This window comes from Kitasatospora sp. NPDC040550 (genome assembly GCF_055594965.1).
In genome coordinates this window covers 505170-562840 of sequence record NZ_JBVIWC010000002.1, presented here as the reverse complement: position 1 = coordinate 562840, position 57671 = coordinate 505170, and the positions used below count along the sequence as shown (strand labels likewise).

Sequence of the window (57671 nt, the reverse complement as noted above, 5' to 3'; positions counted from 1 at the left end):
CACTAGGGAGATCGCCCCCGGGCCGCCGAACTTCCCTTCGGCGGCCCGGAGTCACGGCCGGCGCTGCCGGTCCGGTCAGACCAGGTCGACGCCCGGGTAGAGCGGGAACGGCGCCAGCAGGTCGGCGGCGCGCTTGGCGACGCCGTCGCGGAGGGTCTCGTCGAGGGCGTAGTTCGCCTTGGACGGGGCGCCGTTGGCCGTGGTGGTGGGGGTGGTGCCGCGCAGGACGGTGTCGATCAGGGCCGCGATCTCGTCCATCTCGGCGGCGCCCAGGCCGCGGGTGGTGAGCGCCGGGGTGCCGAGCCGCACGCCCGAGGTGTACCAGGCGCCGTTCGGGTCCTGCGGGACGGAGTTGCGGTTGGTGACGATGCCCGAATCCAGCAGCGCCGCCTCGGCCTGACGGCCCGTCAGGCCGTAGCCGGAGACGTCGGCGAGCACCAGGTGGTTGTCGGTGCCGCCGGTGACCAGCCTGCCGCCACGGCGCAGCAGGCCCTCGGCGAGCGCCTGGGCGTTGTCGACCACCGCGCGGGCGTAGGCCCGGAACTCGGGGCGGCGGGCCTCGGCGAGGGCGACGGCCTTGGCGGCCATCACGTGCGAGAGCGGGCCGCCGAGCACCAGCGGGCAGCCGCGGTCGACGTGTTCGGCCAGCTCGGCGGTGCTGAGCACCATGCCGCCGCGCGGGCCGCGCAGGGACTTGTGGGTGGTCGTGGTGACGATGTGGGCGTGCGGCACCGGGTCGTGGTCGCCGGTCAGCACCTTGCCCGCGACCAGGCCGGCGAAGTGCGCCATGTCGACCATGAGGGTCGCGCCGACCTCGTCCGCGATCTCCCGCATCTTGCGGAAGTCCACCAGCCGCGGGTAGGCGGAGTAGCCGGCCACCAGGATCAGCGGGCGGAACTCGCGGGCGGTCTCGCGCAGCGCGTCGTAGTCGATCAGGCCGGTGACCGGGTCGGTGCCGTAGCTGCGCTGCTCGAACATCTTGCCGGAGATGTTGGGCCGGAAGCCGTGGGTGAGGTGGCCGCCGGTGTCCAGCGACATGCCGAGCATCCGCTGGTTGCCGAGCTCCTGGCGCAGCTCGGCCCAGTCCTGCTCGGTGAGGTCGTTGACGTTGCGCACCTTGGCCCGCTCCAGGGCCGGGCTCTCGACCCGCTGGGAGAGCACCGCCCAGAAGGCGGTGAGGTTGGCGTCGATGCCCGAGTGCGGCTGGACGTAGGCGTGTTCGGCGCCGAACAGCTCGCGGGCGTGCTCGGCGGCGATCGCCTCGACGGTGTCGACGTTGCGGCAGCCGGCGTAGAAGCGGCGGCCGACGGTGCCCTCGGCGTACTTGTCACTGAGCCAGTTGCCCATGGCGAGCAGGACGGCCGGGGAGGCGTAGTTCTCGCTGGCGATCAGCTTGAGCGAGGCGCGCTGGTCCTCCAGCTCCCGGCCGATGGCGGCGGCGATCCGGGGCTCCACGCCGGCCACCACGTCCAGGGCGCTGCGGAAGGAGGTGTCGGCGGCGGGGCTCGCGGTGGTGTGCGGCTGCTGCGGCCGCGTCGGCGGCTGGGGCTGCGACTGGGCGGGGGTCCGGTCGGACTCGGGGTGCTGGGCCATGGCGGTCTCCTGGTGGGGATGCGGGGCGGCCCAGGCGCTCGGCAACGACGTGAGGATCCACGGGACCGCTTCCCGATGGTCGATTCCATCCCTACGCGCCAGTCGCGGTCCACCGGGATCGTACCAATACCCCGGAGACTGTGGCGGAGGTCTCAGAATGCGGAACGGGCAGTCCGCTTCGGCGTGGTATGTCCGTTCTCCCGCAACGGCCGTGTTGCGGGGAAATGAAGCCGCCACAATTCCCGAAACAGTCCGGAAGGAATTCCCGCGAAGTGCCTTCCGGTGATTTGCGGAAGGCCGGACGCATCCGATCTGATGTCGCTCGAACGGCCGCCGGGAAACCCCCGGGAGCCGGTTCGGAAATGCCCACCAGCGCACCCTCACCCATGGGGCGGCGGAGAATTCGGGGAGTACGCCTCTCATGGCAGCGGTCGACACAGTCGCAGTTACCGGCCCGGCCCCCGGGCCCGCCGCACCGAGCCTGCTGCGCCGGGTGCTGCGCGACCGGGTCGGCGCCGCCGCCTCCGTCGTCGTCCTGCTGTTCCTGCTGCTCGCCCTGGCCGCGCCGCTGGTCGCCGCCCTGTACGGGAAGAACCCGGTCGAGCACTACGGCCAGAACACTCCGGGCCTGCTCAGCGACGGCGGCCTGCCGATGCTGCCGAACGGCGGGATCTCCGGCGACTTCTGGTTCGGCCTGGAGCCCGGCCTCGGCCGGGACGTGCTGACCCAGCTGCTGTACGGCATCCGCACCTCGCTGCTGATCGCCTTCGCCGCGGCCGCCGTGACCACCACGCTCGGCGTGCTGGCCGGGGTCGCGGTCGGCTACCTCGGCGGGATCGCGGACCGGCTGTTCGGGTTCCTCGCCAATGTGCTGCTGGCCTTTCCGACCCTGCTCCTGCTGCTCGCACTCAGCCCGGTGATCCAGTCCCGGCTGGTCGATCCGGGCGCCGCGGAACCGGAGTGGATGCAGTTCCTGGTGCTGATCCTGGTCTTCTCCGCGTTCGGCTGGATTCCGCTCGCACTTTCCCTCCGGGCCACCGTCCGCTCGCTCCGGGAAAGGGATTTCGTGCAGTCCGCCCGGGCGCAGGGGACGAGCCGACTGCACATCGTCGTCCACGAACTGCTGCCGAACGTCCGCTCCCAGCTGATCGTGCACGCCACCATGGCCGTACCGACCTTCGTCGCCTCCGAGGCCGCGCTGTCCTTCCTCGGCGTCGGCGTCACGGAGCCCGTCCCCGACTGGGGGCGGATGATCTCGCGCGGTTCGGAGGTCTTCCAGGCCGACCCGACCTACCTGGTCTTCCCGGGCGTGGCCCTGCTGGTGTTCGTGCTCGCCTTCAACCTGCTCGGCGACGCCGTCCGGGACGCGTTGGACCCGCGCCGCGCCCGCTGAGCCCCTTCCGCTTCCCCACCCCTTCCGCTTCCGCTTCCGCTTTCCCCTTCCCCTGATCAACCATCCGAGCCCGCCCCGATCCGAACGTGTCGGGGCAAGGAGGGATTCGCCATGCGCTGGACCAAACCGTCGCTCGCCGTCATCGCCACCGCCCTGCTGGCGACCTCCTGCTCGGCCGGCGCGGGCAGCACCGGCTCCGCCGCCGGCGGGGCCCCGGCCAAGGAGACCTCGCCGCTGACCGCCGCGCTCGGCACCGAGCAGGACAGCGCGGGCCCCGCCCCGGCCGTCCCCGGTGCCCGCCCGGGCGGCACGGTCAACGTGTACAACAGCGTCGAGTTCCGCCACCTGGACCCGCAGAAGGTCTACGCAGGCGCCTCGTACAACGCCTCGCTGCTCTGGGGCCGCCAGCTGACGCAGTACCAGGTGGTCGACGGCAAGGCCAAGCTGGTCGGCGACCTGGCCACCGACACCGGCACCCCGACCGACGGCGGGCGCACCTGGACGTACCGGCTCAAGGAGGGCGTGGCCTGGGAGGACGGCAAGCCGATCACCGCCCAGGACGTCAAGTACGGCATCGAGCGCACCTTCGGCAAGGGCTACGAAGTCGGCCCGCCGTACTGGCCGCAGTGGCTCACCGGCGAGGCCAGTTACGAGGCGGCGCGCGCCAAGTACGCCGGACCGCAGGCCGGCGACCTGGACGCGATCCAGACCCCGGACGAGCGCACCCTGGTCTTCCACTTCCCGCAGCCGCAGGCCGACGTGCCGTACATGGCCGCGCAGTCCTCCTCCTCGCCGGTGCGCCGGGACAAGGACACCGGGACCGACTACGACCGGCTGCCGTTCGCCACCGGCCCGTACCGGATCGTCGAGCACGTCCAGAACACCCGCATGGTGCTGGAGCGCAACCCGGCCTGGAAGGCGGAGACCGACCCGATCCGCAACCAGTACCCGGACAAGTTCGTGTTCACGTACGGCAAGGAGGCGCTCAACGGCAACCAGGAGATCCTCTCCGGGCGGGACGGCGGCGCCAACGCCACCACCGCCTCCGACGAGCTCTCCCCCGAGCTGTACCAGAGCGCCGACGCCGACCCCAAGGCCAAGGACCTGGTCGTCTCCGGCCGCCGGGGCGCCTTCGTCACCCAGCTGGTGATCAACAACGAGCGGGTGCCGGACATCGAGGTGCGCAGGGCGCTCAACCTCGCCTACCCGCGCCAGCAGGCCCGGCAGGTCCAGGGCGGCTCACGGACCGGCGAGCTCGCCACCACGCTCAGCTCGCCCGCGCTGATCGACTGGCAGAAGTACGACCTCGCCCCGGCCAGGCCCGAGGGCGACCCGGAGGCCGCCAAGGCCGCGCTCGCCAAGGCCGCGCAGGCGCCGGCGAGCCTGACGTACGCGTACAAGAACACCCCGGACGGGCAGCGCGTCGCCCAGGTACTGGTGGACGGCTTCGGCAAGGCGGGCATCACCGTGGTGCCCAAGCCGATCGACCCCAAGGCCTTCCTGGACGAGGTGCACCGGGCGGACTCGCCGTACGACCTGTTCGAGGAGACCAGCTCCGTCGACTGGCCGACCCCGTCCACGCTGATCCCGTTCTCCTTCGACGGCCGGGCCGGCAGCGACATCAACTCCGCGCGCTACCGCAACCCGGCGGTCGACAAGGAGATCGACCGGATCAACCAGATCGGCGAGCCGCGCGCCAAGGCCAAGGAGCTGTACGCGCTGGAGCAGACCGTGATGAAGGACCTGCCGGTGCTGCCGCTCACCTACCCGACGGTCAACCAGCTGCGCGGCAGCAACGTCGGCGGGGCGTTCATCCACCCGATCTACGGGGCGGTCGGGCTGACCTGGCTGTACCTGAAGTCCTGACGGGCCGGGGTCCGTTCCCGCGCCGCCCCGCGGGAACGGACCTGCCCGCCCCGCCCCCGTCCCGTCGACCCCGGACCGGCCATGCTCTCCTTCGCCCTACGGCGGACCCTCCAGGCGCTCGGCGTCCTGCTCGCGGTCTCCGCCGCCGCCTTCGCCCTCTTCTACGCCGCGCCCGCCGACCCCGCCCGGGCCGCCTGCGGCCCGCGCTGCGACAGCGGACAGATCGCGGCGGTGCGCCAGAGCATGGGCCTGGACCAGCCGCTGCTCGCCCAGTACACCGACTACCTGGTCGGCGTGGTCGCCGGCCGGGACATCGACGACGTGGACGGCTCGGTCATCCACTGCGCGGCCCCCTGCCTCGGCTACTCCTACCGGCTGCACCAGCCCGTCACCGAGGCGCTGGCCGAGCACCTGCCGGTCACCCTCTCGCTGACCGCCGGGGCGCTCGCCGTCCTGCTGGTCCTCGGCCTCGGCACCGGGTTCGTCTCCGCGCTGCGGCACGGCCGCCGCACCGACCGGCTGCTGTCCGGCTTCACCCTGGTCGGCGCGAGCGTGCAGATCTACTTCCTCGGCTACCTCGCGCAGTGGGCGCTGGTGTACTCGACGGGCCTGCTGCCGCTGCCCTCCTACACCCCGCCGGGCGAGGACCCGGCGGCCTGGGCGGGCGGGATGCTGCTCCCCTGGCTCGTCCTCGGTTTCGTCAACTCGGCCGTGTTCGCCCGGCTCTCGCGCTCCCAGCTGCTGGAGACCATGAACGAGGAGTACGTCCGCACCGCCCGCGGCAAGGGGCTGGGGCGGCTGCGCGCCCACCTCAAGTACACCTCGCGCGGGGCCGCCGGGCCGCTGGTGCAGCTGCTCGGGCTGGAGGCCGGGGTGCTGCTCGGCGGGGCGGTGATCACCGAGACGGTGTTCGGGCTGAACGGGGTCGGGCGGTTCGCCGCCCAGGCGGTGTCCGGGCAGGACCTGCCGGCCGTGGTCGGCGCGGTGCTGCTGGCCGCCTGCTTCGTGGTGCTGTTCGTCGCGCTGGCGGACCTGGCGGTGGCCTGGCTCGACCCGCGCATCCGGCTGGGCTGAGAGGAGCCGCAACGATGAAGTCTCCCGAATCCCAAGGTGGTCATGCGGTGAACTCCGAACCGGTGCTCAGTGTGCGGGACTTGACGGTCGAATTCGCCGATCCGCGCGGCGGTGCCCCGGTGACCGCCGTCCGGGGCCTGTCCTTCGACCTCGCGGCGGGTGAAGTCCTCGGCCTGGTCGGCGAGTCGGGCTCCGGCAAGTCCACCGTCGGACTGGCCCTGCTCGGCCTGCACGACCCGCGGACCACCACCGTCACCGGCTCGATCCGGCTGGACGGAACGGAGTTGGTGGGCGCCGGGGAGTCCGTGCTGCGCGGCGTCCGGGGCGCCCGGGCCGCGCTGGTCTTCCAGGACGCGCTCACCTCGCTCAGCCCCTTCCACGGCGTCGGCGCCCAACTCGCCGAGATGTACCGGCTGCACCACCGCGAGGCCGGGCGGGCCGAGGCCCGCCGACGGGCCGCCGCGATGCTCGACCGGGTCGGCATCCCCGCCGCCCGGCTGCGCGACCACCCGCACCAGTTCTCCGGCGGGATGCGGCAGCGGGTGATGATCGCGATGGCCCTGATGAACGACCCGGAGCTGCTGGTCGCGGACGAGCCGACCACCGCGCTCGACGCCCGGGTCCAGCGCCAGGTCCTCGACCTGCTGGGCGAGTTGCAGCGCGAGCACGGCACGGCGGTGCTACTGGTCAGCCACGACCTCGGCGTGGTCGCCGGGACGACGGACCGCACCCTGGTGCTGCGCGACGGCGCCGAGGTCGAGTCCGCGCCGACCGGCGAGCTGCTGGCCGCCCCGCGCCGCCCGTACACCCGCGCCCTGGTCGGTGCGGCGCTGCGGCTGGACTCGGTACCGGGCAGCGCGCTCCCGACGGTCGACGATCCGTCACCCACCCGGGTGTTCGCGCCCAGGCCGACGGCGGCCGGGCGGCCTGGGTACCCCGACCGCCCCGGGCGGTGGCTGGTGGAGGTGGAGGAGCTCTCCGTGCACTTCCCCGGGCGGCGCCGGCTGCCCTCGCTCCGGGCCGAACCGGTCCGGGCGGTCGAGGGGGTGAGCCTGCGGATCGCGCCGGGCGAGACGCTCGGACTGGTCGGCGAGTCCGGCTCCGGCAAGTCCACCACCTCCCGGGTGCTGGCCGGGCTGCAACGCCCCACCGGCGGACGGATCCGCTACGACGGCCAGGACGTCACCCGACCGGACCGGGAGCTGCGCCGCCGGCTCAGCCGGGAGATCCAGCTGGTCTTCCAGGACCCGTACGCCTCGCTCAACCCGCGCCGCACCGTCGCCCAGACCCTCGACACCCCGCTGCGGCTGCACACCCCGCTGGACGCGGCGCAGCGGCGCGAGCGCGCGGCCGAACTGCTGGAACAGGTCGGGCTGCCCGCCGGGCACCTGGACCGCTACCCGCACGAGTTCTCCGGCGGGCAGCGGCAGCGGATCGGCATCGCCCGGGCCCTGGCGCCCGAACCGCGGCTGATCATCGCGGACGAGCCGGTCTCGGCGCTCGACGTGTCGGTGCAGGCGCAGGTGCTCAATCTGCTGATGGAGCTGCGCGAACGGCTCGGCGTCGCCTTCCTGTTCGTCTCGCACGACCTCGCGGTGGTGCGGCACTTCTGCGACCGGGTCGCGGTGATGCACCGGGGGCGGCTGGTGGAGTCGACCGACCGGGAGCGGCTGTTCGAGGCGCCGCACACCGAGTACACCCGGGAGCTGCTGGCGGCGGCGCACTGAGCGGGGCGGGGCGGCTGGCTCGGCGGCTCGGCGGAGGGGTGGCCGGGCGGAGGGGTGGCTGGGCGGCTGGGCGGAGGGGTGGCACGACCGGGGCGCAGCGGAGATGATCGACGGGGTCGACCAGGGGGAGGACCGCTGATCATGTCCGGCATCGATCACGAGGCCGCGGACGGGCAGACCGCTGAACCGGGGGCCGTCGACCGGGAGCTCGTCGAGGCGGCCCTGGAGGTGGCCCGGCGGTACGCCCGGGGCGACCACCACACCGTCGCGGCGGCCGGGCGCAACGCCGACGGCCGGATCATCACCGCGCTGAACGTCTACCACTTCACCGGCGGCCCGTGCGCGGAGCTGGTGCTGATCGGGGCGGCAGCCGGCCAGGGGGCGTACGACCTCACCACTGTGGTGGCGGTCGGCGACCGCGAACGGGGGGTGATCCCGCCCTGCGGGCGCTGCCGCCAGGTGCTGCTGGACTACTTCCCGCGGCTGCGGATCGTCGTCGGACGGGGCTCCGGGCTGCGCACCGTGCCGGTACCGGACCTGCTGCCGGAGTCGTACGTCTGGGCGGACCACCAGGAGGGCTGAGCAGCCGCTCGGGCACCGTCGTTCGGCTTTCGTTCTGCTGCGCGAGCGCGGCTCCAGGCGTTAGCGTGCTGGCGACGTGACGTCGCTCAACGCGCCGCGGACGTGGAGCCGCAGCGCCGGCCACCGAAGGGGGCACATTGTCGGACGACCTGCTCATCGCGAAGATCAATCACGGTTTCGACCACCTCGACGCCGACGGGGACGGTCTGCTCACCGAGCGGGACCACGTGCTGATGGGCCACTCGGTGGCCCGCTCGCTCGGCCACCAGGAGGGCTCGGAGGCGGAGGCCGTGATCGTCCGCGCCTACCTGACGGTCTGGCACGACCTGCACCTCGCCGGAAAGCCCGCCGGTACGGAGGCCATCACCCGCGAGCAGTTCGTCGCCTCGACCGGCGCGCTCGCCGACGACCCGGAGGCCGCCCGGGAGATCCTCGGCGCCCTGGCCGAGGCCTTCCTCGCCGTCGCCGACGCCGACCGCAGCGGCACCGTGGACGCCGGTGAGTTCTTCGTGTTCCAGCGCGGCCACTTCGCCGGGCTCTGCCGCGACGACGCGGACGAGGCCTTCCGCCACCTCGACCTCGACGGGGACGGAAGGCTGTCGGCCGCCGAGTTCACCAGCGCGATCGTCGAGTACTGGACCAGCCGCGACCCGGAGGCCCCGGGCAACTGGTGGACGGGGAAGCCGCCCGCCGGGCTCTGACCGCGCGGGCGCGGATGCGGACGTAAGCGCGGGCGCGGGTGAATCGTCCCGGTCGGCTGACCGGGACGATCCACCCGCCCACGGCGCCGACCAGCGCCGACCGGCGCCGATCAGCGCCGACCGGCCTTCGACGGACGCCGACTGACGCTCACCACCAGACAGACCCCGGCCACCACGATCGCCCCGCCCACCAGGGTCGGCCCGGTCAGCGGCTCGGCCAGGATCAACCAACCCAGCAGCACCGCGACCACCGGGTTCACGTACGCGTAGGTGGCCACCAGGGTCAGCGGGGCCGAACGCAGCAACCACGAGTACGCGGTGAAGGCGAGCAGCGAGCCGAACAGCACCAGGTAGGCGAGGGCCAGCCAGGACCGGCCGGAGACGGCCCCCGGGTCGAACCCGTGCTGCTCACCGCGGGCCAGCCCGACCAGCAGGTCGCAGAGGCCGCCGACCAGCATCTGGTACGCGCTCGCCGCGAGCACGTTGCCCGGCATCGGGATCTTCTTGCTCGCGAAGGAGCCGGCCGCCCAGCACAGCGTGGCGCCGATGATCAGGACCACGCCCAGCGGCTCGATCGACCCACCGATCGCGGGCGCGGACAGCACGCCGAGGCCCACCAGGCCGAGCAGCACCCCGGCCAACTCGGCACGCTTCGGGCGCTCCCCGCCGCCGAAGGCCGTCAGCACGACCATCCAGAGCGGCACCGCGGCCACCAACAGGGCGGCCAGCCCGGAGGGGACGGAGGTCTCGCCGAGCACCACCAGGCCGTTGCCGCCGGTCAGCAGCAGCAGGCCGACCAGGGCCGAGGAGGCCAGCTGGCGACCGCTCACCCGCAGGCCGGCCGGGCCCTGGCGGATCAGCAGGAAGCCGACCAGCAGCAGACCGGCGGTGAGGAAGCGGGCGGCGGCGGAGAAGAAGGAGGGCATCGTCTCGACCACGATCCGGATCCCGAGGTAGGTCGAGCCCCAGACCACGTAGACCACGGCGAGGGCCGCCCAGACCGCGCCGGAGAGCCGGGCGGGGGCTGGGGCGGGCTCGGGGGCGAGGGCGGGGGCGGCGGCTGCTGGCCCGGGCGGGGTGCTGCCGGGGGTCGCTGCCGGTGACGGGGAAGCGGGCGGTGTCATGTGTGTCCCCCTAGGACGGTGCTGGCTGAACATCCGATATGACAGCGCATCGGCGGCCCGGAGCGCCAGTGGGTTCCACGGACCGGTCGACGGCACGTACCGTGGACGCTCCCCACAGCCAGGAGGTCGGAGCCGTGTCCGCGCCCGAGGAGGCCCCATCCGTGGAAGCGGCGCTGCCGTTCTTCGTGTACGGCACCCTGCGCAGCGGCGGCCGCAACCACGCCGTCCACCTGGCCGGACGCTGCGCCGCGATCCGCCCGGCAGTGTTGGAGGGCGCCGCCCTGCACGAGGGGCCGGGGTTCCCGTACGCGGTGCCGGACCCGACGCCCGGGCGCCGGGTCGTCGGCGAACTGGTCACCGTACGCCCCGGCGCGTACCCCGGAGCGCTCGCGGCACTGGACCTGCTGGAGGAGTGCCGGGCGGACGGCACGGGGCTGTACGTGCGGCGCCGGCTGGTGGTCCGGACGGCGACGGGCGCACCGTGCGAGGCGTGGGTGTACCTCGCCGGGCCGGCGGCCGAGGCACGGCTGCGGGCCCGGCCCGCGCTGATCGCCTCGGGGGACTGGGCCGACCGGTGCGGGCCCACGACTGACAGGTGACAGATAACAGACGACAGCGTTCAACTTTCAGATTTCAACATCTGAAAGTTGAACGCTGAAAGTTGAAACCTGTCAGCCCACCGGCCGCCCACCGCCCGGAAGCCGTCACCTCCCCGGATCCCGCCCGCAGACCGCCCGCAGACCGCCCGCAGACCGCCAGGTAGGCTGCCCCGGCCAGCAGGAACGAACCACGAGGAGCCACCCGGTGCCCGAGCTGCCCCCTCCGATCACCGTCGTCGGGATCGGGGCCGACGGCTGGCCCGGCCTCGCCGCCGGATCCCGGGCCGCGCTGCGGTCCGCCGAGGTGGTCATCGGCGGCCCCCGGCAACTGGAGCTGCTCCCCCGCGACACCGTCCCCGCCGAGCGCCTCGCCTGGCCGTCCCCGCTGCGCCCGGCCGTCCCGGGGCTGCTCGCCGAGCACGCCGGGCGCCGCATCGTCGTTCTGGCCAGCGGCGATCCGATGTTCTTCGGCATCGGCCGCACCCTCGCCGAGACCGTCGGCGCCGAGCGGCTGCGCGTCCTGCCGCACCCCTCCTCGGTCTCGTACGCCTGCGCCCGGCTCGGCTGGCCGCTGGACGCGACCGAGGTGGTCAGCCTGGTCGGCCGGCCGCCGGCCACGCTGGCCCTCGCCCTCCACCCCGGCCGACGGCTGCTGGTGCTCAGCGCCGACGCCGGCACCCCCGCCACCGTCGCCGCCCTGCTCACCGAGCACGGCTTCGGCACCGCCCGGCTTCGCGTGCTGGAGCAACTCGGCGACGACACCCGCGAGCGGGAGCTCGACGGCCGCGCCGACAACTGGCCGCACCCGCCCGGCGACCCGCTGAACCTGATCGCCGTCGAACTCGGCGACGGCCCGCGCAGCTCACTCGTCCCCGGCCTGCCCGACGAGGCGTACGAGAGCGACGGCCAGCTCACCAAGCGGCACGTCCGGGCCGCCACCCTGGCCACCCTCGCCCCCTCCCCCGGCGAACTGCTCTGGGACGTCGGCGGCGGCTCCGGCTCGATCGCCGTCGAGTGGCTGCGCGCCCACCGGGACTGCCGGGCCGTCAGCATCGAGCGCGACCCCGTCCGGGCCGAACGGATCGCCCGCAACGCCGCCGCGCTGGGCGTGCCCCGACTCCGGGTGGTGACCGGCCGCGCCCCCGAGGCGCTCGCCGAACTCCCCTCCCCCGACGCCGTGTTCATCGGTGGCGGCCTCACCGCCCCCGGCCTGCTGGACAGTTGCTGGGCCGCGCTGCGCCCCGGCGGGCGACTGGTCGCCAACACCGTGACGCTGGAGTCCGAGGCGCTGCTCACCGAGTGGTACCGGCGCCACGGCGGGGAGCTGGTCAAACTGGCCGTCGCCCACGCCGTCCCGGTCGGCGGTTTCACCGGGTGGCGGCAGGCCATGCCGGTCACCCAGTGGTCCGCCCTCAAGCCCAACACCCCCCAGGAGGACGCCTCGTGACCGTCTACTTCATCGGAGCCGGCCCGGGCGCCGCGGACCTGATCACCCTGCGCGGCCAGCGCCTCCTGGCCCGCGCCGAGGTCTGCCTCTACGCCGGCAGCCTCGTCCCGCGCGAGCTGCTGGACGAGTGCCCGCCCGGCGCCCGGCTGGTCGACACCGCCCAGCTCAACCTGGACCAGATCGTCGCCGAGCTGGTCGCCGCGCACGAGGCCGGCCGGGACGTGGCCCGGCTGCACTCCGGCGACCCCTCCGTCTTCTCCGCCGTCGCCGAGCAGATGCGCCGGCTGGACGCGGCCGGGGTGCCGTACGAGGTGGTCCCCGGCGTTCCCGCCTTCGCCGCCGCCGCGGCGGCGTTGAAGCGGGAGTTGACGGTGCCGACCGTCGGCCAGACCGTCATCCTCACCCGGATCGCCAAGCGCGCCACCCCGATGCCGGAGGGCGAGGACCTCGCCACCCTCGGCCGCAGCGGCGCCCTGCTGGTGCTGCACCTGGCCGCCGGCTACGTGGACGACGTGGTCGAGCAGTTGCTCCCGCACTACGGCGCCGACTGCCCGGCCGCCGTGGTCGCGATGGCCAGCCGCCCCGACGAGCTGGTGCTGCGCGGCACACTGGCCGACATCGCCGGGCAGGTCAAGGCGGCGGGCGTGGTGCGCACCGCCGTCATCCTGGTCGGCCGCACCCTCGCCGCCGAGCAGTTCCGCGACAGCCACCTCTACTCGGCGGACCGCGAGCGGCCGCACGAGCCCTGCGGCGCGTGAGCCGGCCGGACCAGGCGTCCACTCCCCTCCACCGACCGACCCACGTACTGGTCCTCGGCGGGACCACGGAGGGGCGGGCGCTGGCCGCCGCACTCGACGGCCGACCGGGCCTGCGGGTCACCAGTTCGCTGGCCGGGCGGGTCGCCCAACCCCGGCTGCCCGTCGGCGAGGTGCGGATCGGCGGCTTCGGCGGCCCGGACGGGCTGGCCGACTGGCTGCGGGCCGAGGCGGTGGACGCCGTGGTCGATGCCACCCACCCGTTCGCCGCCGGGATGTCGCACAACGCCGCCCTCGCGGCCGCCGCCACCGGCGTGCCGCTGCTGGTGCTGCGCCGCCCCGGCTTCGCACCCGTCGCCGGGGACCGCTGGCACCCCGTCCCCTCCCTCACGGCCGCCGCCGAACTGCTGCCCGGCCTCGGCCGCCGGGTCTTCCTCAGCTCCGGCCGCCAGGGCATCGCCGCCTTCGCCCACCTGGACGAGCTGCACTTCCTGGCCCGCTCGGTGGACCCGCCGGAGCCGCCGCTGCCGCCCTCGCTCGAAGTCCTGCTGGACCGCGGCCCGTTCACCCTCGACGGCGAGCGGGCGCTACTGCGCGAACACCGGATCGACGTGGTCGTCACCAAGGACAGCGGCGGCGCCGCGACCGCACCCAAGCTGACCGCAGCCCGTGAACTCGGGCTGCCCGTGGTCGTGGTGGAACGCCCGCCGGTGCCGGCGGGCCTGCCGGTGGCACCGGACGTGGCGGGCGCGGTGCGCTGGCTGGAGCGGTCGGCCTGACGCGTCCACCCAGTGGAATGGTCGGCGGTGCCACCGACCGCCCGGCACGATGGCGCGATGACCGATGATCAGCGCACCACCACCCTGCGGACCACCGACGAGCGGGCCACCCTGGCGAGCTTCCTCGACCACCAGCGCGACACCCTGGCGATGAAGTGCGCCGGGCTGACCCCCGAGCAACTCCGCACCCGGGCACTGGAACCCTCCGGGCTCTCCCTCCTCGGCCTGGTCCGCCACCTCGCCGAGGTGGAGCGCAGCTGGTTCCGCAACGTCCTCGCCGACGAGGCCAGTCCGGGCTTCTGGAAGAACCCCGACGGCAGCTTCGCCGAGTGGGACGCCGGGACCGCCGACCCGGAGGAGGCTTTCGCGATCTGGCGCCGCGAGTGCGCGCACGCACGGGAACTCGTCGCCGCCGCAGAGTCGTTGGACGTTCTGGGCCACTACGGCGAGGAGGTGTTCTCGCTGCGCTGGATCCTCACCCACATGATCGAGGAGTACGCCCGCCACAACGGCCACGCCGACCTCCTGCGCGAGCACCTCGACGGCAGCACAGGCGAGTAGCCCCGACGGCGGGCGAGCAGTCCCGGGGCGAGCAGCCGCGCAGGGGCGCGGGGGCCGCCGGACGCTGGTGCGCTGCCACTCGGGCTACAACCGCTCGGGCCTGGTGGTCGCCCAGGCGATGGTCGCCCTCGGGCACGATCCGGCCGGGGCGGTCCGGCTGATCCGGGAGCGGCGTTCGCCCTGGGCGCTGAACAACCCGGTGTTCGTGGAGTACCTGCACACCGGGTTGGACGTGGCGATCCTGCTGACCGGCCTCAGTAGCTGAGGCCGGTCAGGTGAATGACGGACCGTCAGATGTCGCGGAAGGTCTCGATCTGGGCGCCGATGGAGTTGAGGCGCTCGGCGAGGTCCTCGTAACCGCGGTTGATGACGTAGACGTTGCGCAGCACCGAGGTGCCCTGCGCGGCGAGCATCGCGAGCAGGATGACCACGGCCGGGCGCAGCGCGGGCGGGCACATCATCTCGGCGGCGCGCCAGCGGGTCGGGCCCTGGACCAGGACGCGGTGCGGGTCGAGCAGCTTGACGTCCGCGCCGAGCCGGGTCAGCTCGGTGAGGTAGATCGCGCGGTTGTCGTAGACCCAGTCGTGGATCATCGTGGTGCCGTGCGCGGCTGCGGCGATGGCGGCGAAGAACGGCACGTTGTCGATGTTGATGCCGGGGAACGGCATCGGGTGGATGGTGTCGATCGGCGCGGTCAGCTTGGACGGGCGCACGGTCAGGTCGACCAGTCGGGTGTGGCCGTTGTGGGCCCGGTACTCCGGGGTCCGGTCGTAGTCGAGGCCCATGCCCTCCAGCACCGCGAGCTCGATCTCCAGGAACTCGATCGGCACCCGGCGGATCGTCAGCTCGGAGGAGGTGACGACGGCGGCGGCGAGCAGGCTCATCGCCTCCACCGGGTCCTCGGCCGGGGTGTAGTCGACGTCGCAGCTGATCTCGGGGACGCCGTGGACGGTGAGGGTGGTGGTGCCGATGCCCTCGATCTTCACGCCCAGCTTCTCCAGGAAGAAGCAGAGGTCCTGGACCATGTAGTTCGGCGAGGCGTTGCGGATGACGCTCACGCCGTCGTGCCGCGCGGCGGCCAGCAGGGCGTTCTCGGTGACGGTGTCCCCGCGCTCGGTCAGCACGATCGGGCGGTCCATCGGGGTGCCCGGCTCGACCGAGGCGTGGTAGGCGCCACCGGTGGTGGCGACCTCCAGGCCGAAGCGCCGCAGCGCCGTCAGGTGCGGCTGGACGGTACGGGTGCCGAGGTCGCAGCCGCCCGCGTACGGGATGGCGAAGCGCTGGGCACGGTGCATCAGCGGGCCGAGGAACATCAGCACGCTGCGGGTCCGGCGGGCGGCCTCGACGTCCATCGCGGCGAGGTCGAGCTCGGCCGGCGGGGTGAGTTCGAGGTCGCGGCCGTCGTTCAGCCAGCGGCTCTTGACGCCGATGCTGGTGAGCACTTCGAGGATGCGGTAGACCTCCTCGATCCGGGCGACGCTGCGGATCGTGGTGCGGCCGGTGGTCAGCAGCGAGGCGCAGAGGATCGCGACGCAGGCGTTCTTGCTGCTGCGGACCTCGATCGCGCCGGAGAGGCGGGTGCCGCCGGTGACCCGCAGGTGCATCGGGCCGGAGTAGCCGAGGGAGACGATCTCGCTGTTGAGGGCATCGCCGATGCGCGCGATCATCTCAAGGCTGACGTTCTGCTTGCCCTGTTCGATGCGGTTGACCGCGCTCTGGCTGGTGCCGAGTGCCTCGCCGAGCTGCGCCTGGGACCAGCCGCGATGCTGGCGCGCGGTACGAATGAGGGTGCCGATACGGGTGAGGTAGTCGCCTGTCACTCGGCAGACCATATCTCATGGTTGAGATGGCACCAGAATCAAGAGCGGGCGCGGCGCCACTTTTGTCCGTTTCTCACCCCGTATGACGTCGAGATCTTCACATCACCACACGATAGTTCTGAGCTTCCGCTGTACGGGTGGGGCAGCCAACTGGGCGCTGTTCAGGGGCCGGGCGCCGTACCGAACCCGCTTCGCTCAGGGGCCGAGCGGCTCCGCCCGGCCGACGATGGCGCCGGCGCGGTCGATGCAGATGACGTCCACCGCGACCGGTGAACCGCGCAGTACCCCGAGCGCCGTCGCCCGGGCCGCCTCGGCGACCAGATCCCCCAGCGGCACCCCGGCCGCCCGGCACAACTGCACCGCCTCCAGGCCGGTGTTGGCCGCCGCCACCGCCGCGGCCAGTTCCTCGCCCGCCCCGCCCTGCCGGGCCAGCGCGGCCAGGTAGCCCTTGTCCACCTGGGAACGCGCCGAGTGCAGGTCGAGGTGTCCGTGGGCGAGCTTGGACAGCTTGGCGAAGCCGCCCGCGATGGTCAGCCGCGGCACCGGGTGGCGCTTGAGGTACTTGAGGACGGCCCCGGCGAAGTCACCCATGTCCAGCAGGGCGTCCTCGGGCAGTCCGTGCACCGCGACCGCGACCTTCTCCGAGGTCGAGCCGGTGCAGCCCGCCACGTGGGTGCGCCCGGCCGCCCGGGCCACGTCCACACCGCGACGGATCGAGTCGATCCAGGCCGAGCAGGAGTAGGGGACGACGATCCCGGTGGTGCCGAGGATGGACAGCCCGCCGAGGATGCCGAGCCGGGGGTTCCAGGTCGAGCGGGCGATCTCCTCGCCGTGGTCGACGGAGACCTCCACCACCACGTCCCCGCCACCGCCGTGCGCCGCCGCCACCTCGGCCACCGCGTCGCGAATCATCTGCCGGGGCACCGGGTTGATCGCGGGCTCACCGACCGCCAGCGGCAGACCGGCCTTGGTGACGGTGCCGACCCCGGGACCGGCCCGGAACACCACGCCGGCGCCGGGCTCGCCGAGCCGCACGGTCGCGCGGATCAGGGCGCCGTGGGTCACGTCGGGGTCGTCGCCGGCGTCCTTGACCACTCCGGCCGTGGCGGCGACCGGCCGCTGGGCGACGGGCGGGCCGTCGACGGTGGTCGAGCCGTCGGAGGTGGGCGGGCCGTCGGAGGCGGTCGGGCCGTCGGAGGTGGGCCGCTCGGCGGGGAGGACCAGCTCCTCGACCGCGAGGGCGAAGGCGGGCTGCTGGCCCTTGGGGAGGGTGATGGTCACCGGGTCCGGGAACTCGCCGGTGAGCAGCGCCGTGTACGCGGCCTTGGTGGCGGCGGTGGCGCAGGCGCCCGTCGTCCAGCCGTGCCGCAGGCCGCTGCTCTTGAGCTGGCCGGCCCGGCCTCCCGCCTCGGCTCCCGCTGCGGCCACCTGCGCCTCGCTTCCGCATTCCGATCACGCCCGCCCCGGCCAACCCGGTCACGCCCGCCGATTCTCCCCCATCCGCACCACCGCGCGGAGCCCGGGGGCGGGGCGCGCGACCGAGGACGGTGCCCGGCCCACGGCCGGAGCGGGGAGCCCCCGCCGTTCTCGAACTGTTCTTCGCACGGGTCTCGCTCCGTGCGACTACCAGCGAGTAATCTGTCGCTCCGTTATTTAGCGGGTTCATGACGTGGTCCGGCGACCGGGGCACCCGGCCGGGCCGCCAGTATGTGGGGGTTTCTGTGGCAGGCATGAGACGTCGTACGTTCCTGACCGGCACCTCGGTGGCCGCCGCCTGGTCGGCCCTGTCCCTGGGCGGCGCCCAGCTCGCCTCGGCCGCGGGCCGGGACCGGGCGCTGGCGACCACGGCCGCGCGGGCCGTCAGCGTCACCGGGACCACCCTGGAGCAGGTGGCCACGCCGACCGGGGCCGGCCCCTACAAGCGGCTGGCGGCCGGACCGGGTTGGCCGCTGGTGGTGCGCGGGGAGCTCGCGGCCGCCGACAGCGGGCGGGACGACCGCCGCACCGGACTGGCCAGCTTCGTCCAGTTCAGCGACCTGCACCTGGTGGACACCGAGTCCCCGGTGCGCTTCGAGTTCCTGGCCAAGTTCAACGACAGCGCCTACCGGCCGCAGGAGGCCCTGAACGCCCGCGGCGTCTCGGCCCTGGTCGAGCGCGTCAACTCGCTGGCCGGCGGCCCCTACACCGGAATGCCGTTCAGCCTGGTGATGGCCACCGGTGACAACACCGACAACCACGAGCTGGCCGAGCTGGACTGGTACCTCACCGTCATGGGCGGTGGGCGGATGGCCCAGAACACCGGCGACCCGACCCGCTACGAGGGCGTGCAGAACTCCGGCAACTCGGCCTTCTGGAACCCCGAACTCGCCTACGCCGACGTCTACAAGGCGAAGGGCTTCCCACAGGTGCCCGGCTTCCTGTCCGCGGCCGGCCGGCCCTTCGACGCGCCGGGTCTCAAGACCCCCTGGTACACCACCGTCGGCAACCACGACGACAGCATCGAGGGCTCGCTGCCCGACTTCGGGCTGCTGAACGACCTCTACACGGGCGGGCTCAAGCTGGAGGGCTGCGACGACGCGACCGCCGCCCAACTGATGGACTCGCTGCGACGCGACCCGGCGGGCGCCGTCCTGCTGCTCGGCAAGCTGCTCGCGAACGGCGAGGCGGTGCGCCGGATCACCCCGGACGAGCGCCGCCACCCGTTCACCCTCAAGCAGTTCGCCAAGGCCCACCTCGACCCGGCCGTCACCGGGGCCGGCCCGTACGGGCACGGCTTCACCTCGGACATGGTGAGCAGCGGCAAGCTCTACTACACCTTCCGGATCTCGGAGAAGGTCCTCGGCATCAGCCTGGACACCACCAACCAGGCCGGTTTCGCCGACGGTTCGCTCGGCACCGCTCAACTGCGCTGGCTGGAGCAGCAGTTGAAGAACCACAGCGGGCACTGGTACGACGCCAACGGGAACCGGGTGAACGGTGGCAGCACCGACGACGTGATCCTGGTGTTCAGCCACCACACCAGCGGCTCGATGGGCAACCTGCTGCCCGACCCGCGCAACATCTTCGAGAAGCGGCACGACGGCAACGAGTTGGTCGCCCTGCTGCAGCGCTACCCGAACGTGGTCGCCTGGGTGAATGGGCACACCCACATGAACAAGATCACCGCGCACGGCCACGCGGTGCCGGAGCGGGCGTTCTGGGAGATCAACACCGCTTCGCACATCGACTACCCGCAGCACGGGCGGATCATCGAGATCGCGGACAACGGCGACGGCACCCTGTCGCTGTTCACCACGCTGATCGAGTCCTCCGCGCCGTACACGACGGACTTCGGCAGCACCTCGGACACCAACCTGGCCGCGCTGTACCGCGAGCTCTCGTACAACGACCCCAACGGCCGGGTCTCCGCACTGCTGGGTGCCGGGGAGGATCACAACACCGAGCTGCTGATCACCAAGCCGACCCGGTAACGGCGGCGGCGGGCACGGGCCGACGGCTGACGACTGACAGCAAACAGAAACAGAAAACAGAAAACAGCTGACAGATTTCATTATCTGTCAGCTGTTTTCTGTCACCCGTTACACGTCCTCCGGATACCGCCGGGGCGTCCAGACGACCTCGACCCCGCCGCCCCGCTCGACCGCCCGGGTCTGCGAGGAGCCGATCAGCAGGATGGTCCGCATGTCGACCAGCGCCGGGTCCAGCTCGCCCAGCCGGACGATCCGGATCCGCTCGGTCGGCCCGCCGACGTCGCGGGCCATCACCACCGGGGTCTCCGGGGCCCGGTACTCGAGCAGCAGGTCCCTGGTCAGGCCGACCTGGGTGGTGCGGGACTTCGAGCCCGGGTTGTACAGCGCCAGCACCAGGTCCGCCTCGGCGGCGGCGCGCAGCCGCTTGGCCACCACGTCCCAGGGCTTGAGCCGGTCCGAGAGCGACACCACCGCGTAGTCGTGGCCGAGCGGGGCGCCCGCCCGGGAGGCGGCCGCGTGGGCGGCGGTCATCCCGGGGACGATCCGCACCGGTACGTCCCGGTAGTCCGCCTCGCAGGCGACCTCCAGCACGGCGGTGGCCATCGCGAACACCCCCGGGTCGCCCGAGGACACCACGCAGACCCGGTGCCCGCGCCGGGCGAGCTCCAGGGCGAACTCGGCGCGCTCCGACTCCACCTTGTTGTCCGAACCGTGCCGCCGCTGCCCCGGCCGCTCGGGCACCCGGTCCAGGTAGGTGGTGTAGCCGACCAGGTCGGTGGCCTCGGCCAGCGCACCGCGCGCCTCGGCGGTGAGCCAGAGCGGTCCGGCCGGCCCGGTGCCGACCACGGTCACGCTGCCGACGCCGTCCGCGAGCCGGACGACCGGCTCCAGCGGTGCGACCTTGCTCGGCAGCACCGCCACCGAGAAGTAGGGGACGCTCTCCCCCTCGACCTCGGCGAGCGGGGCGATCCGCTCCCCGTCCATGAAGGCCCGCTCCACGTACTGGGCGTCCTCCAGCCGTCCGGCCCGCTCCAGCGCCCGCCGGACGGTCGGGAAGGTGCGGCCCAGCTTCATGATCACCGCGGAGTCGGCGGCGGCGATCCGCGCCGTGAGCTCCTCCTCGGGCAGCGTGCCGGGGATGACGGTGAGGGTCTCCTCGGCCTCGGTCAGCGGCTGCCCGAGCCGGGCGGCGGCCGCGCTGACCGAGGTCACGCCGGGCACCACCTCGGTCGGGTAGCGGTGCGCGAGGCGCTTGTGCATGTGCTGGTAGGAGCCGTAGAACAGCGGGTCGCCCTCGGCGAGGACGACGACGTCGCGCCCGGCGTCCAGGTGGGCGGCCAGCCGGGCGGCGGCCTCCTCGTAGAACTCGTCCAGCGCGCCCCGGTAGCCGCCGGGGTGGTCGGTGGTCTCCACGGTGAGCGGATAGACCAGCTTCTCCTCGATCTGACTGCTCGTCAGGTAGCGCTCGGCGATCGAGCGCGCGATGGAGCGGCCGTGCCGGGCGCTGTGGTAGGCCACCACGTCGGCCTTGCCGATGAGTTCGGCCGCGCGGACGGTCACCAGCGAGGGGTCGCCCGGGCCGAGCCCGACGCCGTACAGGCGGCCGGTGCCCTCGGGCCGGGTGGTGGCGATCTGACGATCCGTCACTCTTCTTCGCTCGCAATCGCGTTGATGGCGGCGGCGGCGATCGCGCTGCCGCCGCGCCGGCCGCGCACCACCAAGTGCTCCAGGCCGGACGGGTGTTCGGCCAGTGCCTGCTTGGACTCGGCGGCGCCGATGAAGCCGACCGGCACGCCGATCACCGCGGCCGGGCGCGGTGCGCCCGCCTCGATCATCTCCAGCAGCCGGAACAGCGAGGTCGGCGCGTTGCCGACGGCCACCACCGCGCCCTCCAGCCGGGGCAGCCACAGCTCCATGGCCGCCGCGCTGCGGGTGTTGCCCATGGCGCGGGCCAGCTCGGGCACCGACGGGTCGGTGAGGGTGCAGATCACCTCGTTGTCGGCGGGCAGCCGCTTGCGGGTCACCCCGCTCGCCACCATGTTGACGTCGCACAGGATCGGCGCACCGGCGTGCAACGCCGCGCGCGCCGAGGCGACCACGCCGGGCGAGTACACCAGGTCCTCGACCAGGTCGGTCATCCCGCAGGCGTGGATCATCCGCACCGCGACCTGGGAGACGTCCGCCGGGAGGGCGGCCAGATCGGCCTCCGCACGGATGGTGGCAAAGGACTGGCGGTAGATGGACGCGCCGTCCTTCTCGTACTCGATCACTTCGTGGTCCTCCTGGCCTCGGCGACCGCCTCGGCCATCTCCTCGTTCGTCACGTCCACCGGAACGCCCGCGGGGGTGCCCGCGGTCGTGGCCGGCCCGTTCACCGTCACCCGGTAGCCGTGCCCCGTGGCGAGCACGTCCACCCACTGCCCGGCCGGATGGCCGCAGCGCCGCTCGCAGCCCGACCAGTGGACGGGCAGCGCGCCGCCCCCGGCCACCAACGCGCCGGCCACCAACGCCCCGCGTTCCAACGCGCCGGCCACCAACGCCCCGCGTTCCAACGCCCGGGCCGCGTCGGCCCGTACGTCGGCCAGCGACTTGGCGCAGCCCGGCAGCCCGGTGCAGGCGGTGGCCCGCTCCCAGGCCGAGCCGGGCTCGGTCCGCAATCCCGCGGCCGCCAGCGCGGGCAGCCGGTCGGCGGGTGCGCCGGGCAGCACCGCGCCCCGCCAGGGGGTCAGCCGCAGCTCGCCGGTCGAGGCGGCGACCAGCGCGCGCCACTGGCCGGCGTCGGCCCGTCCGAAGCGCATGCCGACCGAGAGCCCGCCGGGCAGCACGCCGACCGTGGCGGCGGGCCCGGCGAACGCGGGCAGCGGCACCGTGCCGGTCGGCAGCAGCTCGGGCACCTCACGCAGGTGCCAGGCCGTGCGGCCGCCGCCGCGCAGCGCGTCCAGGAAAGCGCGGGCCGCGTCCAGCACGGCCGTCACCTCCCGCCCGGCCTCGACCGGCTGCCCGTGGGCGGCCCGTCCGAGCCGCAGCAGCGCCGGGCCGTCCGGGGCTGCGATCAATGTCACATCGGCGTCGAGCGCGGCGACGTCGCCCCGCCCGTCGTCCAGCGCGAACAGGAACTTGCCGGACAGTCCGGCCGCCCAGTCGCTCGCGCACAGCCGCGCGTCCAGTCCCCGCACCCAGGCCTGCACGTCGGCGTTCCCGGCCGCGTCCAGCCCGGCCAGCGGCGAGGCGACGATGTTGCGCACCCGCTCGTGGGTGTCCGAGGGCAGCAGTCCGACGGCGCGCAGCCGGTCGGCGAGTTCGGCCCCGCAGTCCGCGGCCAGGCCGCGGAGTTGGACGTTGCCGCGCGAAGTGGTCTCCAACTCCCCGTCGCCGAGGGCCTCTGCGGCCTCGGCCAGGGCCAGCGCCTGACGGTCCGTCAGCAGTCCGCCGGGCAGTCGGACCCGGGCGAGGCCGCCGTCGTCGGCGGTGTGCAGGCGGAGCGCCCCGGGGCAGGCGTCGGCGCGCCCCCGGTCGGGCACGGCGGCGCCCGGCGCGGTGGCGTCGGGTGTCGGTGGCATGGCGGCGAGCATACAGATGATCCGATCGCTTGCCTCCGTCCGCTGCATCACACCGGCGGCTCACCGGGCGGCACGGCCGGAGCACGCCGAACCGGCCGCCCGGCGCCGGTGAGCGCCGTGCGCCCGCCCGTGCGCCGGGCGGCGGCCCGCCCGTGCCCCGGGCCCGGCGAAGCCGCCCCTCCCCCAGGTCAGCCGCACCCCGTACGATGCTGGCGGGCGGTCCCCAGCGGGCCGCCCGACGCCAGCGACGGCGCAGGGGAGGAAACCGGTGCAAGCCCGGTGCGGTCCCGCCACTGTGACCGCGGTTCACCGGGAGACCGGTCGGCCGCGGGAGCCAGGAACTCCCGCCGTCCTCCACCGGCCCGGGGCGCGGACCCCGAGGAAGGCAGAAATGCACCAGCGCTCTCGCATGCCCGCGCCCGTTCCACCGGCCACCACCGCGGCCGACCCGGCCACCACCGCGGCCATCCTGGCCACCGAAGAGGCCGGGAGGGCCTTCGCATGATCCTGCTGCTGTCGACGTCCGACACCGACCTGCTCAGCGCCCGAGCCGCCACCGGACCGGTCCCGTACCGGCTCGGCAACCCGGCCCGGCTGACGCCCGAGGACCTACCCGCACTGCTGGAGGGCACCGACCTGGTCGTGGTCCGCCTGCTCGGTGGCCGCCGCGCCTGGCAGGAGGGCCTGGACTCACTGCTGGCCGGCCCCCGCCCGGTGATCGTGCTGACCGGTGAGCAGGCGCCCGACGCCCAGCTGATGGAACTCTCCACCGTCCCGGCCGGCATCGCCGCCGAGGCGCATGCCTACCTGGCCCACGGCGGCGCGGCCAACCTCGCCGAGCTCGGCGCCTTCCTCTCCGACACCGTGCTGCTGACCGGCCACGGCTTCGCCCCGCCCGCCTCCGCGCCAGCCTGGGGCCCGCTGGAGCGCGAAGCCCGTACCGAGAGCGGCCCGACCATCGCGGTGCTCTACTACCGCGCCCACCACATGAGCGGCAACACCGCCTTCGTGGAGACCCTCTGCCGGGCGATCGAGGACCAGGGTGCCCGGGCGAGGGCCTACTACTGCGCCTCGCTGCGCGGCGCCGAACCCGAGCTGCTGGCCGCGCTCGGCGAGGCCGACGCGATCGTCACCACCGTGCTCGCCGCCGGCGGCACCCGCCCGGCCGACGCCCAGGCCGGCGGGGACGAGGAGGCCTGGGACGCCGGAGCGCTGGCCGCCCTCGACCGCCCGATCCTCCAGGCGCTCTGCCTCACCTGGTCGCGCGCCCAGTGGGAGGCCAGCGACGACGGCCTGTCCCCGCTGGACACCGCCACCCAGATCGCCGTGCCCGAGTTCGACGGCCGGCTGATCAGCGTCCCGTTCTCCTTCAAGGAGCTGGACGAGGACGGCCTGACGGTCTACGCCGCCGACCCGGAGCGCGCCGCCCGCGTCGCCGGCACCGCCGTCAAGCACGCCCGGCTGCGGCACGTCCCGGCCGCCGAGCGCCGCCTCGCGCTGGTGCTGTCCGCCTACCCGACCAAGCACTCCCGGGTCGGCAACGCCGTCGGCCTGGACACCCCGGCCAGCGCGATGCGCCTGCTGGAGCGGCTGCGCGCGGACGGCATGGACCTCGGCTCCGCCCTGCCCGGCTTCAACGCCCCCACCGACGGCGGCGAGGAGGACGGCCACGAGGGCGACGCCCTGATCCACGCCCTGATCGCGGCCGGCGGCTACGACCAGGACTGGCTCACCGAGGACCAGCTGGCCCGCAATCCGGTCCGCATCCCGGCCGCCGACTACCGCCGCTGGTACGCCACCCTCCCCGGCGCCCTGCGCGAGCAGGTCGAGCAGCACTGGGGCCCGGCCCCCGGCGAGCTGTACGTGGACCGCTCGCAGAACCCGGACGGCGACATCGTGCTCGCCGCCATCCGCTCCGGGAACCTGCTGGTGCTCATCCAGCCGCCGCGCGGCTTCGGCGAGAACCCGGTCGCGATCTACCACGACCCGGACCTCCCGCCGAGCCACCACTACCTGGCCGCCTACCGCTGGATCGAGGCCGCCCAGGAGGACGGTGGCTTCGGCGCCCACGCCGTCATCCACCTCGGCAAGCACGGCAACCTGGAGTGGCTGCCCGGCAAGACCGCCGCGCTGTCCGCCGAGTGCGGCCCGGACGCCGTCCTCGGCGACCTCCCGCTGATCTACCCCTTCCTGGTCAACGACCCGGGCGAGGGCACCCAGGCCAAGCGCCGCGCCCACGCCACCCTGGTCGACCACCTCGTCCCGCCGATGGCCCGCGCCGACTCCTACGGCGACATCGCGCGGCTGGAGCAGCTGCTCGACGAGCACTCCAACATCGCCGCGATGGACCCGGCCAAGCTGCCCGCGATCCGCGCCCAGATCTGGACCCTGATCCAGGCCGCCAAGCTGGACCACGACCTCGGCCTGGACGAGCGCCCCGAGGACGACGGCTTCGACGACTTCCTGCTGCACGTCGACGGCTGGCTGTGCGAGGTCAAGGACGCCCAGATCCGCGACGGCCTGCACGTCCTCGGCCAGGCCCCGGCCGGCACCGACCGGGTCAACATCGTGCTCGCCATCCTGCGCGCCCGGCAGATCTGGGGCGGCGTCAGCGCGCTGCCCGGCCTGCGCGAGGCGCTCGGCCTGGACGAGGCGGCCCTCACCCTCGGCGCCACCGACGCGGCCGAGGCGCGGGCCCGCGCCCTGGTCGAGGCGATGGAGGCCGAGGACTGGGCGCCCGAGGCGGTGGAGAAGGTCGCCGCCGAACTGCCGGAGGGCGTCCGCGAGGCCGTCGGCGAGGTGCTGACCTTCGCCGCCACCCAGGTGGTGCCGCGGCTGTCCGCCACCACCGACGAGCTGGACGCCGTGCTGCACGCGCTCCGCGGCGGCTTCGTCCCGGCCGGCCCCTCCGGCTCGCCGCTGCGCGGCCTGGTCAACGTGCTGCCGACCGGCCGCAACTTCTACTCCGTCGACCCGAAGGCCGTGCCCAGCAAGCTCGCCTGGGAGACCGGCCAGGCGCTCGCCGCCTCGCTGGTCGAGCGGTACACCGCCGACAACGACGGCGCCTACCCGCCCTCGGTCGGGCTCTCGCTCTGGGGCACCAGCGCGATGCGCACCGCCGGCGACGACATCGCCGAGGCCTTCGCCCTGCTCGGCGTCCGCCCGGTCTGGGACGACGCCTCGCGCCGGGTCACCGGTCTGGAGCCGATCCCGCTCGACGAGCTCGGCCGCCCGCGCATCGACGTCACGCTGCGCATCTCCGGCTTCTTCCGGGACGCCTTCCCGCACGTGGTCGCCCTGCTGGACGACGCGGTGCGCCTGGCCGCCGCCCAGGAGGAGCCCGCGGCCGACAACTTCGTCCGCGCCCACGTCCAGGCCGACCTCGCCGTGCACGGCGACGAGCGCAAGGCCACCGTCCGCGTCTTCGGCTCCCGCCCAGGCACCTACGGCGCGGGCCTGCTCCAGCTGATCGACAGCCGGGACTGGCGCACCGACGCCGACCTCGCCGAGGTCTACACCGTCTGGGGCGGCTACGCGTACGGCCGCGGCCTGGACGGGCGCCCGGCGCGCGAGGAGATGGAGACCGCGTACAAGCGGATCACCGTCGCCGCGAAGAACACCGACACCCGCGAGCACGACATCGCCGACTCGGACGACTACTTCCAGTACCACGGCGGCATGGTGGCCACCGTGCGCGCCCTCACCGGCAAGGCCCCGACCGCCTACATCGGCGACTCGACCCGCCCGGAGACGGTCCGCACCCGCACCCTGACCGAGGAGGCCGCCCGCGTCTTCCGCGCCCGGGTGGTCAACCCGCGCTGGATCGAGGCGATGCGGCGCCACGGCTACAAGGGCGCCTTCGAGATGGCCGCGACGGTCGACTACCTGTTCGGCTACGACGCCACCACGGGCGTGGTCGCGGACTGGATGTACGAGAAGCTCACCCAGGAGTACGTCCTCGACCCGGTCAACCGCGAGTTCCTCGCGGGCGCCAACCCGTGGGCGCTGCACGGCATCAGCGAGCGCCTGCTGGAGGCGGCGAGCCGCGGCCTGTGGGAACAGCCGGACCCGCAGCTGATCGAGCAGCTGCAGGCCGCGTTCCTGGAGACCGAGGGCGACCTGGAGGGCGACGAGGGCTGACGCCCTCCGACCGCAGGGCGGCCGGCCGCGCTCCCGTGCGGGGAGGGCGGCCGGCCGCCGTCGCGCCGGGCCGGGTGTCCGGCCGTCGTGTCGGGGCCGCGTGACCGGTCGTCGTCTCGGGGGCGTGACCGGCCGCAGTTGGGTACGGGATTGGTCCATTTGTTCCAATGACCTGCACCGTTCCGAGGACCGGCGTCAACCACGCGTACCGCCATCTGGCACCGGCCGTCACCCGAGCGGACAATACGGGGCATGTCGCGCCGCACCGGCACCGCCCGCCCAGTCCCGAGCACGGCCCCGACGGACACCCGGGAGCCGCACACACCGCACCGCTACCGGGCGCGGCTCGCCGCGCTGACGGCCGGAGCCGTCCCGGTGGTCGCGTTCCCCGCGCCCGGGCAGGCCTGGCTCGCCTGGGTCGCACTCGTCCCCGGACTCCTGCTCGCCCAGCGGGCACCGTCGGGACGGGAGGCCGCGGTGCGCGGGTGGTGGTTCGGGGCGGGGTTCATCCTCACCGCGATGTACTGGCTGGTCCCCTCCGTCGGACCGGCGCTGCCCGTACTCGCCGTGCTGTTCGGGGCCCTCCAGGCGCCGGTCGGGTACGCGGTGCACCACCTGCTGCGCCCGCCGGTCACCACCCGCCGGGCACTGCTCGCCCTGCTGGTCGTCCCCGCGGTCTGGGTGGGCACCGAGTACGCGCGGTCCTGGCACGCGCTCGGCGGGCCGTGGGCACTGCTCGGCGCCACCCAGTGGCAGCACCCGGCCATCCTCGGGCTGGCCTCGGCGGGCGGGATCTGGCTGGTCAGCGCCGCAGTGGCGGCCGTCAACACCGGAGTGCTGATCATCCTGACGGCGGTTCCCCGGCGGCCCCGGGCGGTCGCGGCGCTCGTCACCGTGCTGGTGCTGGCCGCCGGACCCCTGCTGTTCGCGCTGCGCCCGGCACCGGTCGGGGCCGGGGCGGTCACCGTGGCACTCGTCCAGCCCGGCATCGTCGAGGACCCCCAGGCCCGCTTCGACGCGAGCGTCCGGGCCACCGCCGACCTGGTCGGACAGCCGGTCGACCTGGTCGTGTGGGGCGAGAGCAGCACCACCGCCGACCTCGACCGCGACCCGGCCACCCTGGACGCGCTGCGGCGGCTCGCCGCCACCACCGGCGCCGAGGTAGTGGCCGGGGAGGACGCCCGCAAGGCGGACGGGCGGATCTCCAAGGACGCGGTGCTGGTCTCCCCCGAAGGCGTGGTCGACCGCTACCGGAAGATCCGGCTGGTGCCCTTCGGCGAGTACATCCCGCTGCGGCCCGTCCTCGGCTGGATCGCCGGGGTCAGCCGGGCCGCGGGCGAGAACCGGGCCCCCGGCACCGCCTTCCACGTACTGCCCGCCACCGACCGCTCGGGCCGGCCGCTGCCGGTCGGCGCGCTGATCTGCTTCGAGTCGGCCTTCCCGGACATGGCGCGCACCGCCGCCCGGGACAGCGCCCGGGTACTGGTCTACCAGTCCTCCACCTCGACCTTCCAGCACACCTGGGCACCCGAACAGCACGTCTCACTGGCCGCGATCCGGGCCGCCGAGACCGGGCGCCCCGCCGTCCAGGCCTCGCTGACCGGCGTCTCGGCCGCCTTCGACGCCCAGGGCCGACAGCTCGCCCGGCTCGGCACCGACTCCACCGGCGCCCTGACCGTACGGCTGCCGCTCACCGCACCCGGGACGCTGACCTGGTACGACCGGATCGGTGACGTGGTGCCGCTGGGCGCGCTGCTGGTCACGGCGGGCGCGGCAGCGGCCGACCTGCGCTCGCGCTCCGCCCGTCGGCACGCGAGCGGACCGGCCGCTCAGACCTTCCCGCCGTCGGTGTAGACGCCGAACGGGGCGCCCTGGGCGTCGCGCAGAACGGCGATCCGCCGCCCCGGCATCGAATAGGCGGGCATCAGCACGTCCGCGCCCATGGCGACCGCCCGGCCGACGGTGTTGTCCACGTCGGCGACCGAGAAGTACGGCAGCCAGTGCGGCGCCACCTGCGGCGGGAAGCCGTCGTCCATCACCACCATGCCGCCGAAGTCCTGGCCGTCCAGGCCCCACTGGGTGTAGTGCTCGGACGGCGCGACGGACCAGCCGAAGACCGCCGGGTAGAAGGCCCGTGCCCCGGCCGCGTCCCGGGTCGCCAGTTCCACCCAGCCCAGCGAGCCCGGCTCGTTGAACACCCCGGCGCCCGCGAAGGCCCGGGCCTGCCAGAGGATGAGGACCGCGCCGGACGGGTCAGCGACCACCGAGAAGCGGCCCAGGTCCGACACATCGGTGGGCTCCTTGCGGACCTTGCCGCCGGCCGCCTCGGCCCTCGCCACGGTGGCGTCGGCGTCCGCGACCGCGATGGCGACCGTCCAGGCCGTCGGCTGCTGCGGGGCGTGGCGCTGGGTGACGGCGGCGGCCGCGGCCTCACCGAGGAACATCTGGGTGTAGCCGCCGTCCTCGGGGCGCACACCGCTCTCGGGGCGCCAGCCGAACAGTTCGGCGTAGAAGACCCGGGCGGCGGCCGGGTCGTCGGTGCCCAGCTCGACCCAGCAGGGGGCATTGGCGGTGACGGAGGTCTGCTTCATGGCTTCTCGGCTCTTGACTCTCGGTTCTCGGTTCCCGGCTCTCGGCGTTCCCGGCTCTCGGCTCTTGGCTCTCGGCTCTCGGCTCTCGGCTCTCGGCTCTCGGCTCTCAGGGAAGCTCGGGCGGCACTGCGGCGCGCAGTTCTGACTGCTCGTCAAAGTCGTTGTCTCTCACGAGACTTCGAGGACCACCTTGCCGCGCGCGTGCCCGGACTCGACCTCGGCGAGCGCATCGCCGGCACGGCCGAGTGGGTAGCGACCGGTGACCTGGGGGTCGAGGTCGCCGGCGGCGACCAGGGCGGCGAGGGCGGCCAGGGTCTCGGAGCTGGTCGAGCGGGTGACGTACACACCGCCGAGCTCGGCGGCGGTCGCCGGGTCGGCGGTGCTGACCAGCTCCGTCCGGTCGGCCCGGACACCGGCCACCGCCCGCAGGGCGTCACCGCCGACCAGGTCGAGGATGCCGTCGACACCGTCGGGGGCGGCCTCGGCGATCCGCTCGGCGACGCCGTCGCCGTAGCGGATCTGGGTCGCGCCCAGGGACTCCACGTACGACCGGTTGGCATCGCTCGCGGTGCCGAGCACCACCAGGCCCTGGCTGCGGGCGATCTGGGCGGCGGCGCTGCCGACGCCGCCGGCGATCCCGAGGATCAGCAGCGTACGCCCGGCTCCGAGGGCGAGTTGGCGCAGCGCGTCGTCGGCGGTGGCGACCGAGACGCCGAGCGTGGCGGCCAGGTCGAAGCCGATGCCCTCGGGCTTGAGGGCGCTCAACTCGGCCCGCAGCAGGGTCTGTTCGGCGAAGGCGCCGGCGGCGGCGAGGCCGAACACCTCGTCACCCGGGGTGAAGCCGGTGACCCCGGGGCCGATCCGCTGCACCACCCCGGAGGCCTCCTGGCCCATGACGGCGGGGAGTTGGCGCTCGCGGCCGAGGAAACCCCGGCGGATCTTCCAGTCCACCGGGTTGACGCCGGCGGCCCGGACGGTGATCGCCAGTTGCCCCGGGCCGGGGTCGAGCACCGGGCGGTCGAGGAACTCCTGCGTCTCCGGTCCGCCGTAATCGATGAAGCCGAACGCCTTGGCCATCGGTGATCCCACTCCTCGGGTAGCGCCCTGCGGCACGTGCTCCCCCGCCCCAGCATGCGGGGCGCGGCGGGGCGGGGCGGGCGCTGGTGGGCCGAACGGGGGCGTGCGAACAGATAACAGCTGACGGATAACAGATTTCGAAATCTGTTATCCGTCAGCTGTTATCTGTCGTCTGTTTTCTGTCAGCTGTTACCTGTCACACGTCAGGCGTCACTCGGCAGCCGTCAGCCCCGCAGGGTCCGCGTCACCGGGAGCCAGAGCTCCGCCTCCGCGTCGCCCGTCCCCGGGACGAACCTGGTCCGGAGGATCTCCGGGCCCGGCCGGGTCTCGTACGGATTGGAGGGGAACCACTGGCTGTAGGTGTCCCCCCACATCTCCTGGAGGGCCTGCGGGAACGGCCCGCTGTTGGTGAACACCGCCCACATCCCGGCCGGGACGTGCAGGACGTCCAGGTCGTCCGGGACGACGGCGTCCTCGCGCGCCACCACCGCGTGCCAGTAGTCGAGTTCGGACCCCTCCTCCCGGTTGGGCGAGTAGTCGTCCGTCACCGACACGATGCCCAGCGGGTCCTTCGCCGTCAGCGCGGTGATGCGCTCGACGGTCTCCGTGCCCAACCCCCGGATGAACTCGGCGATGTGCGGGTTGACCCCCAGGTAGATCAGGGGGACCCGGGCCTTCTTCCCGACGATCCGGAAGTCGGGCTTCTCGACGATCCGGTACTCCATGCTGCTGCTTCCCTCCACGATGAGTCGGAAGGACATCCGGGGCTGGGAGATGAGCGCCGCACCCTCGCGCCGGGCCTCGCCGGGCCCGACCCCGTGCATCGCCCGGAACGCCCGGGCGAACGCCTCCCCCGAGGTGTAGCCATAGCTGACCGCGATGTCGAGCAGCGTCCGTGCGCCGTCGAGGACCTCGGCCCCGGCGACGCTCAGCCGCCGGCGCCGTACGTATTCCGACAGCGGCATCCCGGCGAGCATCGAGAACAGCCGCCGGAAGTGGTACTCCGACGTCATCGCGATCCGCGCCAGTTCGGCCACGTCGATCTCCTGGTCCAGGCGCCGTTCGATGTGCTCCATCGCCCGGTTCAGGTGCTCCAGCACTGCTACCCCGTCCTTCCCTTGCCGATCACCACCGTAGGGAGGACCCACCCTGCCGCACCCGACGATCGGTGCCCGCTCCGGTCGGGTACCGATCGCCGGGCGAACGGCCCGGGGCCTGTGGCGCCGCAGGCTCAGACCAGGCCCTGGGCCAGCATCGCGTCCGCGACCAGTTCGAAGCCCGCGATGTTCGCGCCCACCACGTAGTCGCCCGGGTGCCCGTAGCGCTCGGCGGTGGTGTGGCAGGAGTCGTGGATGTGCTTCATGATCCCGGCGAGCCGCTGCTCGGTGTGCTCGAAGGTCCAGGAGTCGCGGGAGGCGTTCTGCTGCATCTCCAGCGCGCTGGTCGCGACGCCGCCCGCGTTGGCCGCCTTGCCCGGCCCGAAGGCCACCCCGGCCTCCTGGAGGACCCGCACCGCCTCGGGGGTGGTGGGCATGTTGGCGCCCTCGGCGACGGCCAGCACCCCGTTGCGGACCAGGGCGAGCGCGTCGGCCTCGGTCAGCTCGTTCTGGGTGGCGCAGGGCAGCGCCACATCGCCGGGTACGCTCCACACGCCCGGGCCCTCGACGAACCGCACGTGGCTGCCGCGCAGTTCGGCGTACTCGGAGATCCGGCCGCGCCGGACCTCCTTCACCTCCTTGAGCAGGTCGAGGTCGATGCCCTTCTCGTCCACCACGTAGCCGGAGGAGTCGGAGCAGGTCAGCACCGTCGCGCCGAGCTGCTGGGCCTTCTCGATCGCGTACACGGCCACGTTGCCGGAGCCGGAGACGAGCACCCGGCGCCCGTCCAGGCCATCGCCGCGGCTGGCCAGCATCTCGGCGGTGAACAGGACGCAGCCGTAGCCGGTGGCCTCGGTGCGGACCTGCGCGCCGCCCCAGCCGAGGCCCTTGCCGGTGAGCACGCCGGCCTCGTAGCGGTTGGTGATCCGCTTGTACTGGCCGAACAGGTAGCCGATCTCGCGGCCGCCGACGCCGATGTCACCGGCCGGCACGTCGGTGTGCTCGCCGAGGTGGCGGTGCAGCTCGGTCATGAAGGACTGGCAGAACCGCATGATCTCGGCGTCCGAACGGCCCTTGGGGTCGAAGTCGGAGCCGCCCTTGCCGCCGCCGATCGCCAGCCCGGTGAGCGCGTTCTTGAAGATCTGCTCGAAGCCGAGGAACTTGACGATCCCGAGGTTCACCGAGGGGTGGAACCGCAGGCCGCCCTTGTACGGGCCGAGGGCGCTGCTGAACTCGACCCGGAAGCCGCGGTTGACGTGGATGTCGCCGGAGTCGTCCGTCCACGGCACCCGGAACATCAGCTGGCGCTCGGGCTCGCAGATCCGCTCGATGATCCGGGCGTCGAGGAGCTCGGTGCGGTGGGCGAGCACCGGGGCGAGGGTCTCCAGCACCTCGTGGACGGCCTGGTGGAACTCGGTCTCGCCCTTGTTGCGGCGGACCACGTCCGCGTAGAGCGACTCGATCGCGCGCTGCTCGGCGTCGAAGCGGCGCCGGTCGGTGGAGGAGGCGGCGGCGGAGGCGGAGGGAGTGGTGGCGCGGCTCGTGGGCATCTGATCAGGACCTTCCGTGGTCGTCGGTGGTCGTGCGCGAGGCGTTCCCGTGCCCAGGAAACGGGACGAAGTGTCGCAGTGTCCACGCCTCGGGTCCCGCCCCTTCCACATGCTGGACCGCCGTACGGGAACAGCGGGGGCGGGCGGGGTGTTGTTCGCCTCCGCAGTCACCGCGGTCACCGGCAGTAGGCAGTTGTTCAAATTGGAACAACCGAGTACGGTCGACATCCGACCCGACCGGATCCGTCCGGATCCGGAGCGGTTCACCCCGGTCCACCCCCGATCGACGGAGGCCCAACCATGCCTCAGCCCGGCTCCGCCACGGTGCGCTCGCACGTGCGCATCCCGCTGACCTTCCCGGACGGCTACCGCGCCGACGCGGAGGTCTCCACCTTCCACGGCCTCGCCGACGGCGCCGAACACCTCGCGCTCGCCCTCGGCACCGTCCCGGACGGCGGAACCCCGCTGGTACGGCTGCACTCCGAGTGCCTGACCGGCGACGTCTTCGGCTCGGACCGCTGCGACTGCGGCCCGCAGCTGCGCGAATCGGTGGAGCGGATCAGCGAGGCCGGCGGCTACCTGCTCTACCTCCGCCAGGAGGGCCGGGGCATCGGCCTCTACAACAAGCTGGACGCCTACGCCCTCCAGGACTCCGGCCTGGACACCTACGACGCCAACACCGCTCTGGGCCTGCCCGAGGACGGCCGGGACTACACCGCGGCCGCCCAGATGCTCACCGCGCTCGGCGTCGACGGCATCGACCTGCTGAGCAACAACCCGGACAAGGCCGCCCAGTTGGCCGGGCTCGGGATCACCGTCCGCCGTCGGGTGCCGACCGGAGTCCACCTGTCCGCGAGCAACGTCCGCTACCTGACGGCGAAGGTGGAGCGGACCGGGCACTCGATCGAGCTCTCCCGACTGGTCGGCTGACCCCGGCGATCGGCGCGGGCCGGACGGCGCCGTCAGCCGACGCCGCCCCGCTCCCGCCCCCGGACCGCCCGCAGCACCCCGTACGCCGCCAGCGGCAGCGCCACCAGCAGCGCGGCCCAGAAGGCGCCGTGCCCCCACCAGCCCGCGACCGCGCCGAACAGCCCCTCGAACACCGGGATCCGCAGCGCCTCCACCGGCCCCAGCGCGCCGGGCCAGGCGCCCAGGAACAGGGTGCCGAGGATCCAGCCGACCAGCAGCACCCGGGCGGTGACCAGCGTGCCGAGGGTGCTCAGCAGCGAGACCGCGGCCAGCAGGACGACGAACCCCGCCTGGTAGGCCGCACCGGTCTGGCCCGTCCCCCAGGATTCCGGCGTGCGGTGCGGCCCGGTGGCCGCGAGCCGCACCTCGACCGCCGCCCACAGCAGCAGGACCAGCACCCCGGTACCGGTGAGCGCGAACCGCAGCCGGTCCCGGGTGCCGGCCGGGCCGGTCCGCCACGCCCCGGCAACCCCCGTGCCCCTCCCAGCTCCCGTCCCGGCCCCCGCACCCGCACCCGGGCCCGAGCCAGTGCCAGTGCCGGAGCCCACGCCCGCCCCCGGACCGGAGCCCGCGACCCTGGCGGCCCGCGCGGCCCGCCGGTCGAGGTCCCGCCAGGCCTCCCGCAGCTGCCGCCGGGCGCGCTGGGCAGGCCTCAGCAGCCGGTTGGCCCCCCGCTCGATCAGCACCACGGCCACCACGACCGCCACCACCGCCGCGATCCCGGCCCAACTCCCCATCCCGCCCTCGAACATGACCACCCGGTCGGCCACCGGCCGCGGCGCCTCCACGGCCGTCATCGGCGGTCCGAGCCGCAGGTAGCCGATCGTGAGCGCGCCCACCCCGGCCAGCAGCGCCGTACCGAGGCCGACCGCGGCCGGGAAGAAGGCGAGCACGGCGGCCGCCACGAAGGCCGCCCCCAGCTTCCCGACCACCTGCTCGGCCGCCTGCCGCCCGGCGAGGTGCAGCGGCCCGCCGAAGAGGTCCGGTGAGAGGTCGAGCCCGTGCCCGGCCTCGACCGGGTAGCGCAGCACCGCTCCCGCCCACAGCAGCAGCCCGAGGCCCACCACCAGCAGGGCCACCGCCGCCACCCGGCGCGGCAGCATGGTGCGGGCGTACGGCCACCAGAGCCGCAGCCGGGCCGCCCGGTCCACCGGCGGCCGCCGGCGCCGCTCCGCCCACAGCCGGGCCACCCGCCCGGGCCGCGCACCGCCCTCCCTCAGCGCGCCCGCTTCCGGTTCGGGGCGCTCCACCCGGCCCCGGCCGCGCCGCCGCACCGCCTCCGCGGCCACCATCGCCGCCCGCCCCGCGACCTGGTCCGGGTCGGCTCCCACCGCCCGCCGCCGCAGCGCCGACCAGCGCCGCCGCACCACGTCGCGCGGGGTAGCGGCCGCCGGGTCGGGGGCCGGCCGCCGGGCCGCCGAGCGCACCGCCGTACGAACCCCGGCGCCGACCGCCAGCGCCCCGTCCACCACCGCCGACGCGACCAGCGCGGCCAGCTCCGACACCCGTACCGGCAGCGGCAACCGGTGCAGCGCGGCGGGCAGCGGGGACAACCGGCCGAGCAGCCGGTGGCGCTCCTCCGGGCGGATGCTCAGCCAGACCGCCAGTCGGTGCGCCTCCTCCCGTTCCTCCGGGCTGAGGCCGCCGTCACCGCGGCGGCCGCCGCCGACCGTCCGGGCCGTGCGCTCCACCTCGGCCAGCACCTCCGGGAGCGCGGCGAGCGCGAGCAGCCGGGAGCAGTGCTCGCCGGAGCACTCGGGGTGGAAGCAGTGGTAGCGCGCGGCGACGGCCGGGGCACCGCCGCGGACCAGTTCGTCGATGAACGCGACGCCGTCCGGCTCGGTGGCGACGCGTTCCAGCCCGGCCGGGTCGACCGGCCGGTCACGGTAGTGCGGGACGGCCCCCGGCGCGAAGGCCGCGCCGAGGGCGAGCACCGCGACGCCGGCCACCGCCTCGCGCCGGGAACCGGGGGCGCGGACCACGTCGGTGAGGTAGTGGAGGTCGAACACGGAGTCCTTGACCTCGTCGCGCAGCCAGTCGCGCAGCCGCTCCGCCCCGACCGCCGCGAGCCAGCGCGCCGCCGCGCCGGAGTTGCGCAGCAGCACCTCGGTGAGCCGGACCGGGTCGGTGAACGGGTCGCCCAGGAAGGTGATCGGCCGCAGCGCCTGCGGGCGGCGCCGGATCACCTGCGGGCTGCCGCCGGCCAGCCAGCTGCGGACCTCCGGAGCCGTCCAGCGGTCCTCCGGCTTCTTGGTGAACAGGCCCTGGAGCAGGAGCAGTTGACGCCGGTCGGCGACGGCGGAGAGGTCCACCTCCTCGCCCATGACGAGTTCCAGCTCCAGGTCGTGGTCGGCCGCCCGCTCGCCGTCCGCCGCGACGAACCGGGGCCGGCCGACGAACAGTTCGTACAGCACGTTGCCGAGCCCCCACCAGGGCCCGGCCTCGTGGTTCTTGCCGGCCAGCTGCTCGGGGGCCATGTAGGCGACGGTGACCATCATCGTGGAGGTGAACCGGCGGCTGTCGGTGAGCCGGTCGACGCCGCCGAAGTCGGCGATCACGAACTCCCCGGGGCCACGGCCGGGGCGCACCAGGATGTTGGCGGGCTTGAAGTCCAGCGGGTTGCGCTGGATCCGCCGCTGCCAGAACTCCAGCAGCGAGACCAGCTCGTAGACGATCTGCTCGGTGGTCCGCGGGTCTGCGTGGGCGCCGCTGCGGCGCAGCGCGGCGACGTGCGCCGAGAGGGTGACGGGCAGGTACTCCATCGCCACCCAGTCGACCGGCACGCCGTGGTGACGGACCCGCCCGTAGTCGATCAGGTGCGGGACGTGCCGGCGGAAGCCGTCGTTGCGCAGGTGGGCGAGCAGGTCGTGGTCCATCCGCTGGCCGCCGACGGCCACCTTGACCGCGGCGTCGGCACCGCCGTCGGTGCGCCGGACGTACCAGACGGTGCCCTCCGCGCCGGCGCCCGCCCTGCCCAGCGGGGTGAAGCGGTCGAGCAGGGCGTCGGGGAAGTCGTCCTCGAAGGGGCCGCCCGCGGGCGCGGGCGCGGGTCCGCCACCCGGCGCGGGCCCCGGGCCGATGTTGTCCTGCCAGGACGGGCCGCCGGGCGCGGAGCGCGGTCGGCGCACCTCGGTGGCGGCCTCCGGGTCGTGACGGGGCCCGGGCATCCGCCGGGTGGCGGCCTCGGGGTCGTGGCGGGCCTCCTCCCCGGCCCGGTCCCGGGCTCCGCCCCGCCCGCGCCGCGGGTCCCACGACCCCCTGAACCGGGTGCCCCGCTCCCGGGAACCCCAGTCGACCCGGGTCCGCGGCGACTCCTCCGGCCGCCCCGGGCGCCCGTCCTCCCCGCCCGGACCGCCCGGACCCCCTGGACCGGCCGGACCGGAGCCCTCCGTTGCGCCCATCGCGGCGTTCCCCTCCCCCGCTCCCCGAGGCCGGTGCGAAGGCGTTGACCACGGGCGCACCGGTGCCGGGTGGTGATTTTGACGCGCCATCATCCCGCATACCGGGCGGGGTCGCAGGGCGCTTTCCGGAACGGTTCCGGAACCCGGAACGGAACCGGGCTGCCGGAACCGGGCTGCACCGATCCGGTGGGAACTGCCGGGGTCACCCTCCCCGACCGGGGCCACCCCTCCCCGACCGGCGTCACCCCTCGCCGACCAGGGCCACCCCTCCCCAACCAGGGTCACCCCCTCGACCGGGTCAGCCCTCCTCGACCGGGCGCCCCTCCGGCTCCTCGACGATCCGGCGGGCGATCTCCTCGGGCCGCACCGGGCGGCCGAAGTGCCACCCCTGCGCCCAGTCGCAGCCCATCCCGCGCAGCCGCTCGGCGTCCTTGCGGGTCTCCACGCCCTCGGCGGTGACGTTCAGGCCGAGCGTGTGCGCCATCGACACCAGGCCGCTGACGATCCGCCACCCGGTGGCACCGTCCTTCGCCGGGTCGTGCAGGTCGCCGACGAAGGAACCCGCGATCTTGAGCCCGGAGACCGGCAGGTCGCGCAAGTAGGAGAGGTTGGACCAGCCGGTGCCGAAGTCGTCCACCGCCAGCGACAGGCCGAGGTCGACCAGCCCGTGCAGGGTGCGCAGCGCCTCGTCCTCGGGGCCGACCACGGTCGACTCGGTGATCTCCAACTGCAGCCGGGCCGGGTCGAGTCCGGTGCTGTCCAGGATCCGGCCGAGGTCGGTGACCAGCGCGGCGCTGCGCGCCTGCCGCACCGCCAGGTTGACGTTCAGCTGCGGCGCGGCGTCGCCGTAGTGCTTGATCCAGTCCGCGGCCTGGCCGCAGGCCTGCTCCAGCACCCAGCGGCCGAGCGGCATGATCAGCCCGGTCTCCTCGGCGGTGGTGACGAACTCGTCCGGGCCGAGCACCCCGAGCTGCGGGTGGCGCCAGCGCACCAGCGCCTCCACGGCCGCCATCCGGCCGTCCGCGAGGCGGTAGAGCGGCTGGTAGTCGATGAAGAACTCGCCGCGGTCGAGGGCGGCCGGCATCCGCACCGAGACCGCGTATCGGCTGACCGCGCGGGCGTTCTCCTTGGGGTCGAACAGCGTCCAGCGGCCGCGGCCGGCCTCCTTGGCGCGGTACAGCGTCAGGTCGGCGGCCCGGACGGCGGCGCCGGGAGTGGTGGTGGAGACCCGCCGCTCCAGCACGCCGACGCTGGCGCCGACGGCGAGCTTGTGGTCGCCGATCAGCACCGGCCCGGCCAGTGCCTTGAGCACGGTCTTGGCGGCGGCCACCGCCTCCTGCTCGCCGCGGCAGTTCTCCAGCAGCACCACGAACTCGTCGCCGCCGAGCCGGGCGACCAGGTGGCCGAGCGGGGTGAGGGCGGCCTTGAGCCGGGCGGCGACGGCGGACAGCAGCTGGTCGCCCATGTCGTGGCCGAGGCTGTCGTTGACCACCTTGAAGCCGTCGAGGTCGACGTAGCAGAGGCCGAAGCGGGCGCCCGGCTCCGGCTCGTCGAAGACCTTCTCCAGCCGCTCGAAGAAGGCGGCGCGGTTGGGCAGGCCGGTGAGCGGGTCGTGGGTGGCCTGGTGGCGCAGCCGCTCCTGGAGCCGGTAGCGGTCGGTGACGTCCTCCAGCATCGCGACCTGGTACTGCGGGGCACCGTCGTCGTCGCGGATCAGCGAGACGGTCAGGTGAGTCCAGACCACCTCGCCGTCCTGCCGGTAGTACGGCTTGTCGAACTGGAAGTACTCCCGCTTGCCGCTGATCAGTTCCTCGTACGCCTCCCACACGCCCGGGGTGTCCTCGGGGTGGACGAGGTCGTCGACCCGGCGCCCGACCATGTCCTCCGGCCCGGCGCCGAACAGCTCCTGCACGGCCTTGTTGACCGCCAGGATGGTGCCGTCGGTGTCACCGATCGCGATGCCGATCGCGGCGCTCTCGAACAGGGCGCGGAACCGGGCCTCGGAGGCGCGCAGCGCGCGTTCGGCCTCCTTGCGGGCGGCGTCGGCGGCGGTGCGGATGGCCTCCTGCTCGCGCAGCGTGCGCTCGCGCAGGGCGTTCGCCCAGCCGGCCGCGAAGGCGCCGGTGAGGGCGGGGCCGCGGTCGTCGTGGAGCGGCTGGGACTGGAGCAGTTCGACGGCGCGGGCGAGCAGCACCGGGTCGGTGAAGTGCCCGTCGACCAGTTCGGCGCCGGCCCGGGAGGCCAGCCGGGGCTCGAAGGGGTCGTCCTGCTGGGCCCGGTGCAGCAGCGCGGCGGTGCGCGCGACCAGTCGGCCGAGCAGGCCGGGGTGGACGGCGATGCCGTGGTCGGCGGAGAGCAGCCGGGACCAGTCCTCGTGGAACCGCTCCGCGTCACCGCCCGGCGGGGTCGCGCCGCTCATCGGAGCGTCCCGGTGGCGCTGCTCGCGGCGGCGCTCACAGCGTTGCTCACGGCATTGCTGGTCACGGCGGCACTGAGCACGGCGGCACTGTGCACGGCGGCACTGAGCACGGCGGCGCTGGGCAGGGCCGGGAGACCGGCGGCCGCCGCACGGGGCGTGCGGGCGTCGGCTGCTCTCCCGGCGCGACCGCTCAAGGGCGGAACCCCACGCCCGCCACTCCGGCGATCCGCTCGGGGTGCTCGCCGACCGTGCCCGGCTGGTCGGGGCGCCACTGCGGCAGGTGCACCACACCGGGTTCGACCAGCTCGAAGCCGTCGAACATGGCGGTGACCTGGTCGCGGGTGCGCATGGTCAGCGGGGTCGGGGTCATCCGGTAGAGCTTCTGGTGGTCCTCGGCCTGGTCCGGGCGGGCCTCCAGGGAGGCGTGCGAGAGGACCAGCGCGCTGCCGGCGGGGAGGCGGTCGCGGACCGCGGCGATCAGCTTCCAGGGATCCTCGTCGTCGCTGACGAAGTGGGCGACGGCCACCAGCAGGACGGCCACCGGCTCGTCGCCGGCCAGCAGGGCGGCCACCTCGGGGCGGTCCAGCAGGTCCTCGACGTCGCGCAGGTCGGCGTGGACGACGGCGCTGCGCGGGTCCTCCTCCAGCAGCAGGCGACTGTGGGCGACGGCGACCGGGTCGCGGTCGATGTAGACCACCTCGGTCCCGGGGCGGATCGCCCGGGCGATCTCGTGCACGGCGCCGAAGGTCGGGATGCCGGAGCCGATGTCCAGGAAGCGGCGGATGCCCTGCTCGGCGAGGAAGGTCACGGCGCGGCGCAGGAAGGCCCGGTTGGAGCGCATGATCTGGGGCAGTTCGGGCCACAGGGCCATTGCCCTGCGGGCCATCTCCCGGTCGACCTCGAAGTTGTGGGAGCCCCCGAGGTAGTAGTCGTAGACCCGTGCGGCGTTCGGTTTGTCCAGGTCCATGCCTTCCGGTACCCAGCTCGGTCGCCGCATGCCTGTGACTCCTTCACTCCGGTTCCGGGGGCGCAGCGCCGGAAGGTGCTGCCGTGACTGATGAGACTACAAGCACGCAAGATCCTCCCTTGCACCCCGAACGGGTGCAAGCGGAGTGCGCTCTTCCTCCCGGACGGCGCTCTCCCTAGGGTGGACCCGTGGATCCCAACCACTACCGCTTCCGGGGCGTGTGGCGGCTCGCGGCACCCGCCCCGGCGGTGTACGCGGCGCTGGCGGACGTCCGGAGCTACCCGCTGTGGTGGCCGGAGGTCCGCGAGGCCCGGGAGACCGGTGCGGGGTCCGGCGAGGTGGTGGTCAGGGCGCTGCTGCCGTACCGGCTGGTGATCGGGCTGGAGACCCGGCGGCGCGACCCGGCGACCGGGGTGCTGGAGGCGGCGATGCGGGGTGACCTGGTCGGGTGGTCACGGTTCACCGTGACGGCGGACGGGCCGGGCGGCACGCGCTGCCGGGTGGTCTTCGAGGAGGACGCCCGACCCGCCAAACCCCTGCTGCGGCACCTGGCCCTGCCGCTGCACCCGCTGTTCCGGGCCAACCACGCGGTGATGATGCGCCGGGGAGGCCGCGGACTGGCGGCGTACCTGGCGGGTGGCGGCGGCGGCGGACGAAGGACGGCGAACAGATGACAGATGACAGATTTCAGCGAACAGATTTCAACTTTCGAAATCTGTCAGCTGTCAGTTGTTCGCCGACACCCTCCCCCGGCCCCGCCCCGTCGCCCTCCCCGGGAGCCGGCCCTGACCCCGACACCGGCCCCGACACCGACCCCGACCCCGGCCCTGGCCCCGGCTCCGCGTTCGACTTCGACGCCCCCTTCGACCGCACCGGCACCGGCAGCAGCAAGTGGGCCCGGGCCACCGCCCCCGGCGTGATCCCGATGGGCCTGGCGGACATGGACCTCCCCGGCCCGCCCGCCGTCGCCGAGGCCCTGGCCCGGCGCGCCCGCCACCCCGCGTACGGGTACACCGTCTGCGACCCGGCCGGGCGGGCCCTGGTCGCCGACTGGTACCGCGCCCGGCACGGCGTCGAGGTCGACCCGGACTGGGTCCTGCTGCTGCCCTGTGGCCCGCGCACCGCGCTGCGCCTGCTCCTGGAGGCCGTACGGACGGAGGCCGCGGACCGGCGGGCTCCCGTCCTCTTCCCCACCCCCGAGTGGGGCGGTTTCGGCCAGCTCTGCCGCGCGGCCGGCCTCCCGTACCGCGAACTGCCGCTGCCCACCGGCCCGGACGGCTACCTGCTCCCCGACGCCCCGCTCCCCCACCCCGCCACCGCCCTCCTGCTGAGCAGCCCGCACAACCCCTCGGCCCGGGTCTGGCCCGCCGCCCGACTGCGCGCCCTGGCCGAACGGGCCGCCGAGGCCGGCGCACTGCTGGTCTCGGACGAGGTGCACGGCGACCTCACCCACCCCGGCCGGGCCCACCCCGTCGCCGCCACCACCGTCGACCCGGCCCTGCGGTACCGCACCGTCACCCTCAACTCGGTCGGCAAGACCTTCAACTGCTCCGGAATTCCCAGTAGTTGGGCGCTCGCCCCGGATCCGGCACTGCGCGCCCGGCTGACCGACACCCTGGCGGGTTACGGCCTCTGGGAGGGCGGCCTGCTGGAGCAGACCGTGCAGCGGGCCGCGCTCGGCGAGGGCGGCCCGTGGCTGGACGCGCTGCTGGCGCACCTCGCCGCCGCCCGCACCCGGCTCACCGAGCGGCTCGGCCCCGCCGTCCGCTCCGCCCCGCAGGCCTCGTACCTGCTCTGGCTGGACGCCGCCGCCCTCGGCCTGCCGCCCACGGGCGCCCGCGCCGCGCTGCTGGAGCGCTGCGGCCTGGAGGCCTCCGACGGCGCCGAGTTCGGCCCGGGCGGCGCGGGTTCGCTGCGCCTCAACTACGCCCTGCCGGGCCCGGTGCTGGACACCGTCCTGGAGCGCCTGAACCGCCTGTGACCGGGGCACGTGCCCGGGCGGGCAGCGCTCCCCGGAGCTCCCGGGAACCCCGGATTCACCCGATCGCCATGCCCCTGACCTGCGGAAACGAACATTCACGCGATATTTGCGAAGCGCCCCCGCATGCTCCGTAGCAGACTGGGCAAAGTAGACCGGGCCGCAATCGTGATCCCGAGGATGGTGAGTCCGGTGATACCGACATCCCGCACCACTCCGCCCGACCGGCAGAGCGCAGCACCGCCCCCGACGGGGGTGACCCTGTTGACCGAATCGGGGGCGCGCAGCCACGTGTCGGGCGTCTGCTTCAAGATCGGACCGCCCCGCCTGGTGGGGGTCGAGGTCGAGTGGTTCGTCCATGACGACCGATGTCCCGGCCGGCCGGTTCCTCCCGAACTGCTCCACGCCGCGCTGGAATCGCTGCCCCTGGGCGGCGCCGACGGCACCTCGCTCCCCTCCGGTTCGCGCCTCACGCTCGAACCCGGCGGACAGGTCGAGCTCAGCTCCCCGCCCGCCACCGGCCTGCTGGCCTGCGTCGATGAGACCCGACGCGATCTGACCGCCCTACGGGCCGCCTTCGCGGCGCAGGGCCTGCGCCTCACCGGCACGGGGACGGACCCGCTCGCCCGCCCCCGACGGATGGTGCTGGACCACCCCCGTTACCTCGCGATGGAGCGCTTCTTCGATTCGGCCGGGCCCTGGGGCCGGGTCATGATGACCGGCACCGCGTCCGTGCAGGTGTGCCTGGACGCCGGTGACGCGGCCGGCCCGCACGCGGTCGAGCGGCGCTGGCAGCTGGTCCACCGGCTCGGCCCGGTGCTGGTCGCCGCCTTCGCCAACTCCCCGCTCCTGGACGGCAAGCCGACCGGCCACCGGTCCACCCGGCAGACCGTCTGGTCCCGGATGGACCCGACCCGCACCCTCGCCCCCGAGCCGGACCACGGCGACCCTCGCGAGGCCTGGGCGCAGTACGTGCTGGACGCCGAAGTCCTGTGCGTGAGAAGGCCGGAGGGGCTGCCCTGGACCGCCCCGCCCGGCCTGACCTTCCGCGACTGGACCCGCGGCACGGGCGAACGCCCGCCCACCCTGGCCGACTTGGAGTACCACTGCACCACCCTGTTCCCCCCGGTGCGCCCGCGCGGCCACCTGGAGCTGCGGATGATCGACGCCCAGCCCGGTGACGGCTGGATGGTGCCCGCCGCCCTGGTCACCGCGCTGCTGGACGACCCGGTGGCCGCCGACACCGCACTCGCCGCGCTGGAACCGCTCGACGCCGCCGACCGGCACGACGGCGCCACCGGTGCGCGCCCGCCGCGCAGCGGGGTCTGGCGCCGCGCCGCCACCCTGGGCGTCGCCGACCCCGAGCTGCGCCGCGCCGCCCTCACCTGCTTCGCCGTCGCCGACGCCGCGCTGGGCCGCCTGCCCGGCGCCGGGCGGCTGCGCGCCACCGTCGCCGAGTTCGCCGAGCGCTACCCCGCGCGCGGCCGCTGCCCGGCCGACGACCAGCTGGACGCCCTGCGCTCCGGCACCCGACGCACTCCCCCGGAGGAGGCATCATGACCGACGTCCGACCGCCCGCCACCCCGGGAACCGATCCCGCCCCCGGGACCGAGGCCCTGCGCGAGAGCATCGCCGCCGAACTGCTGGCCGCCCGCGCCCGGACCGCCGCGCTGACCGACTGCGTCGAGGACCCCGACCTCACCGCCCAGCACTCGCCGCTGATGTCGCCGCTGGTCTGGGACCTCGCGCACATCGGCAACCAGGAGGAGCTGTGGCTGCTGCGCAACGTCGGCGGCCGGGACCCGATGCACCCCGAGATCGACCCGCTGTACGACGCGTTCCAGCACCCCCGGGCCGAGCGCCCCAGCCTGCCGCTGCTACCGCCGGCCGAGGCCCGCGCGTACGCCCACGAGGTGCGCGGGCGGGTGCTGGACCTGCTGGCCGCCAGCCCGCTGGAGGGCGCACCGCTGCTGGACGCCGGGTTCGCCTTCGGGATGATCGCCCAGCACGAGCAGCAGCACGACGAGACGATGCTGATCACCCACCAGCTCCGCCGCGGCGAACCCGCCCTGGCCGCTCCCCCGCCGCCGCCCGCGCCGGCCGACGCGGCCACCCTGCCCGCCGAGGTCCTGATCCCCGCGGGAGCGTTCACCATGGGCACGGACACCGAGCCGTGGGCCCTGGACAACGAGCGCCCGGCCCACCGCGTCGACCTGCCGGCCTACTTCCTGGACACCACCCCGGTCACCAACGCCGCCTACCAGCGCTTCATCGCCGACGGCGGCTACCACGACCCGCACTGGTGGACCCCGGAGGGCTGGCAGCACCGGCTGCGGGCCGACCTGACCGCCCCGCTGTTCTGGCAGCGGCAGGACGGCCAGTGGCTCCGCCGCCGGTTCGGCACCGTCGAACCCGTACCGCCGAACGAGCCGGTGCTGCACGTCAGTTGGTACGAGGCGGACGCGTACGCCCGCTGGGCCGGGCGGCGGCTGCCGACCGAGGCCGAGTGGGAGAAGGCGGCCCGGCACGACCCGGTCACCGACCGCTCGCGCCGCTACCCCTGGGGTGACGGCCCGCCCGGCCCCGAGCACGCCAACCTCGGCCAGCGGCACCTGCGCCCGGCCGCCGCCGGCAGCTATCCGGCAGGCGAGTCCCCGTACGGGGTCCGTCAGTTGATGGGCGATGTGTGGGAGTGGACGGCCAGCGACTTCCACTCCTACCCGGGGTTCCGGGCCTGGCCGTACGAGGAGTACTCGGAGGTCTTCTTCGGGCCCGAGTACAAGGTGCTGCGCGGCGGCTGCTTCGCGGTGGCGCCGGTCGCCTGCCGGGGCACCTTCCGCAACTGGGACTACCCCGTCCGGCGGCAGATCTTCTCCGGCTTCCGCACCGCCCGCAGCGCGGAGCACGACGCCAGCGGCCCGCAGCGCGGCGCCCGCGGCCCGGAGCGCGGCCGGGAGGATGCCTGATGTGTCGTCACCTCGCCTACCTGGGTGAGCCGGTGGCGCCGGGGGAGCTGCTGGTGCGGCCGCCGTACGCGCTGCACCGGCAGTCCTGGGCGCCGCGCACCCAGCAGTACGGGACGGTCAACGTGGACGGCTTCGGCCTCGGCTGGTACGCGGACGGCGACGAGGTGCCCGCCCGCTACCGCCGGGCCGGGCCGATCTGGGCGGACGCCGGCTTCGCCGACCTCGCCCGGGTGATCCGCACCCGGGCGCTGCTGGCGGCCGTCCGCTCCGCCACCGACGGCTGCGCGGCGGGCGAGGCCGCGGCCGCGCCGTTCGCCGCCGGTCGCTGGCTGTTCAGCCACAACGGGGCGGTGGCCGGCTGGCCCGGCAAGCTGGACGCGCTGGCCGCCCTGCTGCCGCCCGCCGAGCTGCTGGAGCTGGAGGCCCGGACGGACTCGGCCCTGCTGTGGGCCCTCGCCCTGCACCGGCTGCGCCGGGGCGAGAGCCTCGGCGAGGCGCTCGCGGGCACGGTGGCCGACGTCACCGCGCACACCACCGGACGGCTCAACCTGTTGCTCACCGACGGCACCGCGCTCGCCGCGACCGCCTGGGGCGACACCCTGCACCACCGGAGCCTGCCCGGTCTCGGCACGGTGGTGGCCTCCGAGCCGTACGACGACGCCCCGGACTGGACGCCCGTCCCGGAGGGCTCCCTGCTGCTGGCCGACGCCACGGGCGTCACCGTCCGGCAGCTCCCCAGCCACTACTGACCCTCCACTCTCCCTTCATCTTCTGAACAGAGGAACCACCCTGTCATGGACACATTCGATCTCACCCGACTGCTGCCCGCCGACCACTTCAGCACCGCGCTGCACCACGACGTGCGGCACGGACTGACCGCCGACCCCAAGTGGCTGCCGCCGAAGTGGTTCTACGACGCCCGGGGCAGCGAGCTGTTCGAGGAGATCACCCGGCTGCCCGAGTACTACCCGACCCGCGCCGAGCGGGCCATCCTCACCGCCCGGGCCGGCGAGATCGCCACCGCCACCCGCGCCCGCACCCTGGTCGAGCTTGGCTCCGGCTCCTCCGAGAAGACCCGGCTGCTGCTGGACGCGCTGCGCTCGACCGGCGACCTGGAGACCTACGTCCCGGTGGACGTCAGCGAGAGCGCCCTGGTGGCGGCCGGCACCGCCCTCGCCGCCGAGTACCCCGGACTGGCCGTGCACGGCGTGCTGGCCGACTTCACCGCCCGTCTCGGCCTGCCCCCGGAGGGCGGCCCGCGACTGGTCGCCTTCCTCGGCGGCACCCTCGGCAACCTGCTGCCCCAGGAGCGGGCCGGCTTCCTGCGCGGCCTGCGCGCCGCCCTCGACCCGGGCGACTTCCTGCTCCTCGGCACCGACCTGGTCAAGGACCCGGCCGTGCTGGTCGCCGCCTACGACGACAGCGCCGGGGTGACCGCCGAGTTCAACCGCAACGTGCTCAACGTGCTCAACCGCGAGCTGGGCGCCGACTTCGACCCGGAGGCCTTCGAGCACGTCGCGCTCTGGGACCCGGAGCAGGAGTGGATCGAGATGCGGCTGCGCTCCCTGCGCTCGCAGACCGTGAAGATCCCGGCCCTGGACCTGCCGGTGCACTTCGACCGGGGCGAGGAGCTGCGCACCGAGGTGTCGGCCAAGTTCCGCCGGGAGCGGGTGGCCGGGGAGCTGGCCGCGGCCGGGCTGCGGCTGACCCACTGGTGGACGGACCCCGAGGGCCGGTTCGGGCTCTCGCTCTCCGCCCCGGCCTGAGCGGGGCACGCCGGAGAACCGCAGAGCGTCGGGGCACCGGAGCGCCGAGGCGCCGGGACACCGGAGCGTCGGGACGCCTGAGCGCCGAGGCGCCGGGGAGGCCCAATTTGCTTGTTCACCTTACGAATTCTCAGAGCAAAATTTGAGCCTCCCCGTCTACAAGGCTTGAACGAACAGGGGTTACGATCTCGGCTACCGAGCTCAGCGTTGAGTACCAGGAGTCAAGATCGTGAGCGTCACCCAGAAGCCCTCCGGGGCGGCCGAGGCCACCGCGCCCGGCCGCCTCGGCTTCGTCGTCTTCATCACCGCCGCCGCCGCCCTGGGCGGCTTCCTGTTCGGCTACGACAGCTCCGTGATCAACGGCGCCGTCTCCGGAATCCAGGGGAAGTTCGGAGTCGGCAGCGGCGAGACCGGCCTGATCGTCTCCTCGGCGCTGCTGGGCTCCGCGGTCGGCGCCGCGCTGGCCGGCCGGTTCGCCGACCGCTACGGCCGGATCAAGGTCATGAAGGCGGGCGCGCTGCTGTTCGCGGTCAGCGCCGTCGGCTCGATGCTGCCGTTCTCCCCCTGGGACCTCGCCCTGTGGCGCGTCCTCGGCGGCGCGGCCATCGGCATCGCCTCGGTGATCGCCCCGACCTACATCGCCGAGGTCGCGCCGACCAAGTACCGCGGCCGGCTGGCCTCCTTCCAGCAGGCCGCCATCGTGCTCGGCATCGCGATATCCCAGCTGGTCAACTGGGTGCTGGCGGACGCCGCCGGCGGTGACACCCGCGGCCGACTGCTCGGCCTGGAGGCCTGGCAGTGGATGCTCGGCATCTGCGTCGTGCCGGCCGCGGTCTACTTCGTGCTCTCCTCGGTGATCCCGGAGTCCCCCCGCTACCTGATCCAGGCCGAGCGCCTGGACGACGCCCGCAAGGTGCTGGCCGAGGTCGAGGGCGAGGGCATCGACACCGACGCCCGGATCGCCGAGATCCAGTCGCTGATCGCCTCCGACCACCGCCCGCGCTTCCGCGACCTGCTCGGCGGCCGCTCCGGCCTGCTCCCGATCGTCTGGGTCGGCATCGGCCTGTCGGTCTTCCAGCAGCTGGTCGGCATCAACGTGATCTTCTACTACTCGTCGATCCTGTGGCAGTCGGTCGGCATCGACCAGAGCAACTCGCTGCTGATCAGCTTCATCGGCTCGGTCATCAACATCCTCGGCACCGTGATCGCGATCCTGCTGGTCGACCGGATCGGCCGCAAGCCGCTCGCCCTGATCGGCTCGGCCGGCATGGCCGTCACCCTCGCCGCCGCCGGCTGGGCGTTCTCCTCCGCGACCGGCTCCGGCGACAACGTCACGCTGCCCGACCTCCAGGGCACCGTCGCGCTGATCTCCGCCAACGCCTTCGTGCTGTTCTTCGCGATGTCCTGGGGCGTGGTCGTCTGGGTGATGCTCGGCGAGATGTTCCCGAACCGGATCCGCGCCGCCGCGCTCTCCGTCGCCGCCTCCGCACAGTGGATCGCCAACTGGGCCATCACGGTGTCGTTCCCGTCGCTCTCGCGCTGGAACCTCTCGGCGACCTACCTGGTGTACGCGGCCTTCGCGGCGCTGTCGATCGTCTTCGTGGCGAAGTACATGAAGGAGACCAAGGGCATCCGCCTGGAGGACATGGGCTGACCGAAGCCCCCGCCTTCCGGTCGTACGATCCGACCTTCGGCCCCCGCACCCTAGCGCGCTGAGCGCGGGCGCGGGGGCCGAATCGTTCACTCCCTGCGGTGGGCCGGACACCTCCGGTACTCCTGTTCGCCAGGAGGGATGTGTCCTTGATCTTCAACCGGCTCCGCACCCGCAGAACCGCCACCGCCCCGAGCGGCGGCTGTCCGTACGCCCACGCGCACCCCGCGCCGGGCTTCGCGCCACCCGTACCGCCGACCCCCGGGCCGAGGCCGCGACCGGCCCCGCAGCCGTCCCCGCAGCCGACGGACCCACAGCTGACCGCACGGCCGGCCCCGGAGCCGCAACTGCCGCCCGCGTCGCCGCCGTTCACCGACCCCGGGCAGGCCGCCGAGTTCGTCCGGCAGTTCCACCGGGAGCAGCCCGCCGCCGGTGACCCGGGGCCCAGGCTGCGCGCCGTCCGGGCGGAGATCGACCGCACCGGCAGCTACCACCACACCCCCGCCGAACTCGCCTACGGCGCCAAGCTCGCCTGGCGCAACGCCGCCCGCTGCATCGGCCGGCTGTACTGGCGCAGCCTGGTGGTCCGCGACCTGCGCCACCTGTCCGACCCCGACGACATCGCCGCCGAGTGCTTCGAGCACCTCCGGCTGGCGGGCAACGGCGGCCGGATCCGCCCGGTGGTCTCGGTGTTCGCCCCCGACCGGCCGGACCGCCCGGCCCCGCGGATCCTCAACCAGCAGCTGGTCCGCTACGCCGGGCACCGGGTCGACGGCGCCGTGGTCGGCGACCCGGCGGGCGCCGAACTCGCCGAGCGGGCCCGCGAGCTCGGCTGGAAGTGCGCCGAGGACCGCTTCGAGGTGCTGCCGCTGCTGCTCCAGGAAGGCCCGGACGAGCGCCCGCGCTGGTACGGCCTGCCGGACGACACCACCCTGGAGGTGCCGCTGAGCCACCCCGAGCACGCCTGGTTCGCCGAACTCGGGCTGCGCTGGTACGCGGTGCCCGCGATCAGCGACATGACGCTGGAGATCGGCGGCGTCCGCTACCCCACCGCGCCGTTCAACGGCTGGTACATGGGCACCGAGATCGGCGCCCGCAACCTGGCCGACGCCGACCGCTACGACATGCTCGGCACGGTCGCCGACGGGCTGGGCCTGGACACCTCCAGCGAGCGCACGCTCTGGCGCGACCGCGCCCTGGTCGAGCTCAACCTCGCGGTGCTGCACTCCTTCCAGGAGGCCGGGGTGACGATCGCGGACCACCACACCGAGTCGGCGCGCTTCCTCAAGCACGTCGCCCAGGAGCAGCGCCTCGGCCGCCCGACCCCGGCGGACTGGAGCTGGATCGTGCCCCCGGTCTCCGGCGGGCTGACCCCGGTCTACCACCGGTACTACGACCCGGTGGACCCGGAGCAGCGGCCGGCCTTCCTGGCCCGCGAGCCCTGGTGACCGGAGCGGCCGCCGCAGCTCCCGACACCCCGGCGGATCCGGCGCCCCCCGTGGGACCGCCGGTCGCCCGCGACTACGAGGGCGACCGCACGGCCAGGCGTTCGAAGCGCAGCGCGAGCCCGTCCAGCAGTGCCTCCAGGCCGGTCTCGAAGGCGCCCTCGTCGACCGAGCCCCGGTGCCCCGCGAGCCGGTGGGCCTCGCCGAGGTGCGGGTAGTCGGCCGCGTCGTACACCTCGGCGTCGGCCGGGAATCCGGCCGCGAAGGAGGCCAGCGCGGAGCCGGTGACGAAGTAGCGCATCAGCGCGCCGATCCGGGTGGCCTGGCCGCGCGGCCACCCGGATCCGACCAGGTGCCCGAACACGGCGTCGGCCAGCCGCAGCGCGTTGGGCCGCCGTCCCGGCCCCTGGGCGAGCACCGGGACGATGTTGGGGTGGGCGGCCAGCGCGGCGCGGTAGGAGCGCGCCCAGGCGCGCAGCGCCTCCGGCCAGGGGGTGGCCCGGTCGTCGAACATCGACAGGTCGACCTCGCCGATCACGCTGTCCACCACCGCGTCCAGCAGGTCGTCCTTGGTGGCGAAGTGGTTGTAGAGCGAGGGCCCGCTGACCGACAGCCCGGCCGCGAGGCGGCGGGTGGAGAGCGCCTCCAGCCCCTCGTCGTCGATCAGCCGCAGGGCGGCCGTGACGATGCGCTCACGGCTGAGCAGCGGGGTGCGCGGGCGAGCCATCGGGTCGCTACCTCCGGTCGGGTGGGGTGGGGACCGATTCTGGCAGGTGCCCCTTCCCAGCGCGGGCGGGTCGGGTCTACAGTCCACACGTAAAACTTGCAGCGCTAGTTTAACGAGGTGGGCACCGTCGTGAACCTGGAGTTGTCCGAGGAACAGGCCGCCGTCCGCGAGCTGGCCGCCTCGTTCACCGACCGCGAGATCGTGCCGTACGCCGCCGAGTGGGACCGCGCCGAACAGGTGGACCGCGCGATCATCGGCAAGCTCGGGAAGGTCGGCTTCCTCGGCCTGACCATCCCCGAGGAGTACGGCGGCAGCGGCGGCGACCACCTCGCCTACTGCCTGGTCCTGGAGGAGCTCGGGCGCGGTGACTCGGCCGTGCGCGGGATCGTCTCGGTCTCGCTCGGCCTGGTCGGCAAGTCGATCAACGCCTTCGGCACCGAGGAGCAGAAGCGGCACTGGCTGCCCCGGCTCACCTCGGGCGAGGCCCTGGCCTGCTTCGCCCTCACCGAACCCGGCACCGGCTCGGACGCCGCCCACCTCACCACCCGGGCCGTGCGCGACGGCGACGACTGGCTGATCAGCGGCGCCAAGACCTTCATCACCAACGGCACCTGGGCCGACGTCGCCCTGGTCTTCGCGCGCACCGGCGGCGACCACCCCGAGTGGCAGGGCCACCGGGGCATCACCGCCTTCCTCGTCCCCACCGGCCTGCCCGGCTTCGGCCGCACCGAGATCCACGGCAAGCTCGGCCTGCGCGGCCAGACCACCGCCGGACTCGACCTGGACGGCGTCCGGGTGCCCGACAGCGCCCGGCTCGGCGAGGTCGGCAAGGGCTTCACGGTGGCGATGGCGGCCCTGGCCAAGGGCCGGATGTCGGTCGCGGCCGGCTGCGTCGGCATCGCCCGGGCCTGCCTGGAGGCCGCCGTCCGCTACGCCGGCGAGCGCGAGCAGTTCGGCAAGCCGATCGCCTCGCACCAGCTCGTCCAGGAACTGCTGGCCGGCATCGCGGTCGACGTCGAGGCGGCCCGGCTGCTCACCTGGAAGGTCGCCGACCACATCGAACGCGGCCTCCCGTTCGCCACCGAGTCCTCCGTCGCCAAGCTCTACGCGAGCGAGGCCGCCGTCCGGGCCGCCAACAACGCGCTCCAGGTGTTCGGCGGCTACGGCTTCATCGACGAGTACCCGGTCGGCAAGTACCTGCGCGACGCGCGGGTGATGACCCTCTACGAGGGCACCAGCCAGATCCACCAACTGCTCATCGGGCGCGCCCTGACCGGCGTCAACGCCTTCTGACCCACCACCCTCCGACCCACCACCCTCCGACCCACCACCCTTCGATGAGGAGCACGACGTGCGCCCTGTCTACTTCGCCGCAGCCCGCCGCACACCCATCGGCCGGCTGCGCGGAGCGCTCGCCACGGTCCGGCCGGACGACCTCTCGGCCACCGTGCTGCGCGCCCTGCTCGCCGACGTACCCGCCCTCGACCCGGCCCGGATCGACGACGTCTACTGGGGCGCCGCCAACCAGGCCGGCGAGGACAACCGCAACGCCGCCCGGATGGCCGTCCTGCTGGCCGGCCTGCCGGAGACCGTCCCCGGCGCCACCGTCAACCGGCTCTGCGCCTCCGGCCTGGAGGCCGTCACCCTCGCCGCCCGGGCGATCGGCTCCGGCGAGGCCGACGTGGTGCTGGCGGGCGGCTGCGAGTCGATGACCCGCGCGCCGTTCGTCCTGCCCCGCCCCGACGAGGCGCTGCCGCACCGGATCGAGACCTACGACACCCGGCTCGGCTGGCGGCTCACCAACCCGCGGATGGCCGAACTGCACGGCGTGCTCAGCATGGGCGAGACCGCCGAGGAGGTGGCCGACCGGTACGGCATCGGGCGCGAGCGCCAGGACGCCTTCGCGCTGCGCAGCCACCAGCGGGCCGCCGCCGCCCGCAAGGACGGGCACTTCGACGCCGAACTGGTCCCGGTCGAACGGCCGGACGGGGTGACGGTGAGCCAGGACGAGGGCATCCGCGAGGACACCAGCCTCGACAAGCTCGCCCGCCTCAAGCCGGCCTTCCGCCCGGGCGGTACCGTCACGGCCGGGAACGCCTCCCCGATGAACGACGGCGCGGCCGGGCTCGTCCTGGTCGGCGAGGAGGCGCTGCGCGACCTCGGACTGCGGCCGCTCGGCCGGTACGTGGCCGGGGCCTCGGCCGGGGTGCACCCGGACGTGATGGGCATCGGCCCGGTGCCGGCCACCGCCAAGGTGCTCGGCCGGGCCGGGTGGGACCTCGCCGACCTGGACACCGCCGAGCTGAACGAGGCCTTCGCCGCCCAGGCGCTGGCCTCCGCCGACGGCATCGGGTTCAGCCCGGAGCGGGCCGACGAGGTGGTCAACCCCAGCGGCGGGGCGATCGCCCTCGGCCACCCGCTGGGCGGCTCGGGCGCCCGCATCCTCACCACCCTGCTGCACCGCATGCGCCGCACCGGCGCCCGGCGCGGCCTGGCCACGATGTGCGTGGGCGTGGGGCAGGGTACGGCCGTGCTGGTCGAGAACGTCTGAGACGGGTCGGGACAGGTTTCGAGTGAGCGGGAGCATCCAGTGAGCGGAGGAACGGACATGGCGCGGTTCGCAGGGAAGGTCGCCGTGGTGACCGGCGCGGCGCAGGGCATCGGCGCGGCCACCGCCCGTCGGCTGGCGGAGGAAGGCGCGAGCGTCGCGGTGGTCGACCTGACCGCCGAGCGGGCGGCCGGGACGGTCGCCGAGATCACCGCCAAGGGCGGCACCGCCCGGGCCTACGGCTGCGACGTGGCGGACTACGACGCCGTCGACGAGGTCTTCGCCCGGGTCGCCGAGGAGCTCGGCGGGCTGCACATCCTGGTCAACAACGCCGGGATCACCCGGGACAACCTGTTCTTCAAGATGCCCAAGGCCGACTGGGACACCGTCCTGACGGTCAACCTGACCAGCGCGTACAACTGCAGCCACGTGGCGCAGAAGTACATGGTGGCGCAGAAGTACGGGAAGATCGTCTCGCTCAGTTCGCGCTCCGCGCTCGGCAACCGGGGCCAGGCCAACTACGCGGCCGCCAAGGCCGGCATCCAGGGGCTCACCGCGACACTGGCGATCGAGCTGGGGCCGTTCAACATCAACGTCAACGCCGTCGCCCCGGGCTACATCGCCACCCCGATGACGGCCGCCACCGCCGAGCGGGTCGGCGCCACCGCCGAGGACCACCAGACCGAGGTGGCCTCCCGCACGCCGCTGCGCCGGGTCGGGCAGCCGGAGGAGGTCGCCTCGGTGGTGGCCTTCCTGGCGAGCGAGGAGGCCTCGTACGTGAGCGGGCAGACACTGTACGTCAACGGCGGGGCCCGGTAGCTCCGGCCGACGCGGATTTCCGGCACCCGTGCGCGAAGTGGGTGGGTGCTGGGTAGATACGGTTAATATTCATTGAATATTACTGACGCGTCATCACATGGCCGTCCCAGGTGCGCGGTTACTTTTCCCTGGGGCGGCCTTTACCCTTTCGCGTGGCCGATCATGACCATGTGCCTGGTCAAACGACCCCACCAAATGACTATGGCATGATCATGCGGCGCTCGATGGGATGTCCGAACCGACCCGACCGGACCTGGTCGGGCCCTCTGCGTCCCAAGGAGTCCCATGGGCAGCCCCGCCTCCCTCCGCCGTGCCCTGGCTCTGCTCGCCGTGGGGGCCACCGCCCTCACCGCCGGCACCGTCGCCGTTCCGGCCGTCGGCGCCGCGACCGCCGCCCCCGCGCACGACCTCTCGGGCGTCCACGTCCGCCCGGCCTCCTTCGGCCACCACCTCGCCACCACCCGCCCGGCGCCGCTGAGCACCACCCAGTGCGTCAGCCAGATCGGCATCCACTGCTACTCGCCGGTCCAGTACCAGGCCGCCTACAACCTGGCCCCGCTGTACAAGGAGGGCATCACCGGCAAGGGCCGGACCATCGTCATCGTCGACTCCTTCGGCTCGCCGACCATCCAGCACGACCTGGAGGTCTTCGACAAGCAGTGGGGCATCAAGGACACCCAGGTCGAGGTGCGCAAGTGGGGCAACGTCCCCGTCTTCGACCCGAAGAACCCCGACCACACCGGCTGGGCCGGCGAGACCACCCTGGACGTCGAGTACGCCCACGCGATGGCCCCCGACGCCCACATCGTCCTGGTCGAGACCGGCGTCGCCGAGACCGAGGGCACCACCGGCCTGCCCGAGATGATGGACGCCGAGAAGGACCTCATCAAGAAGGGCGTCGGCGACGTCATCTCGCAGAGCTTCGGCGCCACCGAGAACACCTTCCCGGGTTACGACAAGGGCGACTTCAAGTCGCTGACCGACCTGCGCTACGCCTTCAAGGCCGCCGCCGACCGCAACGTCACCGTGCTCGCCGCCTCCGGCGACAACGGCGCCACCGACTCGCAGACCAACGGCACCGACCTGTACCCGTTCAAGGTCAACTCCTGGCCGTCCTCGGACCCGCTGGTCACCTCCATCGGCGGCACCCAGCTGACCCTGGACGACAACGGCAAGCGCACCGCGGCCGACAAGGTGTGGCACGACAAGTCCGGCGCCGGCGGCGGTGGCGTGTCCGGCATCTTCTCGCGCCCGTGGTACCAGGCTGGCGTCTCCGACGTCACCGGCAACCACCGCGGCACCCCGGACATCAGCATGAGCGCCGCCGTCGACGGCGCCGCCTGGACCTACGAGTCCTACGACCCGACCGCGGTCGGCTGGCACCTCACCGGCGGCACCAGCGAGGCCACCCCGCTGTTCTCGGGCATCGTCGCGCTCGCCGACCAGCTCGCCGGCCACCGCCTCGGCCAGCTCAACCCGAGCCTGTACGGCCTGAGCCTGCTGCCGAGCAAGTGGAGCGGCATCGTCGACGTCAAGGACGGCGACAACGGCTGGGGCGGCGTCACCGGCTACAACGCCGCCGAGGGCTACGACCTCGCGTCCGGCCTCGGCACCATCGACGGCACCAAGTTCGTCCACGCGATCGCGGGCGACGTGCAGTTCGGCGACAACAGCCAGGGCAACGAGCAGTAAGTAGTGGGTAGTAAGCAGTAGGCAGTAGACAGTCGGTCAGGACGCGGTGCCTGACAGCTGACAAGTAACAGCGAACGGATAACAGATTTCAACATCTGTTATCCGTTCGCTGTTTTCTGTTATCTGTTACCTGTCCGCTGTTCGCTGTTCGCGCCGTCCGTCCACCGGCGGCTGCGCGCCGATGGCGGCGAGGGCGACGAGCACGACCAGGCCTGACGGCCCGGCCGGGCCGTCAGGCCTGGTCGGCCACCGCCGGTGCGGCGGCGGCGAGTTGGGCCAGGTAGCGCTCGGCGGCGCGGAGCTTGCGGTTGTCCGGGCCCGGGAGGAAGGCGCGCAGCTCGATGATCTCCGGGGCGATCCGGATCGCCTCCGCCCGGTCGCCGATCGAGCGCCAGCAGGCCTCGGCGTTGGTGGCCGCCCGCTGGGTCTCCTGGTGGTCGGCGCCCTGCGAACGGAGCAGCGTCAGGGCGACCTCACGGTAGATGGCGGCCGCCTCCGCGGTCCGGCCCGCGAGCCGGCACACGTGGGCGCGCACCTGGCGTACCTGGAGGACCGGCTCGGAGACGGCCCCGTGCTCGGCGATCGCCTCCAGTTCGAGGGCGAAGGCGAGATCGGTGGCGGCGGCGTGGTCCCCCGCGTCGGCGCTGCGGACGATCCGTCCGATCACCTCGCGGTAGTCCTCGCGCGGCGCGTTGGCGGCCGGTGCCTCGGCCTGCTCCTCGACCGGGGCGGGCGGCTGGTCGGCCGGTCCCTCAGCAGCCGGCGCCTCGGCGACCGGTTCCCCGTCCGTCGGGACCACGTCGGCCGGGACCGCGTCC

Annotated in this window: 43 protein-coding genes, 1 pseudogene and 2 riboswitches (1 of these 46 only partly in view); of the genes and pseudogenes, 28 read left to right on the top strand and 16 right to left on the bottom strand. The window is 73.9% G+C overall.

Annotation, left to right across the window (positions count from 1 at the left end; genetic code table 11):
- Positions 1–75: 75 nt before the first annotated feature.
- Positions 76–1593, bottom strand: coding sequence for a glycine hydroxymethyltransferase (locus ACZ58X_RS05225; protein ID WP_470332318.1), 1518 nt, complete (start codon positions 1591–1593; stop codon positions 76–78).
- A gap of 21 nt (positions 1594–1614) precedes the next feature.
- A riboswitch (ZMP/ZTP riboswitch) is annotated at positions 1615–1709 on the bottom strand.
- Positions 1710–2014: 305 nt separating this feature from the next.
- Between ACZ58X_RS05225 and ACZ58X_RS05220 the strand changes: the two genes are divergently transcribed.
- From ACZ58X_RS05220 to ACZ58X_RS05195, 6 genes are all read left to right on the top strand, one after another.
- Positions 2015–2986, top strand: a complete 972-nt coding sequence (locus ACZ58X_RS05220; protein WP_470332317.1) for an ABC transporter permease — start codon at positions 2015–2017, stop codon at positions 2984–2986.
- Positions 2987–3097: 111 nt separating this feature from the next.
- Positions 3098–4852: an ABC transporter substrate-binding protein gene (locus tag ACZ58X_RS05215; protein ID WP_470332316.1), complete on the top strand. Its 1755-nt coding sequence runs from the start codon at positions 3098–3100 to the stop codon at positions 4850–4852.
- Positions 4853–4933: 81 nt separating this feature from the next.
- Entirely contained in the window at positions 4934–5926 is a 993-nt protein-coding gene (locus ACZ58X_RS05210) for an ABC transporter permease (RefSeq protein ID WP_470332315.1), read from the top strand.
- Positions 5927–5973: 47 nt separating this feature from the next.
- Complete coding sequence (locus ACZ58X_RS05205; RefSeq protein WP_470332314.1) at positions 5974–7653, top strand: dipeptide ABC transporter ATP-binding protein; 1680 nt, start codon at positions 5974–5976, stop codon at positions 7651–7653.
- Between the two features lie 141 nt (positions 7654–7794).
- Positions 7795–8235 carry a cytidine deaminase family protein gene (locus ACZ58X_RS05200; protein ID WP_470332313.1) on the top strand — a complete coding sequence of 147 codons (441 nt, stop codon included), beginning with the start codon at positions 7795–7797 and terminating at the stop codon, positions 8233–8235.
- A gap of 137 nt (positions 8236–8372) precedes the next feature.
- Positions 8373–8936 (top strand): EF-hand domain-containing protein, encoded by a 564-nt coding sequence (locus ACZ58X_RS05195; protein ID WP_470332312.1) that lies wholly within the window; start codon positions 8373–8375, stop codon positions 8934–8936.
- Between the two features lie 110 nt (positions 8937–9046).
- Here the strand turns inward: ACZ58X_RS05195 and ACZ58X_RS05190 are convergent, their stop codons facing one another.
- Positions 9047–10060, bottom strand: a complete 1014-nt coding sequence (locus ACZ58X_RS05190) for an EamA family transporter (protein WP_470332311.1) — start codon at positions 10058–10060, stop codon at positions 9047–9049.
- A gap of 161 nt (positions 10061–10221) precedes the next feature.
- Here ACZ58X_RS05190 and ACZ58X_RS05185 point away from each other — a divergent pair, with 161 nt between their 5' ends.
- The 6 genes and pseudogenes from ACZ58X_RS05185 to ACZ58X_RS05160 form a co-directional block, all read left to right on the top strand.
- Complete coding sequence (locus ACZ58X_RS05185) at positions 10222–10659, top strand: gamma-glutamylcyclotransferase family protein (RefSeq protein WP_470332310.1); 438 nt, start codon at positions 10222–10224, stop codon at positions 10657–10659.
- A gap of 205 nt (positions 10660–10864) precedes the next feature.
- Positions 10865–12106: a precorrin-6y C5,15-methyltransferase (decarboxylating) subunit CbiE gene (cbiE, locus tag ACZ58X_RS05180; protein WP_470332309.1), complete on the top strand. Its 1242-nt coding sequence runs from the start codon at positions 10865–10867 to the stop codon at positions 12104–12106.
- Positions 12103–12864 (top strand): precorrin-4 C(11)-methyltransferase, encoded by a 762-nt coding sequence (gene cobM / locus ACZ58X_RS05175; protein WP_360238836.1) that lies wholly within the window; start codon positions 12103–12105, stop codon positions 12862–12864. The genes cbiE and cobM overlap by 4 nt, the downstream gene beginning before the upstream one ends.
- Entirely contained in the window at positions 12861–13640 is a 780-nt protein-coding gene (locus tag ACZ58X_RS05170; RefSeq protein WP_470332308.1) for a cobalt-precorrin-6A reductase, read from the top strand. Before cobM ends, ACZ58X_RS05170 begins: the two co-directional genes overlap by 4 nt.
- Before the next feature lie 57 nt (positions 13641–13697).
- Complete coding sequence (locus ACZ58X_RS05165; RefSeq protein WP_470332307.1) at positions 13698–14201, top strand: DinB family protein; 504 nt, start codon at positions 13698–13700, stop codon at positions 14199–14201.
- 52 nt (positions 14202–14253) lie between these two features.
- Positions 14254–14466, top strand: a pseudogene (locus tag ACZ58X_RS05160) (protein phosphatase); the annotation flags it as partial.
- A gap of 25 nt (positions 14467–14491) precedes the next feature.
- Here the strand turns inward: ACZ58X_RS05160 and ACZ58X_RS05155 are convergent.
- Positions 14492–16021, bottom strand: a complete 1530-nt coding sequence (locus tag ACZ58X_RS05155) for a UDP-N-acetylglucosamine 1-carboxyvinyltransferase (protein WP_470332306.1) — start codon at positions 16019–16021, stop codon at positions 14492–14494.
- Positions 16022–16216: 195 nt separating this feature from the next.
- Complete coding sequence (locus ACZ58X_RS05150) at positions 16217–17449, bottom strand: cobalt-precorrin-5B (C(1))-methyltransferase (RefSeq protein ID WP_470332305.1); 1233 nt, start codon at positions 17447–17449, stop codon at positions 16217–16219.
- 302 nt (positions 17450–17751) lie between these two features.
- On the opposite strand from ACZ58X_RS05150, the gene ACZ58X_RS05145 reads away from it, so the two are divergent.
- Complete coding sequence (locus tag ACZ58X_RS05145; protein WP_470332304.1) at positions 17752–19491, top strand: TIGR03767 family metallophosphoesterase; 1740 nt, start codon at positions 17752–17754, stop codon at positions 19489–19491.
- Positions 19492–19599: 108 nt separating this feature from the next.
- Here ACZ58X_RS05145 and ACZ58X_RS05140 read toward each other — a convergent pair whose 3' ends face one another.
- The 3 genes from ACZ58X_RS05140 to ACZ58X_RS05130 are packed head-to-tail and all read right to left on the bottom strand — an operon-like array spanning position 19600 to position 23062.
- Positions 19600–21138, bottom strand: a complete 1539-nt coding sequence (locus ACZ58X_RS05140) for a precorrin-2 C(20)-methyltransferase (protein WP_470332303.1) — start codon at positions 21136–21138, stop codon at positions 19600–19602.
- Positions 21135–21761, bottom strand: a complete 627-nt coding sequence (locus tag ACZ58X_RS05135; RefSeq protein ID WP_030281194.1) for a precorrin-8X methylmutase — start codon at positions 21759–21761, stop codon at positions 21135–21137. The genes ACZ58X_RS05140 and ACZ58X_RS05135 overlap by 4 nt, the downstream gene beginning before the upstream one ends.
- Positions 21758–23062, bottom strand: coding sequence for a hypothetical protein (locus tag ACZ58X_RS05130; RefSeq protein WP_470332302.1), 1305 nt, complete (start codon positions 23060–23062; stop codon positions 21758–21760). Before ACZ58X_RS05130 ends, ACZ58X_RS05135 begins: the two co-directional genes overlap by 4 nt.
- A gap of 246 nt (positions 23063–23308) precedes the next feature.
- A riboswitch (cobalamin riboswitch) is annotated at positions 23309–23394 on the top strand.
- Between the two features lie 157 nt (positions 23395–23551).
- Between ACZ58X_RS05130 and cobN the strand changes: the two genes are divergently transcribed.
- Positions 23552–27190: a cobaltochelatase subunit CobN gene (cobN, locus tag ACZ58X_RS05125; protein WP_470332301.1), complete on the top strand. Its 3639-nt coding sequence runs from the start codon at positions 23552–23554 to the stop codon at positions 27188–27190.
- 252 nt (positions 27191–27442) lie between these two features.
- Complete coding sequence (gene lnt / locus ACZ58X_RS05120) at positions 27443–29044, top strand: apolipoprotein N-acyltransferase (protein WP_470332300.1); 1602 nt, start codon at positions 27443–27445, stop codon at positions 29042–29044.
- Here the strand turns inward: lnt and ACZ58X_RS05115 are convergent.
- The 4 genes from ACZ58X_RS05115 to gdhA form a co-directional block, all read right to left on the bottom strand.
- A complete protein-coding gene (locus tag ACZ58X_RS05115; protein ID WP_470332299.1) occupies positions 29020–29781 on the bottom strand; it encodes a VOC family protein in 762 nt (253 codons plus the stop codon). The genes lnt and ACZ58X_RS05115 overlap by 25 nt on opposite strands.
- 168 nt (positions 29782–29949) lie before the next feature.
- Positions 29950–30858, bottom strand: a complete 909-nt coding sequence (locus ACZ58X_RS05110) for an NADP-dependent oxidoreductase (protein ID WP_470332298.1) — start codon at positions 30856–30858, stop codon at positions 29950–29952.
- Between the two features lie 224 nt (positions 30859–31082).
- Positions 31083–31958, bottom strand: coding sequence for an AraC family transcriptional regulator (locus ACZ58X_RS05105; protein WP_470332297.1), 876 nt, complete (start codon positions 31956–31958; stop codon positions 31083–31085).
- A 131-nt stretch (positions 31959–32089) separates the two neighbouring features.
- Entirely contained in the window at positions 32090–33505 is a 1416-nt protein-coding gene (gdhA, locus tag ACZ58X_RS05100) for an NADP-specific glutamate dehydrogenase (RefSeq protein WP_470332296.1), read from the bottom strand.
- A 300-nt stretch (positions 33506–33805) separates the two neighbouring features.
- Here gdhA and ACZ58X_RS05095 point away from each other — a divergent pair, with 300 nt between their 5' ends.
- Positions 33806–34435 carry a GTP cyclohydrolase II gene (locus ACZ58X_RS05095; RefSeq protein ID WP_470332295.1) on the top strand — a complete coding sequence of 210 codons (630 nt, stop codon included), beginning with the start codon at positions 33806–33808 and terminating at the stop codon, positions 34433–34435.
- 32 nt (positions 34436–34467) lie between these two features.
- Here the strand turns inward: ACZ58X_RS05095 and ACZ58X_RS05090 are convergent, their stop codons facing one another.
- The 3 genes from ACZ58X_RS05090 to ACZ58X_RS05080 form a co-directional block, all read right to left on the bottom strand.
- Positions 34468–37641: a protein kinase domain-containing protein gene (locus ACZ58X_RS05090; RefSeq protein WP_470332294.1), complete on the bottom strand. Its 3174-nt coding sequence runs from the start codon at positions 37639–37641 to the stop codon at positions 34468–34470.
- A gap of 532 nt (positions 37642–38173) precedes the next feature.
- The gene (locus ACZ58X_RS05085) at positions 38174–40294 is read right to left on the bottom strand and encodes a putative bifunctional diguanylate cyclase/phosphodiesterase (RefSeq protein ID WP_470332293.1); all 2121 of its coding nucleotides are present in this window, start codon (positions 40292–40294) and stop codon (positions 38174–38176) included.
- A 190-nt stretch (positions 40295–40484) separates the two neighbouring features.
- A complete protein-coding gene (locus tag ACZ58X_RS05080) occupies positions 40485–41291 on the bottom strand; it encodes an SAM-dependent methyltransferase (protein ID WP_470332292.1) in 807 nt (268 codons plus the stop codon).
- Positions 41292–41449: 158 nt separating this feature from the next.
- Between ACZ58X_RS05080 and ACZ58X_RS05075 the strand changes: the two genes are divergently transcribed.
- From ACZ58X_RS05075 to ACZ58X_RS05040, 8 genes are all read left to right on the top strand, one after another.
- On the top strand, positions 41450–41935 hold the full coding sequence (locus ACZ58X_RS05075; protein WP_470332291.1) for an SRPBCC family protein: 486 nt from the start codon (positions 41450–41452) through the stop codon (positions 41933–41935).
- A 251-nt stretch (positions 41936–42186) separates the two neighbouring features.
- Positions 42187–43242: an aminotransferase class I/II-fold pyridoxal phosphate-dependent enzyme gene (locus tag ACZ58X_RS05070; RefSeq protein ID WP_470332341.1), complete on the top strand. Its 1056-nt coding sequence runs from the start codon at positions 42187–42189 to the stop codon at positions 43240–43242.
- Between the two features lie 252 nt (positions 43243–43494).
- Entirely contained in the window at positions 43495–44799 is a 1305-nt protein-coding gene (gene egtA / locus ACZ58X_RS05065; RefSeq protein WP_470332290.1) for an ergothioneine biosynthesis glutamate--cysteine ligase EgtA, read from the top strand.
- Positions 44796–46205 carry an ergothioneine biosynthesis protein EgtB gene (egtB, locus tag ACZ58X_RS05060; RefSeq protein WP_470332289.1) on the top strand — a complete coding sequence of 470 codons (1410 nt, stop codon included), beginning with the start codon at positions 44796–44798 and terminating at the stop codon, positions 46203–46205. Before egtA ends, egtB begins: the two co-directional genes overlap by 4 nt.
- Positions 46205–46954: an ergothioneine biosynthesis protein EgtC gene (gene egtC / locus ACZ58X_RS05055; protein ID WP_470332288.1), complete on the top strand. Its 750-nt coding sequence runs from the start codon at positions 46205–46207 to the stop codon at positions 46952–46954. Before egtB ends, egtC begins: the two co-directional genes overlap by 1 nt.
- Positions 46955–46999: 45 nt before the next feature.
- Entirely contained in the window at positions 47000–47971 is a 972-nt protein-coding gene (egtD, locus tag ACZ58X_RS05050; RefSeq protein WP_470332287.1) for an L-histidine N(alpha)-methyltransferase, read from the top strand.
- Between the two features lie 226 nt (positions 47972–48197).
- Complete coding sequence (locus ACZ58X_RS05045; protein ID WP_470332340.1) at positions 48198–49625, top strand: sugar porter family MFS transporter; 1428 nt, start codon at positions 48198–48200, stop codon at positions 49623–49625.
- A 344-nt stretch (positions 49626–49969) separates the two neighbouring features.
- Positions 49970–51070 (top strand): nitric oxide synthase oxygenase, encoded by a 1101-nt coding sequence (locus ACZ58X_RS05040; RefSeq protein WP_470332339.1) that lies wholly within the window; start codon positions 49970–49972, stop codon positions 51068–51070.
- A gap of 73 nt (positions 51071–51143) precedes the next feature.
- On the opposite strand, the gene ACZ58X_RS05035 is transcribed toward ACZ58X_RS05040, so the two are convergent.
- Positions 51144–51794: a TetR/AcrR family transcriptional regulator gene (locus tag ACZ58X_RS05035; RefSeq protein ID WP_470332286.1), complete on the bottom strand. Its 651-nt coding sequence runs from the start codon at positions 51792–51794 to the stop codon at positions 51144–51146.
- 129 nt (positions 51795–51923) lie between these two features.
- Between ACZ58X_RS05035 and ACZ58X_RS05030 the strand changes: the two genes are divergently transcribed.
- The 4 genes from ACZ58X_RS05030 (at position 51924) to ACZ58X_RS05015 (ending at position 56853) form a co-directional block, all read left to right on the top strand.
- Positions 51924–53087: an acyl-CoA dehydrogenase family protein gene (locus ACZ58X_RS05030; RefSeq protein WP_470332338.1), complete on the top strand. Its 1164-nt coding sequence runs from the start codon at positions 51924–51926 to the stop codon at positions 53085–53087.
- A gap of 58 nt (positions 53088–53145) precedes the next feature.
- A complete protein-coding gene (locus tag ACZ58X_RS05025) occupies positions 53146–54345 on the top strand; it encodes a thiolase family protein (protein ID WP_470332285.1) in 1200 nt (399 codons plus the stop codon).
- 57 nt (positions 54346–54402) lie between these two features.
- Positions 54403–55161: a 3-oxoacyl-ACP reductase FabG gene (gene fabG / locus ACZ58X_RS05020; RefSeq protein WP_470332284.1), complete on the top strand. Its 759-nt coding sequence runs from the start codon at positions 54403–54405 to the stop codon at positions 55159–55161.
- Positions 55162–55446: 285 nt separating this feature from the next.
- Entirely contained in the window at positions 55447–56853 is a 1407-nt protein-coding gene (locus tag ACZ58X_RS05015; RefSeq protein ID WP_470332283.1) for a S53 family peptidase, read from the top strand.
- A 232-nt stretch (positions 56854–57085) separates the two neighbouring features.
- On the opposite strand, the gene ACZ58X_RS05010 is transcribed toward ACZ58X_RS05015, so the two are convergent.
- Positions 57086–57671, bottom strand: the 3' portion of a protein-coding gene (locus ACZ58X_RS05010) for a hypothetical protein (protein WP_470332282.1). 1601 nt of this gene lie beyond the right edge of the window; 586 of the gene's 2187 nt are visible here — the last part of the coding sequence; its start codon lies off the right edge, out of view; it ends in the stop codon at positions 57086–57088.

Coding starts and splice junctions, on each gene's coding strand:
- egtC (WP_470332288.1), top strand. CDS start 46,205: ATGTGTCGTCACCTCGCCTACCTGGGTGAGCCGGTGGCGCCGGGGGAG.
- ACZ58X_RS05080 (WP_470332292.1), bottom strand. CDS start 41,291: ATGCGGCGACCGAGCTGGGTACCGGAAGGCATGGACCTGGACAAACCG.
- egtD (WP_470332287.1), top strand. CDS start 47,000: ATGGACACATTCGATCTCACCCGACTGCTGCCCGCCGACCACTTCAGC.
- ACZ58X_RS05200 (WP_470332313.1), top strand. CDS start 7,795: ATGTCCGGCATCGATCACGAGGCCGCGGACGGGCAGACCGCTGAACCG.
- ACZ58X_RS05165 (WP_470332307.1), top strand. CDS start 13,698: ATGACCGATGATCAGCGCACCACCACCCTGCGGACCACCGACGAGCGG.
- ACZ58X_RS05130 (WP_470332302.1), bottom strand. CDS start 23,062: ATGCTCGCCGCCATGCCACCGACACCCGACGCCACCGCGCCGGGCGCC.
- ACZ58X_RS05145 (WP_470332304.1), top strand. CDS start 17,752: ATGAGACGTCGTACGTTCCTGACCGGCACCTCGGTGGCCGCCGCCTGG.
- ACZ58X_RS05090 (WP_470332294.1), bottom strand. CDS start 37,641: ATGCCCGGGCCCCGTCACGACCCGGAGGCCGCCACCGAGGTGCGCCGA.
- ACZ58X_RS05190 (WP_470332311.1), bottom strand. CDS start 10,060: ATGACACCGCCCGCTTCCCCGTCACCGGCAGCGACCCCCGGCAGCACC.
- ACZ58X_RS05070 (WP_470332341.1), top strand. CDS start 42,187: ATGGGCCTGGCGGACATGGACCTCCCCGGCCCGCCCGCCGTCGCCGAG.
- ACZ58X_RS05225 (WP_470332318.1), bottom strand. CDS start 1,593: ATGGCCCAGCACCCCGAGTCCGACCGGACCCCCGCCCAGTCGCAGCCC.
- ACZ58X_RS05210 (WP_470332315.1), top strand. CDS start 4,934: ATGCTCTCCTTCGCCCTACGGCGGACCCTCCAGGCGCTCGGCGTCCTG.
- lnt (WP_470332300.1), top strand. CDS start 27,443: ATGTCGCGCCGCACCGGCACCGCCCGCCCAGTCCCGAGCACGGCCCCG.
- ACZ58X_RS05115 (WP_470332299.1), bottom strand. CDS start 29,781: ATGAAGCAGACCTCCGTCACCGCCAATGCCCCCTGCTGGGTCGAGCTG.
- gdhA (WP_470332296.1), bottom strand. CDS start 33,505: ATGCCCACGAGCCGCGCCACCACTCCCTCCGCCTCCGCCGCCGCCTCC.
- cobN (WP_470332301.1), top strand. CDS start 23,552: ATGATCCTGCTGCTGTCGACGTCCGACACCGACCTGCTCAGCGCCCGA.
- egtB (WP_470332289.1), top strand. CDS start 44,796: ATGACCGACGTCCGACCGCCCGCCACCCCGGGAACCGATCCCGCCCCC.
- ACZ58X_RS05085 (WP_470332293.1), bottom strand. CDS start 40,294: ATGAGCGGCGCGACCCCGCCGGGCGGTGACGCGGAGCGGTTCCACGAG.
- fabG (WP_470332284.1), top strand. CDS start 54,403: ATGGCGCGGTTCGCAGGGAAGGTCGCCGTGGTGACCGGCGCGGCGCAG.
- ACZ58X_RS05110 (WP_470332298.1), bottom strand. CDS start 30,858: ATGGCCAAGGCGTTCGGCTTCATCGATTACGGCGGACCGGAGACGCAG.
- ACZ58X_RS05015 (WP_470332283.1), top strand. CDS start 55,447: ATGGGCAGCCCCGCCTCCCTCCGCCGTGCCCTGGCTCTGCTCGCCGTG.
- ACZ58X_RS05215 (WP_470332316.1), top strand. CDS start 3,098: ATGCGCTGGACCAAACCGTCGCTCGCCGTCATCGCCACCGCCCTGCTG.
- ACZ58X_RS05095 (WP_470332295.1), top strand. CDS start 33,806: ATGCCTCAGCCCGGCTCCGCCACGGTGCGCTCGCACGTGCGCATCCCG.
- ACZ58X_RS05035 (WP_470332286.1), bottom strand. CDS start 51,794: ATGGCTCGCCCGCGCACCCCGCTGCTCAGCCGTGAGCGCATCGTCACG.
- ACZ58X_RS05220 (WP_470332317.1), top strand. CDS start 2,015: ATGGCAGCGGTCGACACAGTCGCAGTTACCGGCCCGGCCCCCGGGCCC.